This is a genomic window from Pseudonocardia charpentierae, from assembly GCF_031845345.1.
GTDB lineage: Bacteria > Actinomycetota > Actinomycetes > Mycobacteriales > Pseudonocardiaceae > Pseudonocardia > Pseudonocardia charpentierae.
On the sequence record NZ_JAVREJ010000015.1, the window covers coordinates 113563 to 168357 of the forward strand.

The window sequence follows — 54795 nt, forward strand, 5'->3', positions numbered from 1 at the left end:
GATCAGGTCGGTGCCCAGGGCCTCCATGACGTCGAACTTGCGCTCCGCCCGCCGCAGGTTGGCCGCCCGACGTTCGGGATCGGTCGAGTCGAAGTCGCGGAAGGGCTGGTAGAGGTCGATGGTCAGGCCGAGGTCCGCGCACCGTCGCCGGATCTCGGCGGCGGACGACGGCGACGCGACGAAGTCGGGCTCGAAGATCTCGACGCCGTCGAAGCCGGCCGCGGCGGCCGCGGCCAGCTTGTCCTCCAACGTGCCGGACAGGCAGACGGTGGCGACGGCGGTGCGGGGACGCTGCGCCCGCCCGGGGGCGGCGCTCGTGGGCTCGGCGGACACGGACATTCCCGTTTCCCCTCTCGACGCGGCGGGCACGGCGGGCACGGCGGGCACGGCGGCATGGCAAGCCTGCTCACGCGGCTCCCGGCCCGGTACCTGTGCGCCGGGTGTTCCCGGCCAGTGGGTCCCGTCGCGCCCGGCCGCTCACCACCAGCCCTGGCGGCGCGCCCAGATCAGCATGGCCACCGACATCGCGGCCATGAAGATCAGCAGCCCGACCAGCCGCTGATGTGCGTGCTGTCGTTGACGATGACGTTCATGCCCATGATCGACGACACCGCGGTCACGGGCAGGGTCACGGCCGCGATGACGGCGAGGCGCTCCGCCGCGATCGTCATCTTCGTGTTGGTGCGGGTCTGGTAGAACTCGATCACACCCTGCAGGTACTCCCGTTGCGCGTCGCCCATCTGCGCGGTGCGGCGGAACTGGTCCTCCACGTCCGCGACCAGGGGCCGGCCGGCGTCGCCGACGGCCGGCAGCGCGGCCATCCGCCCGTAGACCTCCCGGCTCAGCGCGGCGATCGTCCGGACGGTGAGCAGGCCGTGCCGGACCTGGAAGAGCTCTTCGAGGAACTTCTCGGCGTCGCCGTGGTGCCCGGAGGTGACCTGCCGTTCCAGCGCCCACACCTCCTCGGTGAGGGCGGCGAGGTAATCGCGCAACCGCGCCGTCAGCGCCGCCACGACGGCGAACGACAGCTCGTGGGCGCCGGTCGGGTGGAACCGGTCCGCGAGCAGCGCCGTGAGACCGCTCCGGTCTCGACCCGCGCCGCCTCGGGAGCGACCTTCGGGTTCAGCGGACCGTGCACGGTGACGTACCAGCCGGGGCCGATGAACTGATCGAGTTCGACATAGTGAACATGCCCGCGGGCACCGCGTTCCGGCGAGTGCAGGACCACGAACAGGTGGTCGGAGTAGAGGTGCACCTTCGGCACGGGGTTGCGTCGCGCGCAGTCGGCCGCCGCCCGCGGGTGGATGCCGAACCGCTGCGTCAACGCGGCCGCGGCGGCCTCGTCCCAGAGCGGGACGTCCACCCAGAGCACGCCCCGACCGGCGTGCACGTCGGCGAGAAGCTCGTCGAGCTCGTCGGCCGATCGTGGCTGTACGCCGCCGGCGGTGATCAGCAGGACGTCCACTGCGTGGAGTGTCGACGTGCACAAGTGCCGGGCGTGTGAAATTCCGGTCAGCGGTAGGGGGTGCGAAGTGGTCGGTTTACCACGCACTATGGAGGCATGGTGGATGAGTCGTCGCGCGATGTCGCCGAGCGAGCTGCAGGGGTGCTGGCACCCGAGTCCGATCTGTTCGAGGACCTCGACTCGGCGGGGTTCGGTGAAGCGCTGACCACAGCCCTGCAGTCGAGCCTGGCCGACCCGACCGCCCCGGCCCGCGCCACCCTGCAGTGGTGGACGGACCTCGCCCGCATCCCGATGGTCGCCACCACGGCGTGGTTCGGCCGCGAGATCGAGACGCCGGTGCCCGTCGACCCGAAGGATCGCCGGTTCGCCGACCCGGCGTGGAGCACGAACCCGTGGTTCTTCGGCGTGCGGCTGGCCTACCTGTCGACGTGCCGGTACGCGCAGGAAGTCGTGGGTGCCGCGTCCGTCGAGGCGGACGTCGCGCAGAAGGCCGAGCTCGCGCTGAACCTCGCGCTCGACGCCCTCGCGCCCACGAACTTCCTCCCGCTGAACCCGGCCGCCCTGAAGCGGGCGTTCGACACCGCTGGGGCGAGCGTCGTCAAGGGCACGATGACCTTGCTCGACGACCTGGTCAACAACAACGGCCGGCCGCGCCAGGTCGACACCAGCGGCTTCGAGGTGGGCCGCAACCTCGCCGCGACCCCGGGCAAGGTCGTGTTCCGCAACGAGCTCATGGAGCTCATCCAGTACGCGCCGCAGACCGAGCAGGTCCACGCCCGGCCGCTGCTGTGCAGCCCGCCCTGGATCAACAAGTACTACGTGATGGACCTCGCGCCAGGACGCAGCTTCGTCGAGTGGGCCGTGCAGCACGGCCGCACGGTCTTCGCGATCAGCTACCTCAACCCGTCCAAGGACATGGGCGGCACCACGATGGACGACTACCTGGTCAACGGCCCGCAGACCGCGCTGGACGTCATCCAGGAGATCACCGGTGCGGAGACGATCGACATCGTCGGGCTGTGCCTGGGCGGTGCAATGACCGCGATCACGGCCGCCTACCTGACGCAGGGCAACGACAGCCGCGTCGGCACGCTGACGCTGCTGAACACGATGCTGGACTACGCCGATCCGGGTGTGCTCGGCAACTTCACCGACGAGCGCACCGTCGAGAAGCTGATCAAGAAGATCGCCAAGGCCGGCACCCTCGAGGGCACGTCGATGGCCGGGACGTTCGACATCCTGCGGGCCAACGACCTGATTTTCAACTACGTGGTGAGCAACTGGCTGATGGGCCAGGACCCGCCGTCGTTCGACATCCTGGCCTGGAACGGCGACAGCACCCGGATGCCGGCGGCGATGCACGCGTTCTACCTGCGCAACTTCTACGTCCGCAACAAGCTGGCCGCGGGCACGCTGGAGATCGCGGGCCGCACCATCGACCTGAGCGCGATCAAGTCACCGACCTACATCGTCAGCGCCATCAACGACCACATCGTGCCGTGGGAGTCGGCGTACAAGACCACGTCGCTGGTCAGCGGCCCGGTGCGGTTCGTGCTCAGCAGTGGTGGCCACATCGCGGGCATCGTCAACCCGCCGAGCCCGAAGGCGTGGTTCCTCGCCCAGGACGACGATTCCGCGCCGAGGTCGGCCGAGACGTGGCGGGAGACCGCGCAGCGCAAGGCCGGCACGTGGTGGGAGGACTGGACCCGCTGGTCGACCGAGACCGCAGGTGACCTGATCGACCCGCCGCAGCTCGGCAGCGACCGGTACCCGGTGCTGGGCGACGCCCCGGGGCGCTACGTCTACACCTGATCGGTCCCGCAGCGCGCTCCGGAGCGTGGCACGGCTCCGGAGCGCGGCGGGAACGGGCCGTGGAGCCGGTGCGCTCTAGGCGTGGGTGAACGTCCGCTGGCCCACGGCGCGCATGTGACGGCGAGGTTCGGTGGCCAGCTCGCGCGAGAGGCTGCGGGAGGCCACGGCCAGCGCAGCGGTCACGGGCTGCAGTTCGCGGCTCAGGTCCGCGACGGCGAGCTCGATCGCCGCGACGACGTCGCCGCCCGGCCCGAACACCGGCATCGCCACGCCCGACACGCCCTGCTCGAGCTCCCACCGCGTCACGGCGACCCGGGTCAGCCGGGTGACCGCCAGGGCGCGGCGGAACCGGTCCGGTGAGGTGACCGTGTGCGGGGTGTAGGCCCGCAGGCCGCGGGTCAGGACGGCGTCGACGATCTCCGGGTCCGAGAAGGCGAGCAGCGCCCGGCCCAGCGCGGTGGCGTGAGCGGGCAGCGTGGCAGCGGGGGAGAACGACGACACCGGGCGGGTACCGGGCTGCTTCTCCAGGTAGGCGACCTCCGGGCCCGCCAGCACGCCCAGGCGGGCGCGACTGCGGGTGGCGCCTGCGAGGTCGTCCAGCACCCATGGGGCCCGCTCGACGACGCTGGGGGCGACCGCGTCACCCGTGCCGAGCATGCGCAGCGGCAGGCCCACCCGGTACAGCCCGTCGTCCGTGCGGTCGAGGAGCCGCCACGACGCGAGCTCGGAGGTGAGCCGGTGCGCGGTGGACACCGGCAGACCGGCGAGCCGGGCGATCTCGGTGAGGGAGTGCACGCTGCCCTCGGTGAAGGTCATGAGAATCGAGGTGATCTTGCTCGTCACCGAGCGCCCGGATTCGGTGGAGTTCCCCGCCATCACGATCCCTCCTGCTCGTCGACGTGCAGGACCGGAACCACCGCATCCCGCCGCGCCGTGTGATCGGTATCGCGTCCAGGAAACACGGGCGCCGGGCCCGCCACCAGAGCGTCACACGGGCGACACGATCCGTCCAGCGGATGCGTGACCGGCCCGTGACACCCGTCGGTGACGGATCACGCGACGCACCCGGAGATCCCCGACGTCGTGGCGTACCCCAGGCCGGTCCCCGCCGAACCCCGGGGTCGCTCACCGGGGCGGACGGGACCCGTCCGGCGGCACGATGCCGGGGTGGAGTTGGACTGGTTGCGGACGTTCCTCGCGGTGGTGGACCGCGGGGGGTTCACCGCTGCCGCGGAGCAGGTGCACCGCTCCCAGTCCCGGGTCAGCGCGCACATCGCCGCGCTGGAGCGCGAGCTGGGTGTCACGTTGCTCGAACGCACGCGCCGGCCAGTGCAGGTGACGCACGCCGGCGAGGTGCTCGCCGAGCACGCGCGCGAGATCCTCGCCGCCATCGGCTCCGCCCGCTCCGCCGTCGGTGCCGCCAGAGGCCTCGACGAAGGACGTCTCACCCTCCTCACCACCCCGTGCCTCGGCACCGCCTTCCTGCCCGCTCCGCTCGCGAAACTCGCCGCCGCCCACCCCGGCGTGCGGTTCGAGGTGCTGGAGGACGGCCGCCACGACGTCGAGCGGCGCTTCCTCGACGACGGCGTCGCGCTCGCCGTGCTGCCCACTCTCACCGCCCCGGCCGCGCCCGGACTCCGGGAACGTGTGCTGTGGTCCGAGCCGCTCCGCGCCGTCGTGCCCGCCGACCACCGGTTCGCCCGCGACGGCGGCTCCGTGTCCGTCGACGAGCTCGTGCGGGAGCCGCTCGTGGTCGCCGGCGCGTCCGGCGACGCGATGCCCGAGGTCCTCGACCTGCTCACCCGCCGGGGTGTGGTCGCCTCCGTCGCGGCGACGGCCGACTGCCCCGACACCGTCGCCGCCCTGGTCCGCGTCGGGCTCGGGGTCGGGCTGCTGACCGAGGTCGCGGCGCGCGCGGCCGGGGCGGGCGACGGGCTCGTCACCGTCCCGCTCGCCGACCCCGACCTGCGCCGCCGGGTCGCCGCCTACTGGTACGACGTACTGCTCGGCACCGAGCTCGGGCGTGCCCTGCACGCCGAGGTGCTCGGCGCCGCGCCGCCCGAGGGCGCGGTGGGCCTTCCCGACGACGACCTCCGGGCGTTCCGCGGGCCGGTCCTGGTCGATCCCGCCTCTCACGTGGGCGCTCACGGGGGCGGACGGCGGTAGGGTCGCCCTCGGGGCGCCGCGGGTGAGGCCGCCCGGCGCGGGAAGGACACGCGGCATGGGCGGCAGTGGCGGCGGGGTCGGTGACGTCCCGTTCGTCGGCCGGCGGGCCGAGCTCGCCCTGCTCCGCGACCGGCTCGCCGCCGCGATCCGCAACGAGCCCGCCGTCGTCCAGGTCGAGGGGCCGCCGGGGATCGGCAAGACCGCGCTCGTCGACCGGTTCCTGGCCGAGGCCACGGACCTGACGGACATCACGGACGCCGGTCGGGCCGGGCGTGCACCCCGGGTGTTGCGGGTCAGCGGCGACGAGAGCGAGACCCTGCTGCCCTACGGCGTGGTCGAGCAGCTCGCCCGGGTCGCCGGACCCGCGGGTGCCCCGCTGACCGTCGCGGACGACCTCGCGACACCCGACGGCGTGCCGCTCGACGACCCGGTCACCGTCGGCACCCGGATCCTGCGCGTGTTCGACGTGCTCGGCCGCGACGGACCGTTGATCCTCGTGATCGACGACGCGCACTGGGCGGACCTGCCGTCGCTGCGCGCACTGATCTTCGCGCTCCGCCGGATGGTCGCCGACCAGCTGCTCGCCCTGGTGGTGACCCGCGACGACGCCGTCCCGCTGTTGCCCGGCGGCCTCCGCAGGCTCGTCACCGGGCACCGTGGCACGGTGCTGCGGCTCGCGGGGTTGGGGGAGGACGAGCTGCGCGACCTGGCCGCTCTGCTGGGTGTCGAGGGCGCCGGGCCCACCGTCCGGGCCGCCCGGACGCTGCGCGAGGCGACCGGCGGCAGCCCGCTCCACGCCCGCGCACTGCTGGAGGAGTTCCCGGCCCGGCGGTGGACCGGTCGTGAGCCGCTGCCGGCGCCGCGTTCCTTCCGCGTGCTGGTGGCCGAGCGGTGCCGTGGCGCGGCGCCGGCGACCCTCGCGCTCGTCGAGGCGGCCGCGGTGCTCGGCAGCGGGGCCGAGCTGGCCGCGGCCGCACGGCTCGGCGGGGTCGCCGACCCGCTGGCCGCGCTGGACGAGGCGGTGAAGCTGGACCTGCTCGTGCCGGGCGACGTCGGCGACCGGTGGCCGGTGTCCTTCCCCCACCCGCTGGTCCGCGCCGCCGTCCACGACGGGCTCGGGCCGGCCCGCCGCGCCGCGCTGCACCTCGCGGCCGCGCGGCTGGCCGAGGCCGAGGGCGACGCCGTCGGGGTGCTGCGGCACCGGGTCGCGGCTGCGGCCGGTCCGGACGCCGCGCTGGCCGCCGATCTCGCCGACCTCGCCCGGCAGGAGGCGGAGAAGCACGCCTGGCCCGCTGCCGCCGCACACCTCGTCCAGGCGGCCCGGCTCGACCCGGACCGCGCCCGCGCCCAGGAGCGCCTGCTGGGCGGCGTCAACTGGATGCTGCTGACCGGCGACATCGCGCAGGCGCAGACCTTCGCCGCGGAGGTGGGTGCCTTCCCTCCCGGTCCGTTGCGCGACAGCGTGCTCGGTTTCCTCGCCCGCGCGCACGGCGACCCGGTGGCGGCCGAAGGGCTGCTGCGCAGCGCGTGGGAGCGGTGCCGGGCGGTCGACGGGCAGGCCGGGGTGGCGCCGGAGGTGGCCGCCACGATCGCGCTGCAGAACGCCGTGCACCGCTACGGACGCCTCGACGGCGCCGGGACGGTCGAGTGGAGCCGCCGCGCGCTGTCCCTGGCCGGCCCCGGAACCGCGGGTCACCAGGCCGCACGGGCCTACCTCGCGTACGGCCTGGGCTACACGGGCGCGGTCGAGGAGGCCTACGCCGCGGTCGGGGGAGCGGTGGAGCGGGCCGCCGAGCCGGCCTTCTCGTGGCTGCAGCCGCGGTCCGCACGGGGTCTGCTGCGCCTGGTCGACGACGACCTCGACGGCGCCCGGGACGACCTGGGGTCGGCGGCGGCGGGCGCCTTCGCGCTCGGTGTGGCGTCCACGGCCTCGTACTGCTTCGCCTACCTGGCCCGCGCCGAGTACTTCGCCGGGGCGTGGGACGACGCCGTGGTGCACGCCGAACGGGCCGCCGCGCTCGCCGCGGAGGCGGACCTGGACTTCACCGTGGCGATGGCGCTGGCCGTGGCCGCGCTCGTCCCGGCGGCGCGCGGCGACCACGACACCGCGGCCGCCCTGCTGCGCGACGCGACGCGGCCGCACGACTACGAGCGCTCGATCGCCTCGGTCGGGCTGGCGCGGGCGCGGCTCGCCGACGCCGACGGTGACGCCGGCGGCGTGCTCGCCGCGCTGGAGCCGCTGCGCGACCTGCCGTACCGCGACGCCGTCGACGAGCCGGGCTTCTGGGCGTGGCACGACCTGTACGCCGACGCTCTGGTCGCCCTGGGACGGGTGGACGAGGCCGACACCTTCCTCGTACCGCACGAGTGGCGGGCCGACGACCGCGGCCGGGCGGCTCCGATCGCCCGTCTGGCCCGGGCGCGCGGCCGGATCGAGGCCGCCGCCGAACGCCCGGAAACCGCGGAGGCCGCGTTCGACCGGGCGCTGGAGGCGATGGAACGGGTCGCGCTCCCGTTCGAGCGGGCCCGTGTCGAACTGGCAGCAGGCGCCTTCCACCGCCGCGCCGGGCGCCGCAGGCGCGCCGTCGACCTCTTGGAGAGCGCGCGCCGCGGTTTCGTCGCGCTCGGCGCACAGCCGTACCGCGAGCGCTGCGACCGCGAGCTGGCCGCATCCGGACTGCACCCGGCGGACCGCGACGAGCGGTACCGCGCGGGACTGACGTCGCAGGAGCTCGTGGTGGCCCGCCTGGCCGCCGCCGGACGCAGCAACCGCGAGGTGGCCGCGGAGCTGGTGGTGAGCGTCAAGACCATCGAGTTCCACCTGCGCAACGTCTTCCACAAGCTCGGCGTGACGTCGCGGCGCGAGCTGCCCGGACGGCTCGCGGCGCTCGACGCGGCCTGACCACCCGTCGCCGTTCCCACTCGCCGGAACCGACCGTGGGCACGGTTGCAGACCGGGACGTCGGCAGACGAGTCTCATGACCGTGCAGCCCGCTCTCCATCAAGACCTCGCCGACGAGTTGTGGGAGGCCGATCGCTCGGCCAAGCCCATCGCTCCCCTGACCGACCGCCACGACGGACTCGACATCGAGGACGCCTACGCGATCCAGTCGATCAACATCGAGCGGCGTGTCGCCGCGGGCCAGAAGGTCATCGGCCGCAAGGTCGGCCTGACCAGCAAGCCCATGCAGGAGCTGCTCGGGGTGAACGAGCCCGACTTCGGCGTGCTCACCGACGAGATGTTCGTCGAGGACGGCGACCTCATCGCCCTGTCGCGGCTGAACCAGCCCCGGGTCGAGGCGGAGCTGGCCTTCGTGATGGAGCGCGACCTGGCCGGTCCCGGCGTCACCACCGCGGGTGCCCTGGCGGCGATCGCCGGGGCGTTGCCGGCGGTCGAGATCGTCGACAGCCGCGTCGCCGACTGGAAGATCAAGCTCGTCGACACCGTCGCGGACAACGCCTCGTCCGGCCTGCTGGTGTTGGGCGGCCGGATGCGCAAGGTCGAGGACCTGGACCTGCGGCTGCTCGGCGTGGTGGTGTCGCGCAACGGCGAGATGCTCGACACCGGCGCCGGTGCCGCGGCGCTGGGCAACCCGGCCCGCTGCGTGGCCTGGCTGGCCAACAAGCTCGGCAGCCTCGGCTCGGGGCTCAAGGCGGGCGACGTCGTCCTTCCCGGCGCCGTGCACAAGATGGTGCCGGTGAACCCGGGCGACGTGTTCCGTGCGGAGTTCGCCCACTTGGGCGCGGTGACCGTGCGTTTCTCGAAGGCAGTGACATCGGACGAGGGGAAGTGACAGTGGCCATCACCGCTCAGGAGATCGCCGACACCCTCGTCACGTCGGAGCGGGAACGCAAGGGCATCGCGCAGTTCAGCGACGAGCACCCCGACATCCCGGTCGAGACGGCGTTCGAGGCGCAGAAGCTGTTCGTGCAGTCGAAGCTGGACGCCGGCGAGACCTTCGTCGGTTGGAAGCTCGGCCTCACCAGCCGCAACAAGCAGCAGGCCATGGGCCTCGCGGCGCCGCTGTACGGGCGTGTCACCAGCGGCATGCTCTTCGCGCACGGCGAGCCGGTGCACCTCGACCGGTTCATCCACCCCCGCGTGGAGTCCGAGATCGCGTTCCTGCTGGCCCGCGACATCACCGGGCCCGCCACCATCGCCTCGGTGCTGGCGGCGACCGAAGTGGTCTTCGCGGCGGTCGACGTGCTCGACTCCCGCTACGAGAGCTTCAAGTTCACGCTGTCCGACGTCGTGGCCGACAATGCCAGCGCCGCCGGCTTCTACCTGGGCCCGATCGCCCGGCGACCCTCCGAGCTCCCGGATCTGTCGCTGCTGGGCGCCGTCGTCCGGGTGGACGGCGAGGTCGCCATGACCGCCGCGGGGGCCGCCGTCATGGGGCACCCGGCCGCATCCGTGGCCTACCTGGCCAACGAGCTCGCCGCGAAGGGCGAGGAGGGCCTCAAGGCGGGGCAGCTCGTGTTCTCCGGCGGGGTCACGGCGCCGGTCCCGGTCGTCGCGGGCGGGAGCGTCACCTTCGAGTTCGACCAGCTCGGGGCGATCGAGGTCTTCGGCGTCTGAGCTCCTGGGCCTGGGAAGGGTGGCGGGTGTGTTCATCTCCACGGCGGTCGTGTCCACGGACGCGGCCGCCCGCTACGCCAAGCAGCTGCTCGCGCACCTCGGCCGCAAGGCCGGGGTCGAGCCCGTCGACGGCGATCCCGACGCCGGACGGCTGACGTTGTCGGCCGGTACCGCGATCGTCCGTCCGCGGGCCGACCACCTGCTGCTGGAGGCGCGTGCGGACGACGCCGAGTCGCTGGCCCTGGTCGAGGACGTCCTCGGCCGCCACCTCGAGCGCTTCGGTGCCCGCCGCGAGCTGACCGTCAGCTGGCAGCGCGACGCTCCGGCGGACGCCTGAGAGGCGTATCGCGGGGGCGTACCGTGATCTGCTTGATATAGTTCGCGGCCCGACCGGAGATCCGGGGCCACCGCCCGGGTCGGCCCCGAGAGGAACCATGCCGCGACGCCGATCGACCCGAGCCCTCACCTCCGGCCTCCGTGCACTGCTGCCGGATCTGCGGCGCAGGCCATCCCGCAAGCCGAAGGCGGCGCCCGCACGCAAGCCTGCCCGGCAGGCGGCGGCCGGGACCTGGGTCACCGGCAGCCACATCGGCCCCGCGGGTGGGCGCTCCTACGACGTGTACGTCCCGGCCGGGCTGCGGCGGCGCAGCGCCGCACCGCTGGTCGTGCTGCTGCACGGGTGCGGCCAGACGCCTGCCGAGTTCGCGGACGCGACGCGGTTCACCGCGGCCGCCGACCGCAGCGGCTTCCTGCTGGTGGTGCCCCACCAGCAGACGCGCCACCACCCGCAGCGCTGCTGGCGCTGGTACGAGGCGGCGCACCAGCGCCGCGGGGCGGGGGAGCCCGCCGTGATCGCCGGGATCGTCGCGCAGGTCGCCGCCGACGAGATCCGGTGGCGCGTCGACCAGCGCCGGGTCTACGTCGCCGGGATCTCGGCCGGGGGAGCCATGGCGCTCACCGTCGCCGCCGCCTACCCGGACGTGTTCGCCGCGGTCGGCGCCCACTCCGCGCCGGCGTACCGGTCGTCGAGCGGGCCCGCGCAGGCGCTGGCGGCGATGGGGGCCCGCACGGAGGTGCCCGCACCCCTGCCCGGCGCCACCGCGTTGCCGCCGGCGATCGTCGTCCAGGGTCGGGCCGATTCGGTGGTGCGTCCGCAGAACGGCGACCGCGTGGCCGACCAGTGGCTCGCCCACCGCGCCGTGGCGCCCGGCGACGACCCGGTGGTCCGCAGCCGCTCCGACACCGGGAACACCACGGACGGCCGGACCTACCAGGTGCTCCGCTGGTACACCGCGCGTGGCCGCAAGGTGCTGGAGTACTGGTCGGTCGACCGGCTGGCGCACGCGTGGTCGGGCGGGCGCAAGAACGGGTCGTTCAGCGATCCGGCCGGCCCCCGGGCGACGACGCTGATGTGGGCGTTCTTCCGGTTGCACGCCCTGGACCGGCGCGCCGGTCGCCGGCTCGCGCCCGCCGCCGGGGCCTGAGCGGGTCCGGAGGCCCGGGCCACGGGGGAGATCGACCAGGCGGCCGGTGTCGTCGGGCGCGATCCCGACGTCGACGCCGCCGGGTTGCAGGTCCTGGTCGAACATGACCTCGACGTGGTCGGGTGCGGTCGCAAGGACGGCCCCGTCTTCGGGGAGCAGGTGGTGGACCTGCAGGCCGGTCCCGGTGGCGCCCGCCGACCCGGCACCGGGAAACAGGATCGCGAGTCCGGCCAGGAACGCGAGTGCGAGCCGGAGGAGTGTGACGCGCACGAGGGCGGGCACGGCCGCCTCCTTCCGCGGGGATCCGGGACGCGCAGTCCGATCCACCCCAGCAGCGCGCACTTGGGCCGACCTTGGGACCGGGCTCCGACCTGCGCCCCCGTGGGTTGGGGGTGGCCCCCGGCGTTTGTGTACGGCTCAATCAAGGTGGCCGCGGGTCGTCGGGGGCCCGGGACGCAGGAGGGGCGCCGATGGAGCAGACCGCACCGGACGGTGTCGACGGATGCCGCCCGTTCACCGTGCACGTGTTCGGCCACACCACCGTGTCCACGCCCGACCGGACGCTGCGCGCGTCGGACTTCACGGGCGTCAAGCCGCGCCAGATCCTCGAGCTGGTCGCGCTCGGCCGGGGTGAGCCAGTGCGCAAGACCGTGATCGCCGAGCACATCTGGTCCGGCCGGCCGCCGCGGCGCTGGCAGGTCACGCTGGAGAGCTACGTCGCCCTGCTGCGCCGGGCGCTTCAGCCGGGCGTGCCCGGGCGGGCGACGGTGCTGGGCACCACGCCGGGGGGCTACCGCTTCGACACCGAGCGCGTGCGCATCGACCTGCACGACTTCGAGGAACGGATCCGTCGGGCCGGGCACACCGCGCCTGGCCAGGCCCTGCGGTTCTGGGAGAGCGCGGTGAGCATCGCGGACGGCACCCTGCTGGCCACGGAGCCCTATGCCGCGTGGGCGGTCGACGCCCGGCGCGCCCACGAGCGCGCGCTGCACGCCGCCGCCGCGGCAGGGGCCGAGATCGCGCTGGCGCTGCGCGAGGCGGAACGCGCGGTTCCGCTCGCCCGCCTCGCCACCGCTCGACCCGCTGGCCGAGCACGGCTGGCAGCTGCTCATCCGGGCGGAGCTCGCCGCCGGACGGCGTGCCGAGGCTGCGCACGCCTTCCACGCCTGCCGTGCCGGCCTCCGACGCGATCTCGGCCTGGAGCCCGACGTGCGCACCCGCGAGCTCTTCGCCGACGTTCTCGCCGGTCACGCGGTGTGACGTAGCCTCACGCTGTGCCGCGATTGATGATCCCGTAGCCTGACCCGACCGACGCAGCCGGTGCACGGAAACCCCCGTAGTGCGGGCCCGGCGACGGGGAGGTGCGATGGTGGAGCAGGGGCACGACGTCGACGTGGACCGGACGGTCGCCGCCACCGGCCCTGAGCAGGTCGAGCGCCCGGCGCTCCGTGCGCGCACGCTGGCGGACCGGTTGCTCGACGGCGCCGACGGCATCCTCGCCCACGACCACCAGGGCGTCGTCCGCTACATGAACGCCACGGCCCTCGCCCTGCTGCCGGACGTGCGGGTCGGTGAGCTGCTGGGTGGTGCGCTCGATCCGCACCATGTCGAGCAGCCCGCGACGGATGCCGCCTCCCGTGCGACCGAGTTCACCGGAGGCGGGCGGCGCCTGCGCGCACGGCGACAGGCGCTGCCCGACGGCTGGATCGCCTGGTACGTCGACGACGTCACCGAGCAGCACGCGCGGCTGGACAACCTGCTCGCCGAACGGGGCCGGTCGCGGTTCCTCGCCTCGGCAAGCCGTCGCCTGGGCCTGTCCCTGCACCCCGGCCGGACGGCGAAGACGGTGGTCGACCTGGCCGCCGCGGAACTGGCACACGCCGTCGTGATCGTGTGGCCTGCGGTGACCGGCGGCGCGCTCGAATGGGCGGCCGGCGACCGCGGCGGCGCGGTGCGCTCGGGCCGCACCGACGTCGCGGCCCTGCCCGAACCGGTCGCGGCCGCGCTGCGGGGCCAGGAGAGCGACGCCCCGCTGCTGGTCGACGACCTGGACGGCGCGCCGTGGGCGGAGAGCGGGCCGTGGCCGGGTGCTGCGACCGTCGGCGCGGTCGTGTCGCTTCCCGGCAACGGCGTGCCGGCCGGTGCGCTCGTCCTGCTGCGGAACGCCGACGCGGTGTCCGCAGCCGTCGCCCCGGCCGTCGACACCGCTCTCGTGGAGGAGTTCGCGCAGCGCGCGGGGATCGCCATGGCCGCCGCGGCGCTCTACGCGCGGCAGGTGCGCACGGCGGGGGTGCTGCGCGGCAGCCTCCTCCAGCCGGCGCTGCCGCAGGTGCCGGGCCTCACCCTGGGCGCCGCGTACCGGCCGTCGGACGAGGGCATGCTGATCGGGGGCGACTTCTACGACGTGGTGCGCTCCTCGGGTGCCACCACGACGTTCCTGCTCGGCGACGTGTGCGGCAAGGGTGTCGACGCCGCGGTCAGCACGGGTCGGCTGCGCCAGTCGGTTCTCGCGCTCCGCCGGGTCGAGAGCGACCCGGTGCGCCTCCTGGAGATGCTCAACGCCACGATGATCGACGCGAGCCCGGCCGACCGGGCTCCGCAGTTCGTGACCCTGGTGCTCGGTACCGCGACGCCGCTGCCGGACGGCGGCGTCCGCCTGGTTCTCGCCGGTGGCGGCCACCTCCCGCCGCTCCTGGTGCGCGGCGGCCGGGTGGAGCACGTGGACATCGGCGGCATGCTGGTCGGCGCGGTGCCCGACGCGCGTTTCCGGGCCTGCACCGTGGACCTGGCTCCCGGTGAGTCGTGCGTGCTCTACAGCGACGGCGTCACCGAGGCGCACGGCGGGCTCGACGGCCGGCAGGTCTTCGGCGAGGAGCGTCTCGCCACGGTCCTGGCCGGGTGCGACGTGCTGCCCGCCCCCGGCATTGCGGAGCGCATCGCGCAGCACACCGATCGGTGGTTGTCGCCCGGCTACCACGACGACATCGCCGTGCTGGTCCTGCAGGCCCCGATTCCCGTGCCCCGGGCGGCGGGACGCCACCTGCACTCCGTCCACGATCTCTCCGTACACCCCGACCCCGTCGCCCCCGAGGAGATCTCATGACGTCTGCGGCGTCTGCGACTTCCACCCCGTCGACTTCCACCCCGTCGACTTCCACCCCGTCGACTTCCGCACCGCTGTCCGCATCCGCGTCGACCGAGGCCGTGCGGGCGGCCGCGGACGAGTACCTCGACGCGCTCGGGCGTGGCGACGAACTCCGGGCCGTCGAGCTGGTCACCGGCCTTCTCGACGCCGGCAGCTCCCCTCAGCAGGTACTGCTGGAGCTCGTCACGCCCGCCCAGATGTGCGTCGGGCAGCTGTGGGAGTCCGGCCGGTGGAGCGTCGCGCAGGAGCATGCGGCGACCTGCATCGCCGAACGGGTCGTCGCCGCGGTCGGTGCGCGGACCCGGCGCACGGGGAGCCGCGGCCACGTGGTGCTCTCCTGCCTGGACGGCGAGTGGCACGCCCTCACCGCACGCATCGTCGGGGAGGTGCTGAAGCTGCACGACTGGCGGGTGACGTTCCTCGGGGCGAGCGTGCCGCCGGTGCACCTGGTGTCCTTCCTGCACCAGCACGGCCCCGACGTCGTCGCGCTCAGCGCCACGCTGCCGATCCGCCTACCGGCGGCACGGCAGACGGTCGTCGCCGCGCAGCGCACCGGAACCCCGGTGCTGGCCGGTGGCGCCGGCTTCCGTGCCGACGGCTGCTTCGCCCGCAGCCTCGGCGTCGACGCATGGGCGCCCACGGTCCCCGACGCCGTGGCGCTGCTCGACCGCCTGCCCTGGCCGGAACCCGCTGTTCCACGGCCCGCCGACGCGGGTGCCGAGGCCGAGTACGCGGGGGTCCGCGAGCGCCGCGGACGGCTGGTGGTGGCGGCGTTGGAGAACCTGCGCAGCGGCAGCGGGCTGCCGGTGCAGTTGGCCGACTCCGCACTCGACGACGACCTGGGTCAGGCGGTCGACTTCCTCGCCGCCGCCGCGTACTTCGGGGACCGAGGGCTGTTCGCGGACCACGTCGGCTGGCTCGCGCGGGTGTCGGCGTCGCGCGGAGCCTCGGAGGCCGCGCTGGCGGGCGTGCTCGACGCGTTCGGTGCGGAGCTGCACGACTTCCCGTTCGCCCAGGCTTGCCTCGACGCCGGCCGTGAGGCAGCGGCGGGCCGTCCATGACCAGGTCGGACCAGCTCGAGCAGGGGGAGAGCGCGATGAGCGAGCCGCTGCAGATCGAGACGTCCCTCGAGGGTCGTTCGGTGTGCCTGGCGCTGTGCGGCGAACTGACCTACGCCACGGTGCCGGTGTTCGACGAGCACGTGGCCGACGTGTTCGGCCCGACCCGGCCGTGTCTCGTCCTCGACGTCCGCCGCCTGCACTTCTGCGACTCGATCGGCCTCTCCGCGTTGATCGCCGCTCGGCGGCGGGCCGACCTCGCCGGGGGCCGGCTGATCCTGCGGGGGGTGCACGGGATGTTGGAGCGTGTCCTGCACATCACCGGGGCCGGCGCGCTGTTCACGGTCCTCGGCGCCGACCTGGACCAGATCGATCACGCCGCGGGAGGGTCGGAACGCGCCTGACCGTTCAGGGTCGCCAGGCCCTGAGCACGGCGGCGACGAGGTCGTCGGGGGAGATGTCCACCTTCTCCCCGCGGGAGAGCAGGCCGTAGTAGACCGGCCCGACGAGCATGTCGACGGCGAGCTCGTGGTCGATGCCGGCGTCGAGCTCGCCGCGTGCGACGCCGCGCTCCAGCGCCGCGCGCACCGAACGGCGGCGGGGCTGGAAGTAGCGCTCCTGGAAGGCCGCGAGCAGCGCCGGGTCGTCGTGCAGATCCGCGACCAGGCCGGGCAGTACGCGGCCTGCCGCCGTGGCGGCGAAGAGGTGGATCATCTCGCGCAGCCCGGTCACGAGGTCGGAACGCACGTCGCCGAGGTCGGGGAACGGGTCGGCCGACATCACGCGGACCACGGCGTCGGCCACCACGGCCGCCTTGCTCGTCCACCGTAGGTAGAGCGTGGGCTTTCCCACGCCTGCGCTGCGGGCGATGGCGGCGATGGTCAGCTCGGAGTACGACGTGTCGGCCAGGAGGCGGAGCACCGCGGTGAGGATCTCCTCGTCACGGCGGCTGTCGCGGGGTCGTCCGGGCCGGTTCGGCGGCGCTGCCGTCATCACGTCTCGTTCCTGCGGTAGTATCTTTACTGTTAGTTCAGTAATTTATCAGATGACATCCGATCCGAGGAGACTCCAAATGGACGACACGCGTACCGCTGTCCCGGCTCTGACCGCCCTCGCGGAGCGGACCGGCGTGGCGGAGTACCGGCTCGCCATGTTCGGCACCCTGCTCGCCCTGCCCGTGGCGAGCGCGATCATCGCCCTGTTCGTGTGAGTCGGTGACCGCGACGACGGCGGCGGCCGCAGGGTGACACCTGCGGCCGCCGCTGTGTTGTGGGGGCCTCCGGTCAGCCAGCAGTCGGCACCTCGACGACCGCGATGTGGTTGCCGTCGGGGTCGCGCATCATGAACAGCAGCGGGGCGCCCGGCGTGCGCATCGGCTCGGGGTCGACGTCGACCCCGAGCGCGCTGAGCCGCTTGTGCTCGGCCAGGACGTCCGGTGTCTCGACGCCGATTCCGCTCCCGCCGGGCTGGTTGCCCATCGGCGGGTTGAGCGCGAGCCGCGCCCGCGAGCCGGGAGGAGCCACCTCCAGCCAGCGGTGCTCGCCGTTCTCGCCGAACCGCGAGTCGCCGCGGACCTCGAAGCCGAGCTTCTCGGTGTAGAAGGCGAGCGCGGCGTCCTGGTTCGAGACGGTGAACATGACGACGCCGATGTCGGTGACGGTGGTCGGGGTGACGGTGGATCGAGTCATGCCGTTGTGACGGCCTCCCGTGACGGAACTCATCGGTGCCCCTGGGCGGGACATCACCGTGCGCGGTTCCCCGGGCGGCGCCGGGGTAGTCCGGGGCATGGAGCACAACAAGGGTGAGTACCTCGACATGGACGAGGACAAGCGGCAGCAGCTCGACCAGCAGGCCGAGGAGTACGTCGACGACGTCGCGGAGCAGCCCGCGATGAACGCCGAGCCGGCCGCCCGGCACCCCGCCGACGACGGCCGTGCGAGCGGAACTCCGGAACCCGTGGAGTCCTGACCCGTTCCCAGGCCCGGCCCGACCAGGTGGCGGGCCCGGCGTGCGACGATCACGGCGTGCCGGCCCGACCTCCGTCCCGTGGCGCGCTGGTCGCTTCGGCGTTCGGCGCCGCCGCGGTGGTCGTCGCGCTCTGCCCGCCCGGGTCGGTGCAGCACGTCGGGCCGCTCGCGTCGACCCGGCCACTGGCCCGCGTGCTCCCGGCGGCCCTGGGCGTCCCGCCGGGTGGCGACGACCCCGCCGACGCCGCGACTGTGCTGCTGGGGAGCCCGACCGCCTCCCCGACGCCGGCGCCCGCTCCCGATCCGGATGCTCCGACGGCTGCCGACCTGGCGGCGGGCATCCAGCGGCGGACGGTGGCTCCGGCCGGCGGCGGGGAGTTCGACACCGTGCCGGGCTCGGCGGCGGCGCCCGGTCGCGGTGAGGTCCGCACGATCCGCGTCGAGGTCGAGCGCGGTCTTCCTGTCGACGGAGCGCGCTTCGCGGAGTTCGTCCTCGCCACCCTGAACGACGACCGCGGCTGGGGCCACGACGGTGCGATGACCTTCGCCCGCACCGACGGCGATGCGCCGATCACCGTCGTCCTCGCGAGCCCGGACACCAGCGCGCGCCTCTGCGGCGACCTGCGCACCCACGGCACGCTCTCGTGCCGCAACGGCCCGCGCGCCGTCCTGACCCTCCACCGCTGGGTCAACGCGACCGACGAGTACGCCGACAACGTCACCGGCTACCGCCAGTACGTGGTCAACCATGAGGTCGGCCACGCCCTCGGCCACGGCCACGAACTGTGCCCCGGCCCCGGCCGGCCCGCGCCGGTGATGCAGCAGCAGACGCTGGGTCTCAAGGGCTGCACCCAGAACCCGTGGCCGCACCCGGCAGACGTGCCGTCACCGGCACCCTGAACAGGGCGACCCCTACCATCGGCACGGTGAACGCCCTGCTCCCGCGCCTGCGCCGCGGAACCACCGTCGCCGTCCTCGCCCTGGTCCTCGCCGGTGGCTCACTCGCCGGTTGCAGCAGCGGCGGGGGCGGCGGCAACACGTCGTGCGGGGTGGACGGCTGCACCGTCACGTTCCCGCGGTCCGGTTCGGCGGAGGTGTCCGTGCTCGGGGTGAGCGCGCGCCTGGTCCGGGTCGACGCCGACATCGCGCAGATCGAGGTCGCGGGCCAGACCGTGCAGGTGCCGGTCGGCGGGCAGACCGAGGTGGGCGGCTTCGTCGTGCGCGTGCAGGAGGTCAACGACCAGCAGGTGGTCGTCAAGATCTCGGCCTGACCCGCCGGGAGCGGCGGCGCCGGGGAGGGGTTGCCGGCGCCGCCGCAGACCGGTCAGCGCACCGTCACGACGGTGCGCATCCAGGGGTGGAAGATGCACTGGTACTGGTGGACGCCCTTGGCCGGTACCACGTCGAGGCCCGGCGAGCCCGGTCCCACGCCCGACGAGCCGATGTCGCCGAAGCCGACGGCGCTGCCGTCCGGCTTGACGGCCGTGGGCGCGTTGTCCACGGCGACGTTGAACGGTGGGACCACGCCGCTCCCGAACGTCTTCACCTCGGTGAAGGTGTGCAGGATGCCACCCTGGTTGACCACGTGCAGGGAGTCGCCGGCGTCGATCGTCTCCTTGCGGTTGTTGATCCACCACGCGCCGCTGCCGCCGCGCTGCAGGTCGGCGGTGAACCGGTCGACGGTGACGGATCCGTCCTTGACGCAGAAACCGTCGCCGAAGGTCGCGTTGAACGTCTCGATGTCGCACTGGTCGAGCAGCCGCATGGTCTTCGCCTGTGGACCTGCGGCGCCGGCGGCCGGCGCGGCGAGCACCAGCGAGGCCGCGGCGGCGGCCCCCAGCGCGAGAGCGGTGACGGAACGGCGGATCGTGAAGCGGGAGCTCACGTGGTGCCTCCTGGACGCGGATCGGTTGACGCGTCGAGTCAAATTGCTCCCCCGCCTTGGGGCGACCTTGGGGTCACCGTCCGGTGTGGACGTCGGGCCGCCCGCACGTGCACCGGCGACGGTCGGGTGCCAGGCTGATCCCATGAGTGACGAGCAGTGGTTCTACTGCCTGAAGCACCACACCGTGGAAGGTCCGGACGGCTGCCGTGCCGCCGACCGGCTCGGGCCGTACCCGGACAAGGAGACGGCGTCGCGCGCCCTGGAGATCGCCCGCGAGCGGACCGAGTCCGCGGACCGGGCGGACGAGGAGTGGAAGGAGCGCGGCGCCGCCCCCCGGGGCGGGTCGGATGCCTGACGCTTCCCGCCCCGCCGCGCGCACAGCTGCCGACGAGCGGCCCGCTCGTCCGACAGGTTCCGACGAGCGGGCCGTTCGTTCGGTCAGACCCGGCGTAACGCGGCGAGCAGGAGGATCGCGGCGATCTTCTCCTCGGTCAGCTCGCTCCACCTGATGCCGTCAGCAGCCCGGCGGCGGTCGCGAGCGCGAACTCGAGGTCGGCGAACCCGCCGCCCTCCCCCAGCCGCCGCCCGTCCTCGCCGACCGCCACGCACCCGGTGACCACCAGGTCGACCGGTCTCAGCTCCTCCAGCGCGGCCCGGCGCACCGGCAGCTGAGCGGAGTCCGGGTTCGCCTTGACCGTCTCCGCGCGCTTCCACCCGGCCGTCTCACGCAGCCTGCGTGCTGCCGCCTCCGCACCGACGAAGTTCGAGATCCGGTTGCGCGCGCCCGGGAACCGCGCGACCCGGGCCGCCGTCAAGGCGTCCCACACCTCGTCGCGCAGCGCCGACTTGGCGGCCAGCAGTGCCGGGTCGCCGCCGGCGTCGCGGTCGTGCCGACGGGGAGTGCGGGCCCCGGGCCCACTCACGGCGACGAGCGCAGCCAGCGGAAGCCGTACGGCGGCAGCGCCACCTCGAGCGTGCCGTCGTCCGGGACCGTCTCCGTCGACCCGTCCGCGGCGAGCACGTCGTAGAGCTCGCATCCGCCGAGGCCCTTCAGCGGGAGCGCCGCCGTGACCTTCCGGTCGCCGACGTTGTGCAGCGCCACGATCGAGACGCCGTCGACGTCACAGCGGTGGGCGAGCACCGACCCCGCGTCGGGGCCGGGGTCGAGGACCTGCGCCGTGCCCCAGGCCAGCTCGGGGCACGCGCGGTAGGACTCGACGAGGTGGCGGAAGAACGACAGGAGCGAGTCGGGGTCGCGCGACTGGTCGCGGACGTTGACCTGCTCGGGACCGAACGGCTCGGCGGCCAGGGGCTCCGGGAACGTCGAGGGGTCCGCCGTCGAGAAGCCGCCGCCGGGCTCGGACGTCCACTGCATCGGCACGCGCACCGCGAGCCGGCCCTCGGCGGCCAGGTTGTCGCCCAGACCGATCTCCTCGCCGTAGAACAGCACCGGCGTGCCCGGCAGGGCGAACAGCAGGCTGTAGACCAGCCGGATCCGGCGCTGGTCGCCGTCGAGCATCGGCGGCAGGCGCCTGCGGATCCCGCGCCCGTAGAGCTGCATGTCCTTCTCGGGCCCGAACGCGTCGAACACCTCTTGGCGCTGGGCCTCCGAGAGCTTGTCCAGGGTCAGCTCGTCGTGGTTGCGCACGAAGGTGGCCCAGTGCCCGTCCTCGGGTGGCTGCGGCCGCTGCTTCAGCGCCTCGGTGAGCGGCCCCGCGTCGCCGCGGGCCAGCGACAGGTACATCGCCTGCATGCCGATGAAGTCGAAGCACATGGTCAGCTCGTCCGTGCTGCCGCCGCCGTCGCGGGCGCCGAAGAACTGCATCAGGTCGGGATAGGGCAGGTTGACCTCGCCGAGCAGCACCGCCTCCCCGTTGCGCCTGCGCAGGAACGCCGACAGGTCGGCCAGGTAGTCGTGCGGGTCGGGCAGCGCGAGCTTGTCCTGCTGGCGCTTGGTCTCGATGAGGAAGTTCACCGCGTCCACCCGGAACCCGGACAGGCCCAGCTGCGTCCAGAAGCCCATGATCCGCGCGATCTCGTCGCGGACCTCGGGGTTCGCGACATTGAGGTCGGGCTGGAACTTGTAGAACTGGTGCAGGTAGTACTGGCCGGTCTTCTCGTCCAGCTCCCAGATGCTGGTCTCCTGGTCGGGGAAGACGACGCCCTCGGCCGCGTCGGCGGGCTCCTCGTCGGACCAGATGTACCAGTCGCGCTTGGGCGAGTCGCGGCTGCTGCGCGCCTCCACGAACCACGGGTGCTCGTCGGAGGTGTGGTTGACCACCAGGTCGGCGATCACGCGCATGCCACGGTCGTGGGCCGTGCGGACCAGCTCGACGACGTCGCCGAGCGTGCCCAGCCGCGGGTCGACGCCGTAGAAGTCGCTGATGTCGTAGCCGTCGTCCTTGTCCGGCGACGGGTAGAAGGGCATCAGCCAGATGCACGTGACACCCAGGCGGTGCAGGTGGTCGATCTGCTGGATCAGGCCGCGGAAGTCGCCGCAGCCGTCGCCGTTGCCGTCGGCGTAGGTCTCGACGTCCAGGCAGTAGACGACGGCGTTCTTCCACCACAGATCCGACGTCTGCGTCAGTCTCATGCCGCACTCCTCAACTGGGGGAGGACCTTCTCGCCGAACGCTGCCACGAACGCCTCCTGCTCCTGACCGACGTGATGCAGGAAGATCTTGCCGAACCCCAGCTCGGCGTACTCGGCGAGCCGGGCGGTGTGCGCCCCGAGGTCCGCGGAGACGTTGACGACCTGCGTGACCTTCTCCATCGGCACGTCCTCGCTGATCGCGTCGAACGTCGCGGCGAGGTCGACGTCCCAGCAGACAGGCGGTGGGAAGACGTTGCTGCGCCACTGTTCGTACGCGAGCGCCTCGGCCTCGCGCTGGTCGGGCGCCCAGGACAGGTGGACCTGCAGGGCGAGGTCGCCCCGGCCCCCGGCGTCGCGGTAGGCCGCGACCATCCGGCGCAGCGTCTCGACGGGTGCGTTGACGGTGATCAGCCCGTCCGCCCACTCCGCGCACCACGCGGCCGTCGCCTCGCTGACCGCGGCGCCGAAGAGCGGTGGCGGTTCGGCAGGCCGGCTGTAGACCGTCGCGCGGTCGACCTTGACCAGCCCGTCGTGGCTGACCTCCTCGCCGCGGAGCAGGGCGCGGATGATGTCGACGCACTCCCGCAGCCGGGCGGCACGCACGTCCTTGCGCGGCCAGCGGTCGCCGGTGATGTGCTCGTTGCTGGCCTCGCCCGTGCCCAGTGCCGCCCAGAACCGGTCCGGGTACATCTCGGTGAGTGTGGAGATCGCCTGGGCGATGATCGCGGGGTGGTAGCGCTGGCCGGGAGCGTTGACGATGCCGAAGGGCAGCGAGGTCGCCTGGAGGGCGGCGCCCAGCCACGACCACGCGAACGCCGAGTGGCCCTGCCTGGCGCTCCAGGGCGAGAAGTGGTCCGACGACATCGCGGCGTCGAACCCGGCTGCCTCGGCCTGTTGGCAGGCGGCGAGGAGTGCGCTGGGATGGACCTGTTCGTGGGAGCAGTGCAACCCGAATACCGGCATGTCGGGCAGTACCCGTCCGGGTGACCCTGTGACACACCCGACCTCCGGACATCGGCCGGGAAGGTGGGGGTACCGAGGAACTCGTGATCGCACTGTTCTCCAGCCGCCTCGGCTGCCTCGGATCGCTGCTGGTGTCGGCTCTGCTGACCGGATTGGTGATACTGGTGCTGTACAGGTAGGACCGGATCTCACGATCGAGGAGCGCCATGACCGAGCCCGCCCCGGACGCCGCGGCTCCCGCGGAGTCGTCGAACGGCAAGGGTGCAGCCGGCCGTCGTCCTGCTCCGCGTGCCGCAACCCGTCGCACCGGCACGACACGTGCCCGTGCCGCGGCCGCCGAGCCGACGCCGTCGTCGCCGTCGGTCGAGCGGGGCCCGCGCGGCTCCCGGGGACCGGCGGGCGAGCGCGGTGAGCCCGGTGCGGCAGGCGGGCGCGGTGAGTCGGGTCCTGCGGGTCCGGCCGGCGAGCAGGGTCCGGCCGGTGAAAGAGGTCCGGCGGGCGAGCGTGGCCCTGCCGGCGAGCAGGGTCCGGCCGGTGAAAGAGGTCCGGCGGGCGAGCGTGGCCCTGCCGGCGAGCAGGGTCCGGCTGGTGAAAGAGGTCCGGCGGGCGAGCGTGGCCCTGCCGGGCCGGCCGGTGCGCGTGGTCCCGCAGGCGAGCCCGGCACGGCCGGTCCCGCCGGCCAGCGCGGGCCCGCGGGCCCGCCCGGCGAGCCCGGCCCCGCAGGCCCTCCCGGGCCGGGCGCGGAGCGGAGGTCCGCCACGTCTGCCGATCTGATGGCCGAGTTCGCCGTCCTCCCGCTGCGTATTGCGATGGCGATGGCGGATGAGGTGTTCTCGGTGACCCGGAAGTCGATCGACCTGTTCAAGGCGGACTCCGACCGGCACTGACACCGGTACTGACCCGCACACAGCAAACGGGGCTCGTACCCAGGTCACAACCTGGGTACGAGCCCCGTTTCCTCCGTGGAGGTTCCTCTGTGCGGGCGGGGATCAGGCCGGCTTGCCGCCCAGGTGGTCCTTCAGCTCCTTCATCACCGTGTTCGGGCCGTCGACCTCGCGCAGCCCCTGCAGCGCGTCGACCAGGTCGGCGTCGGCGCCGTTCTTCTTCGCCAGTGCGGAGAGCGCCTTCCCGTCCATCGGGTAGTCGGCGCCCTTGAGCGCCTTCTGCACCTCCGTCACCTGGAACGACGGGCCGTCGACGTCCTTGTACTGCTTCTGGTCCTTGGAGTTGCCGCCGGGCGTCGGGCCGCCCAGCGAGCCCTTGAGCTCCTGCATGACGGTGTTGGGCCCGTCGACCTCGCGGAGTCCCTGCAGCGCGTCGACGAGGTCGGCGTCGGCGCCGTTCTTCTTCGCGAGCGTGGAGAGAGCCTTGCCGTCCATGGGGTAGTCGGCGCCCTTCAGCGCTTTCTGGACCTCGGTCACCTGGAATGCCATGCGGCGGAACTACCCCACTTGCGAGCGGTCACGCACCGGTCACCGCTCCGGTGTGACCGCCGGGCTGTGGGGGTCTGCCAGGTCGTCGGCGGTGGGCGTCGGCGGAGCGACGCGCACCCGCGCCACGCGCCTGCCGTCCATCTCGACGACCGTGAACCGGTGGCCGTGCGCCTCGAACCCGTCGCCCACGTCGGGCACCCGGCCCAGCTGGGTCTGCACGAAGCCGGCCAGCGTCTCGTACGGTCCCTCGGGCAGGACGATGCCGGTGGCGTCGCTGAGCTCCTCGCGGTGGAGCAGTCCGTCGAACTCGGAGCTGTCGGAGCCGGCCCGGGCGGCGGGGTCGTACTCGTCCTCGATCTCGCCCACCAGCTCCTCGATGATGTCCTCCATCGTGACGATCCCGTCCGTGCCGCCGTACTCGTCGACGACCACCGCGAGGTGCGTGCGGTTCGAGCGCATCTCCGTCAGCGCGGCCAGCACGGGCTTGCTGCCCGGCAACAGGGGGACGGGGCGGGCGATGTCGCCGACCGTCCGTGCCGCCGCCGTCCCGGCCCCGGTCATGTCCTGCCGGTCCATGAGCACGGTGGTGAAAAGGTCGCGCACGTGCACGACGCCGACGATGTCGTCGACGGTCCGGCCGGTGACCGCGTAGCGGGAGTGCGGCTTGTCGAGCACGTGTCGGGCCGCGTCGGCGAGCAGGGTGTCGGCGGAGAGGAACTCGACCTCGGTCCGCGGCACCATCACCTCGTTGAGCTGGCGGTCCGCCGCGCCGAACACGTCGGTCAGTACGCGGCGCTCCTCGGCGTCGAGATCGCCGTGCGAGCTCACCATGTCGCGCAGCTCCTCCTCCGTGACCTCCTCGCCCCCGGCCCGTGGGTCCATGCCCAACATCCGCACGACGACGCTGGTCGACGCCGACAGCAGCCAGACGATCGGCCGGGTCAGCGTCGCCACCCGGTCGAGGGTCGGGGCGACGAAGAGCGCGACTCCCTCGCCACGCTGCAGGGCCAGCCGCTTGGGCACCAGCTCGCCGAGCACCAGCGACAGGTAGGAGATGAACGCCGTCACGGCGACGAAGGCGACCGTGCCCGCGACGCCGACGGGCATGCCCCACCCGGAGAGCACCGCGGCCAGCGGCTCGGACAGGGTCGACCCGCCGTACGCGGAGGCGAAGAAGCCGGCGAGGGTGACTCCGACCTGCACCGACGCCAGGAAGCGGTTCGAGTCGGACCGCAGCTTCCGGACGCGGTCGCCGCGCTTCCCGGGCAGCCGGTCGACCTGGCTGTCGCGCAGCGAGACCAGCGCCAGCTCCGACGCGGAGAAGTAGCCGCCGACGAGGACGAAGACGAGGACGAGCGCGAGGCTGGTGAGGACGCCGTTCACCACGTCAGCATTCCCCAGGGGCGGGTCGCCTCAGTAACCCGGGCGAACGGGACGGCGCGGTGCGGGCAGACTGGCGGCATGGCGACGTGTACCCATCTCGACACGCTCAACGACGTGCAGCCCAGCGACGACGGCTGCCACGAGTGCCTGGCCGCCGGTGGGCGGTGGGTGCACCTGCGGATGTGCCAGGAGTGCGGGCACGTCGGGTGCTGCGACAGCTCTCCGAGTCGGCACGCCACCGCGCACTTCCACGGCACGGAGCATCCGATCGTCCGCTCGTTCGAGCCGGGCGAGGAGTGGTTCTACTGCTACGCGGACGACCTCGCGTTCGAGATCGACGGCGCGGAGCCCGCCCCGTCGCACTCCTGAGCCTCGTCCCGGTCGACGTACCCGGCGGCCCCGTGCTGGGATGGCGTCGACCACCATGATCGTGAGCCGGGAGGGGCCGGAGTGCGGTTCCTGCTGGTGTCCGACCTGCACTACCGGCTGCGCCAGTTCGACTGGCTGCTCACCCGGGCGTCGGCCGTCGACGCCGTCATGATCGCCGGCGACCTGCTCGACATCCGCTCGCCGGTCGCGCTCGACGTCCAGGCCCTCGCCGTGACCACGGCGCTGCGCGACCTGGCCCGCCGCACCACGCTCTTCGTGGCGTCGGGGAACCACGACCTCGACGGCCGCGACGAGGCGGGGGAGAAGGCAGCGCGCTGGATGCGCCCGCTGACCCGCGGCGGCGTGCACGGCGACTTCACCTCGCTGGCGCTCGGCGACGACCTCGTGACGGTGTGCCCGTGGTGGGACGGCCCGCTGGCCCGCGAGGCCCTCGACCACTGCCTGGCCGAGGCGGCCCGGCGGCCGCGCCGGCGCTGGATCTGGCTGCACCACGCCCCGCCCGACGGATCGCCGCTGGCCTGGGACGGCCACCGGGAGTGGGGCGACGACGTGCTGTCGGGCTGGATCGGCCGCTACCGCCCGGACCTGGTGCTCACCGGACACGTCCACCAGGCGCCGTTCGTGCCGGCCGGGGGATGGGCCGACCGGATCGGCGCGACGTGGGTGTTCAACGCCGGCCAGCAGGCCGGTCCGGTCCCGGCGCGCATCGAGATCGACCTCCCCGACGGCGCCGGCGCGCCCGCGACGGCGGTCTGGACCTCCGCCGCGGACCACGCCGAGGTCGAGCTCGCGTTCTAGCGGTCGGGGTAGAGCGAGTAGTTCGGGAAGTTGCCGAACAGGCGCTCGGCGTTGCCGTCGGCGCCGTAGGTGACGGCGTGCACGAGCAGGTCGCCGCCGACGAACGCGCCCTTCCACGACTCGCCGATCCCGCCGAACACCTCTTCGCGGTCGCCGCGGCTGCGCGGCTTGTTGATGCCGACCTTGAACGCCTGCAGCTGTTCCGCGGCCCGCGCCCCGAAGGTCGGGTCGTCGGTGGCGATGCTCGCGACGAGGCAGCCGTTGCTGGCGTTCATCGCGGCGAGGAACTCCGACTCGGTGTCGACGCAGACCACGGAGTCGAGTGGCCCGAACGGCTCGGCGTGGTGCAGCGACCACTGCGTGGGCGGCTCCAGCACGCTGGCGGGCGCGACGTAGGCCGCCGTGTCCTGCCCGGGGACGAACAGCCCGTCGCCGAGCGAGCCACGGAACAGGGGCAGCGCCCGGCCGGCGAGCGCCTCGTCGAACTGGTCGGAGAGCTCGCCCGCCTTGCGCGACGAGATCACGGGGCCGAAGTCCAGCTCGGGCAGCGGGTCGTCGGGCGCGGCGACGGCGAGCGGGTGGCCGAAGCGCAGGTCGTGCAGCACCGGCAGGTAGGCCTCGAGGAACGCCGGCAGCAGCCGCCGCTGCACCACGAACCGCGGGTAGGCCGTGCAGCGCTGCTTGGCGTACTCGAAGCCCTTGCGGATGTGCTGGGCGAGCAGCGGCCACTGGGTGAAGTCCCAGACGCCCCAGGCGTTGAGGCCCTCCTGCTCGAGGAAGTGGCGGCGCCTGCGGTCGGCGAGCGACGTGGCGACGGCGCGGCCGTTGGACCGGCCGCCGACGAAGGCCAGCGCGCCGAGCGACGGATTGCTGACCAGCACCTCGCCCAGTTTCGACCCCGCGCCGGACAGCAGCGTCACCGGCAGGCCGGCCCGGGCCATGAAGGCGTGGGCGAGGGTGAGGCAGTGGAACCCGCCCTGGGTGGGGGTCTTCGCGACGACGGCGTTGCCGGCCAGGGCCTGGATCAGCTCGGCGTGCACCTGCACGCTCATCGGGTAGTTCCAGCTGGCGATGTTGGAGATCGGGCCGGGCAGGGGAGCGCGGCCGTCGATCTGGCGGTCGATCTCCTCGACGTACCAGCGGACCCCGTCGAGCCCGCGGTCGACGTCCGCGCACGCCAGCCGCCACGGCTTGCCGATCTCCCAGCAGAGCAGCAGCGCGAGCAGGTCGCGGTGGGCGGCCATCATGTCGACGGCGGCGCTGACGCGCTCCTTGCGCTCGTCGAGCTCGACCTTGCCCCACTCTTCGTGCTGGCGCACCGCGGCCTCGACGGAGGCGACGGCGGTGGCCTGCTCGACCTGCGGCGACCCCTGGATCGACGTCCCGTCGACCGGGTTGACGTGGAAGCCGGGGCGCCCGACGCGTTGCCACCGGCCGTCGAACAGGTTGAGCAGGCGGTCGGACTCGAACGCCTCCGGTGCGGTCGACACGCACCGCGCGTAGGTCTCCCACCACGACGTCCCGGGCTTGAGCTGCAGATTCGCCACGGCGCGAGGATGGGGCACCCGCTCGGCCCGCGTCGAGGGGCTCCCGGTCCTCGGGAGGGGGTCATCCGCCCGGTCGGAGGGGCGCAGCGCCGGTGGAACGGTCAGTAGGGCGCCTCGCGCTGCCGCTCCGAGCCTGGTTCGGAGGTGCGCGCCTGGTGGTGCCGCAACGACTCGAGCACGGTGTCGACCATGCCGAGGTTGTCGCGGTCGCCGTACTGGTGGCGGAGGTCGACGAGGTAGCCGTTGATCGTGTCGAGCCGGCGCGCGAGGGTGGTGGCGACGGCGCGTGCCACCAGCGGGTTCCCGTCGAGGAACTCCTGGGGGTCGTCGCTGCGGCGCAGCCGGCTGTCGCGCAGCGCCCGGACCGTCGCCGTGGCCGCACTGCCGAGGAGCGCACTCATCTGGCCGAAGATCGCTCCGGGGGCGTCGACGACGGTGAGGAGCGTGTCGGTGCGGGAGATCTCGACCGCGCCGTCGAGCAGCACGAAGAGCTTCCCGTGCACCTCGCCCTCGCGGATCAGGACCGCCCCTGCCGGGTAGTGCACCTCGGGCAGTGGGGCGGACCAGTCGAGCATGTCGAGCACATGGCCAGCCTAGTGCCGGTCCTGTTGCGGCGAGATGAACACGAGCGCGGGGTCAGCCCTCCAGCTCGGCGAGGGCCTTGCGGGCCTGCTCGAGCTCGGCCTCCAGCGCGGCGACCCGGGCAGCGCGGGCCTCCCGCGCCGAGCCGATCGCGGCCTCGATCGGGTCGGCCAGCTCGGCGTGCAGCTCCTGGGCGGCCCGGAGCACCGAGGCGGCGGTGACCGGGAGTCCGCGGGAGATCCATGCGGCGCCCTGCTTGAGCTCGGCCTGCCACTCGCCGTCGGCGCCCTCCGCGACGGTGAGGGTCAGCTCCACGATGCGCGTCGTGCGGGCCGTGGAGGCCGATCCCTTGGGACGGCCACGGCGGCGCTTCTCGGGTTGCGCAGCGTCCCCGATGTCCGCGGTGCCCATGTCGGTGGTGCCCATGTCGGTGGTGCCGGTGTCGGTGGTGCCGGTGTCGGCGGTCTCCGGGTCGGTCGACTCGGCGGCCTCGGGCAGCGGGACGGCGCGGTCGCCCGTAGAGCCGGCGTCGTCCGGAGCCGCGGGGGAGCGGGGGAAGTCGTCCTCGGTCACCCGTCGATAGTAGGAACGGCACCCCGTCACCCGATCGGGGTGGGTGGTTGTCGGAGCGCGACGACGCCCCGGGGCAGGTCGGCGTCAGGGCCGGGTCGACGGGGCGGGGTCCGGGGCCGGGTCGGGCGACGAGTCGTCGTGCTGGTGGTAGCGGCGGGCCGCGCGGCGCGTCAGGGTCGTCAGCGAGTCGAACCACCGTGCCGGCTTCTCGACGGCGTGGCCCGGGCGCATCGGACGTGGGGTCTCGTCGCTCGGCAGCAGCCGGTTGACCACGCTGACCAGGCGGATCGTCGTCGCCGGGGCCAGGCCGTGCACCCGCATCCCGATCTTCGCCAGCGGTGTGGGCGCCACCTCCGGCTTGCCCTTCAGCGCGGCCCCGACGAGCTGGCGCGCTGCGCGCTCGGCGTCCATCGACACCAGGGGCAGGCTGTCGCCGAGGGTGAACCAGCGGTGCTCGCCGGACTGGTCGCCGGTGAACAGCGCGTTTCGCGGCGAGCCGGTCCGCATGAGGCCGGGGACCGCGCAGGTCACCGTGATCCCGTGCCGGATCGCCTCGACGCGCAGCCCCTCGGCGAACCCGACGGAGGCGTGCTTCGCCGCGACGTAGGGCAGCAGGTGCGGCGCGGGCAGCTTGCCCCCGATCGAGCTGATGATCAGGATGCGCCCGGCGCCGCGCTGCTTCATCACCGGAAGCGCGGCCAGCACGGGGTGCAGCACCCCGTAGAACATCAGGTCCATCGCGTTCGCGAAGTCCTGCGCGCGCATGGCGAACGCGGGCCCGACCTGGATCGTCCCGGCGTTCGTGACCAGCACGTCCAGACGGCCGAACCGCGCGGTGGCGGCCTCGACGAGCTGCTGACCCACTGCGGGATCGGAGACGTCGCCGGGCACAGTGACGACCTGGGCGCCTCGCTCCTGCAGTGCTGCGGCGGCGACGGCGAGCCCGGACTCGGACCGCGCGTTGACCACGAGGTCGTGGCCCCGGTCGGCCAGCTCGCGGGCCAGCAGGAAGCCCAGTCCGCGGCTCGCGCCGGTGACGACGGCGACGGGCTTGTCGGTCATCGCGTGCTCCCCGCGAGCGCCGGGGCGTCGGGCAGCGGGACGCGCAGCGTCGGCCGACCCTGTTCCCACGCGTCGAGCACCTGGTCGCCGAACCGCTCGCCGAGGAAGCCGCTGCCGCGGATCCCGAACACGACGTCGTCGGCCAGGTGCGGCTCGGCGGCCAGCAGCGGGGCGATCACCCCGTGCCGGATGATCTGCTCGTGCACGGCGTCGGCCTCGATGTGCTCGTCGTAGAAGGCGATGGCCTGCTCCGGGCATCCGAGGCGGCGCATGGCACGGACGAGCCGGTCCGAACCGGGGGACGAGGTCAGCTCCACCGTGGCGAACTGCCCGATGAGCGCGCCGCGCAAACGGCGGTGCAGCCCGCAAAGCGACATGAAGTTGACCTCGGCCAGAGTCGCGGCGGTCGCCGCGTCCAGATAGTGCCCGTACGCCGTGGACAACCCGAGCGCGTCCATCATGTCGGCGAACAGCCGAGCGTGCATGCGGTCCGGGTCGCCCGCGCCGTACTCGTCGTGCTCCACGGTGACCAGCGCGGCCTTCGCCGGCCCGTCCAGGCGGGCGATCACCCAGGCCTGCGGGTCGGCCTCCTTCAGGTGGTAGAGCGAGCGGTGCGCGACGTACTCACGGAGCTGCCAGAGCTCGCCGTCGCGACGCAGGTGCCACGACGGGCCCCGGCCCTCGACGGGCTCGACGAGCAGCCCGTCGAGCTCGCGCTCCACACCGTCGACCGAGCCGTCGCCCGCCGGCACGTCCCGGCGCAGCGCGGCTTCGAACACGCGCTCGATCTCGCGGCGCAGGGCGAGGAGGCCCGGAGCCCACTCGCGGTCGTCCGGGACGCCTGCGAAGCCGCGGTAGTGCAGTTCGTAGCAGCAGTAGAGGGCGAGCTGGAGGTCGTCGCCGTACGGGTCGGCACCGGCCGGGTCGGCGCGGAGCGCAGGTTCGCCGCGCAGCGCCGCGAGCACGGCCGCCGACAGCGGTCCGCGGACGTGCGGCAGCGGGGGTGGGTCAACGCGCGGCGGTGCGGTGCGGCTGAGCACGGGTCTCCTCGTCGTGGTCTGCTCCCTCGGTCGCACGGACCTTGCGCCGGTGGCTGGTGTCGCAGAAGGGCGCCTTGCGGCTGCGCCGGCACACGCACAATGCGGTGACCGGCCGGTCCGAGCGCACGCGGCTGCCGTCCGGGAGGACGACCTCGACCGGACCGGTGATCAGCACGGGGCCGTCGGCCGTCACGACGACCTCGCGTGCGTCGGTCATGCCGGCTCCCAGTTGTCGCGGCGTCCCTCGACGACGACCAGTTCCTCGGACCGCTGTCCGCGGTTGACGAACCCGCGCGCCTCGAGAAGCGACGCGCGCGAGTGCATCACCGGCCCGAACGGAACGGTGATGCGGGCGAGCTCGCGGGCCGCCAGCCCGGCGTGCTGCAGCGCCGCGAGAGTGCACTCCGTGTCGCAGACGGCGGAGTGCACGAGCAGGACGGCGCCGTCGGGCGTGAGCACGTCGGCGACGCCCGCACAGATCCGGTCGAGCAACGCCCGGCCGTCGGGCCCGGCGTCCCAGCAGCGTGCCTTGCGGTAGCGAGGGAGCGCGTCGGTCGCGGCCGGGACGTAGGGCGGGTTGGACACCACGAGGCCGAAGCGGCGCCCGGCGACCGGGGCGAACAGGTCGCCGCGCCGCACGTGCACCCGGGCCCGGGCGAGGCGGCTGTTGACCCAGGCCGCGGCGACCGAGCGCCGCGACAGGTCGACGGCCGTCACGGAACGGGCACCGGCCTGCGCCGCGGCGACGGCCAGCGCGCCGCCACCGGTGCCGACGTCGAGGACGTCGCGGTCGCGCGCGTAGTCGCCGCGACGCATGACGCCTGCGAGCAGCTCGGTGTCGGTCTCGGCCCGGTAGACGCCGGGTGGGTACACCATCACGCGGGCATCTGTCCCCCGCGCAAAGCCGGTCAAACCTGGTTCGCCATTCGCCCGTAACGCGAGCGCGGGCGCCGTCACCTGCGTACGGCGGTCGCCCGCAGGCGCGCCGCGGCGACGACACCCGGCCGGTTGCCGTGCGACTGCTCGAACTCCAGCATCGCGGCGACGTCGCGGAAGTTGTCGAGGGCGCGCAGCGCGGCGACGGCGACGTGCGGGGGCAGGTCGGCGAAGCCGGAGATCGGTGGCGCGACGGGTTCGGTGTCGCTGCCGGGCGCGTCGTCGGTGTCCGGTGCCTCGGTGCCGGGGAGAAGCCGGGTGACCTGGTCGACCGTCCGCGCCGCGACGTCGCGCCCGGTGGACACCGCCGACACGGCCGTGTCGGCGACCTGGCCGGCGGCGTCCGTGACGGTCCCGGCCGTCCGGTCCACGGCGTGGGAGAGGGTGTGCGAGACGGTCGCCGCCGCCGCGTCGAGCGCGGGCCGGGCGGGAGAGTTCGCCGCCCGGGTGACCTGGGCGGCCACCTGCTGCAGCGGCGAGGCGTTCAGCGCGGCGTGTCCGCCGGCCAGGTCGGTGAGGACCCGCGTCAGCCAGTGCACGGTCTCGGTGTGGGCCGCCTCGAGGTCGGCGGCGAGGGCCTGCACGGCGGGCAGGTCGGCGGCCTCGGCGAGCGCCGCGACGTAGCGCGCGCGGTCGCGGAGCTGATGCTCCAGGGCGAGGTCGCCCAGCAGCGCCTCGTCCAGCGGCTGGGTCTGCTCGACGGCGCCGCGGACCAGCGTCGCGACCCGGCCGATCAGCGGCGTGACGGGGTCCGGCAGGGCGCCGAGGTCGTTGAGGGTGCCGACGATCCGAGCGGCTCGCACGTCCGCGTCGGCGGCGTTCTGCCGGAGGTCGTCGCGGACGTCGTCGGTGTTCGCCTGGGTGACCCGGAGGCGCGCGACCTGCGCCTCGGTCCGGGTCAGCTGCGCGAGGACACGGAGCTGGGTGATGAGCGTGGCGGTCTCGGTCATGGGTGTCCTTCCGTGCGTGCCCTCAGGGGATGCCCACCGGGGCGTCTTCACACGCGGCGCCGCCCGTGTGACTCGACACTCCCGGCCCCCTGTTCCCGCGAGTCGGTACGTATGGGCCTGCGAATGGCACATCTGGGGCACGCGTGGTCGGAGCACCGGGTGCCCCGAAATTCCCGCGCGCGCCGGAACGTGCCGACTCGCGCGGGCTGGAGCGCACATTCGCGGTGTCGAACGTGCCGACTCGCGCGACTACGTCCGGTCGGAGAGCTGCTCCAGGCGGCTGCGGGCGCGGGCGGTGCGGACGGCCGCCGCGGCCGCGCCGCGGGCCGAGTCGCGGGCGGCGGTGGCGGCGGCGCGGAAGGCCTCCAGGGCGGCCTGCTCCTCGTCGCGGGCGGTGTCGAGGGCCTCGGCGAGCTCGGTGACCCGGTCGCGGGCAGAGGCGTGGCGCTCGTCCGCGCGGTCGCGGTCGGCCTCGTCGGACTCCTGACGGGAGCGGGCCTCTTCCTCCTCGGCCTCGGCCTCGGCGAGCTCACGTTCCCGGGCGGCACGTTCGGCGGCGAGCTGTTCGCGCCGCTCGCGCTCGGCGCGTTCCCGCTCCGCCCGCTCGCCTGCTGCACGGCGGGAGTCCGCGTCGTCGGTAGCCGGGGTGTCCGCGTCGTCGGGCTGCTCTTCGCTCGAAGGGCGGGCGTGGCGTTGCGGGGCCGAGGCGGCCCAGGCGGCCATGTCGTCACCAGCACCCGAGCCGTCGGTGCCGCCCCCGGCGGGCCCGAATCCGGAGTACCGCACGGTCTTCGTCAGGCGCCCCGCCCGCACCTCCTCGGCGACCGCGGGGTCGGCGAGGGCGGCGTCGAGGATGCCGGCGACCTCGCGGACGAGGGCGTCGTTCACCGCCTCGCCGCGGCGGGCGGCGAGCCGTCCGGCGTCGCGGGCCATGGCGCCGACCGCGCGGTGCCGCTGGCCCGACAGCACACGCAGGGCGTCGCCGTCGAGTTCCTGCTGGGCCTGGGTCAGGCTGCGGGCGAGGGAGACCAGCCCGTCGAGCTGCTCGGTGCGGTGGCGGGCGAGGAGATTGGCGAGCCATGCGGCCTTCGTGGGACGGCGCAGCCGGGCGAGCGCCCGGGCCAGGTCGCGGTCGCCCGACTCTTTCGCCGCGGCGACGCGGTCGTCGCGGGCGGGGACGAACTCGTCGGGCGGCAGCCCGTAGAGCTCGTCCGCGATGACGTCGAACCCCGGCTCCGCACCTGTGCTTTCCGGCACATCCGGGAGCTTAGAGGCCCGTCCCGCCACTCCACCGGTTACCGGCGCGTTAACGTGAAAGAACGCGCCGTCGCGGGCGATCCCCGCGGTGGCGCGTCTTGTGCGCCGGCGGCCGCCCCAACCCCTCAGGCGGCCGCCGGCACCCTCAAGCGGTCAGCGCAGGTCGAACCGGTCGAGGTTCATGACCTTGTTCCACGCGGCCACGAAGTCACGCACGAACTTCTCCTTCGCGTCGCCGCCCCCGTAGACCTCCGAGATCGCGCGGAGCTGCGAGTTCGAGCCGAAGACGAGGTCGACGGCGGTCGCCGTCCACCGCGGCTCGCCCGTCGCCCGGTCGCGACCCTCGTACACACCCTCGGAGTCGGTCGAGACCGTCCACTCGGTGCCGATGTCCATGAGGTTCACGAAGAAGTCGTTGGTCAGCGTCCCGGGCCGGTCGGTGAGGACGCCGTGCGGCACCCCTCCGGCGTTGGCGTCCAGCGCCCGCATGCCGCCCACCAGCACCGCCATCTCCGGGGCGCTCAGCCTCAGCATGTACGCCCGGTCCACCAGCAGGGTCTCCGGCGAGAGCTTCACGCCCTCCCGCAGGTAGTTGCGGAACCCGTCGGCGACCCGCTCGAGCACCCGGAACGACTCGACGTCGGTCTGCTCCTGCGTGGCGTCGGTACGTCCCGGCGCGAACGGCACCCTGATCTCGACCCCGGCGTCCCGCGCCGCCTTCTCGACGGCCGCGCACCCGCCCAGCACGATCAGGTCGGCGAGCGAGACCTTCTTCCCGCCGGACTCGAAGTCGTCCTTGACCCGCTCGAGGACGGGCAGCACCGCGGCCAGCGCTTCCGGCTCGTTGACCGCCCAGTCCTTCTGCGGGGCGAGGCGGATCCGAGCCCCGTTGGCCCCGCCGCGCTTGTCGGTGCCGCGGTAGCTCGCCGCCGACGACCACGCGGTGGAGACCAGCTGGGAGACCGACAGGCCCGAGTCGAGGAGCGTGGCTTTGAGCGCGGCGACGTCGTCGTCGCCGATCAGCTCGTGGTCGACGGCCGGCACGGGGTCCTGCCACAGCTGCGGCTCGGCGACCCAGGGGCCGAGGTAGCGCGAGACGGGCCCCATGTCGCGGTGCAGCAGCTTGTACCAGGCCTTCGCGAAGGCCTCCGCGAAGTACTGCGGGTCTTCCTGGAAGCGCTTGGCGATCGGCCCGTAGATCGGGTCGAAGCGCATCGCGAGGTCGGAGGTGAACATGATCGGGGCGTGCCGCTTCGACGGGTCGTGGGCGTCGGGCACCAGGTCCTTCGTGGCCGGGTCCGCCGGCACCCACTGCTGCGCGCCGGCAGGGCTCGTCGTCAGCACCCAGTCGTAGCGGAACAGGTTGTCGAGGTACTCGGTGTCCCACGTCGTCGGCCGGCTGGTCCAGGCGCCCTCGAGGCCGCTGGTGATCGTGTCGCCGCCCGCGCCGGTGCCGAAGCGGTTCTTCCAGCCGAGACCCTGCTCCTCCAGCGACGCACCCTCGGGGTCCGGGCCGAGGTTGTCCGCGGGCGCCGCGCCGTGGGCCTTGCCGACGGTGTGGCCGCCGATGATGAGCGCGGCGGTCTCCTCGTCGTTCATCGCCATGCGGGCGAACGTCTCCCGGATGTCGCGGGCCGAGGCCAGCGCGTCCGCGACGCCGTTGGGGCCCTCCGGGTTCACGTAGATCAGGCCCAGCTGCACGGCGCCGAGGTTCTCCGACAGCTCCCGGTCGCCGCTGTAGCGCTCGTCGCCGAGCCAGGTGTCCTCCGGCCCCCAGAAGATCTCCTCGGGCTCGTAGATGTCCTCCCGCCCGAAGCCGAAGCCGAAGGTCTCGAGCCCCATCGACTCGTACGCGCAGTTCCCCGCGAAGATGATCAGGTCGGCCCAGGAGATCTTGCGGCCGTACTTCTGCTTGATCGGCCACAGCAGCCGGCGGGCCTTGTCGAGGCTGACGTTGTCCGGCCAGCTGTTGATCGGGGCGAAGCGCTGGGCGCCCTGTGCGCCGCCGCCCCGGCCGTCCGCGATGCGGTACGTGCCGGCGGAGTGCCAGCTCATCCGGATGAAGAGCCCGCCGTAGTGGCCGAAGTCGGCAGGCCACCAGTCCTGCGACGTGGTCATCAGGTCGAACACGTCGCGCTTGAGCGCCTCGACGTCGAGGGTCGCGAACTCCGCGGCGTAGTCGAAGTCGTCGTCCATCGGGTTGGACCGGGGGGAGTGCGTGTGGAGCACCGAGAGGTCGAGCTGGTTCGGCCACCAGTCGCGGTTGGTCCGGGGCCGGGTCGTCGTGGGCGTCGCCGAGGGGATCTCCGGGTTCTCGCTCTCGCTGACGCTCGTGGTCGCTTCCTTGCTGTGCTCGGACATGGGGCATTCGGACACGTCGTACATCTCCTGTCTTGCTGTTGCCTGCGTGGTGGTCCGCCGGTGTCGGGCGCCGCGCGTCTGGCGCACTTTTCTGGAATCACTCAACTCTGAGTGGTCCCCGGGGCAACCTACCCAACGCCGCCCGAACGGGCGGATCTCAGTCTGAGACGGCAGCGAGCCCGGTCCCCATGAATCAGGACCGGGCTCGCGTCGGCCGGTGACGGCTCAGGTGTCGGTGTCGTGCCAGTCGTTGGCCACGTCCAGGTCGTGCTGCACCCGGGCGTCCGTCCCGGGCTCGGGAAGTGCCTCGATCGGGGGGCCGGTCCGTGACGGCACGTCGTCGTCGGCAGGCGGTTCGGCCTCGAGCCACTCTTCCCGGTTGGAGCCGCCCGGGCCGAGCGTGCCGCTCAGCTCGGCCGCCAGCATGTCGTCTTCGCGTGGGCTGTGCTTGGCGTTGCCGCGTTCCACCGCTGACACCTCCGTCAGGTGTTCTTCTTCTTCCGGCTGGTCGCAATCAGCAGTACCACCAGGGCCACCGCGATACCCGCGACGAGGCCGGGCTTCTCGCGCAGCGTCCGCTCCACCGGCGGGGCCTTCTCCGCGAACAGGGCCTGGCCCTGGGCCACCTTCTCCTGGACGACGGGCCTGGCGTCGGCCACGGCCTTGTTGACCTGCTGCTGCACGACCGGCGCCTTCTCGGCGTAGACGGCCTTGCCCTTGTCGACGGCCTGCCCGACCTTCTCCTGGACGCCGGGCGGCGCCTTCTCGGTGTAGACGGCCTTGCTCCTGCTCACGGCCTGGTCGACCTTGTGCTGCACGACCGGCGTCCTGTCCGCGATCGCGGCCTTCACCTTCTCCGTGCCCTCGTGCACGCGGCGGGTGGCCTCGACCTTCGCGTCCTGCAGCTTGGCGAGGGTGTCGTCCTTCTTCGCCTTCACCTGCGCAGGGACGTCGACGCGGTGCGCGAGCTCCTCGACGGTGTCGCCGAGCTCGGCGCGCTTGGCCGCGAGGTCGGCGCGCAGCTCCTCCGGACTCTTCTCCGCGGACTTGTCGGTCATCGCTTGATCCTCTCGGTCACGGTGGCGACGTCGCGCTTGACGCTCTCGACGGTGTTCTCCGGGACCGGCGGGGTGGCTCGCTGGATCTGGTTCTTGCCCAGCAGACCCAGCACACCCGCGACGATGAAGATCACCACGGCGACGATCAGCGCCGCCGCCCACACCGGCAGGACCAGGGCGAGAGCGGCGATCACGGTGGTGATCAGCGCGCCGACACCGTACAGGGCGAGCACGCCCGCGGTGCCTGCAAGGCCCGCGCCGATGCCGGCCCGCTTGCCCTTCTGGGTCAGCTCGGCCTTCGCCAGCGTCAATTCGCCGCGGACGAGCTCGGAGATCTGCGCGGACAGGCGGGTGACCAGCTCGCCCGTGGTCGCGTTGGTCGGGTCCGATGAGATGGTGGCCCCCGTCGGGGTCGCCTGCGAGGGGGTGTGCGCCGTCATGGACGGCCCGTACCCCCAACGACCTGCTGGTACACGCTTCGTGAAGCTTCCGTGACACAGGTCGTACCCGCCGCCGCTACCGTTCTCCGGCAGCGCCGGCCGAAACGTCCCGCACCGCCACCCCGCTTGGCAAGATGTGGGCGTGATCACGCTCCGCTCGGACTCCGAACGCCGTCGCCGCGCCGAGGCGGCCCTGCAGCGGCTGCGGCCCGTCGTGGCCGACGAGGCCGAGCGGGCGCTGGGCCGGGCGGACGCCGTCGGATTCCTCGCGCGCCTCGACCTGTGGTTCCTCGACCTGCACGGCCCGATCGAGGCGCTCTACGGCGACGACGAAGACGACGGGCTGGTCGGACGCCTGGTCCGCCTCGCGCTCGCCGCGGCCGTGGCCCGCCCCACGGAGCTGCGCGAGACCGACCGGCGCCGCGAGGTCGAGCCGCGCTGGTACCAGGAGCCGCGCACCCTCGGCTACGTCGCCTACACCGAGCGGTTCTGCGGCACGCTCGACGCGCTGCCCAAGCGCCTCGACTACCTCGCCGAGCTGGGCGTCAGCTACCTGCACCTGATGCCCCTGCTCAAGCCGCGGCCCGGGGAGAACGACGGCGGCTACGCGGTCATGGACTACCGCGCCGTCGACCCGAGGGTCGGCACCATGGACGATCTCGAGGCGGCGGCCCGGGCGCTGCGCGAGCGCGGGATGAGCCTGTGCGTCGACCTCGTGCTCAACCACACCGCGCGCGAGCACGCGTGGGCGAGGGCCTGGCTGGCCGGCGACCCCGAGTACGCCGACTTCTACTTCGCCTTCCCGGACCGGAACATGCCCGACGCCTACGAGGCGACGATCAGCGACGTCTTCCCGGACCGCGCGCCGGGCTCCTTCACCTGGGTCGGCACCGCGAACGGTGGCCGGGGCGCCTGGGTGTGGACGACGTTCTTCGGTTTCCAGTGGGACCTCAACTACGGGAACCGAGATGTCTTCGCGGCGGTCCTCGACACCGTCCTCTGGCTGGCCAACCGCGGGATCGAGATCTTCCGCATGGACGCCGTGCCGTTCATGTGGAAGCGCCTGGGCACGTCCTGCATGAACCAGCCCGAGGTGCACGACCTCATGCAGGCCCTGCACGCGCTGGTCAAGCTGGCGGCCCCGGCCACGATCTTCAAGGCCGAGGCGATCGTCTCGCCCGAGGACCTCGTGCCCTACCTCGGCGGCCACGCCCGCTACCGCCCCGAGTGCGAGCTGGCCTACCACAACCAGCTCATGGTGATGCTGTGGTCGAGTCTCGCGACGAAGGACGCGCGGCTGGCCGTGCAGTCCCTGCGGCGCATGGCGACGATCCCGGTCGACACGGCGTGGGCCACGTACGTGCGCTGCCACGACGACATCGGCTGGGCGGTCAGCGACACCGACGCCTGGGCCGTCGGCTGGAGCCCGTTCGCCCACCGCCGGTTCCTCAACGACTTCTACTCCGGCGCCTACCCGGGCACCCACGCCCGAGGAGCGCTGTTCCAGGACAACCCCGAGACCGGCGACGCCCGCATCTCCGGCTCTTGCGCCGCGCTGTGCGGGATCAGCGAGGCCCGCGAGCGCGGCGACGCCGCGGCGTTGGAGGCGGGGATCCGCCGGCTCGCGCTGCTGCACGCGGTGACGTTCTCGTGGGGTGGGGTGCCGCTGCTCTACATGGGCGACGAACTGGCGCTCGACAACGACACGACCTACCTCGACGACCCGGCGCTCGCGCAGGACAACCGGTGGATGCACCGGCCGTGGTTCGACGCCGACGCCGCTGCCCGCCGCGACGACCCGGCCAGTGTGGAGGGCCGGGTGTTCGCGTGGATCCAGCGGCTCGCCCAGGCCCGGCGCGAGCTGCCCGCGCTGCACGCGGCGGGGGAGTCGGAGCTGCTGGCCGTCGACGACCCGCACGTGCTCGCCTGGCGCCGCCGCCACCCGCGCAGCGGCCACTTCGTGGGGCTGGTCAACTTCGCCGAGCACCCGGTGTCGGTGGACGTCCGGGCGTTCGAAGGGTTGGGGGAGCTGGAGACCGTGCTGTCGGCGGACGACGACCTGCAGCTGCGCGACGGCCGCGCGCAGCTCCCCGGACTGGGCTTCGTCTGGCTCGCGGAGGCGTGAACCGCCGCCCGGCTCTACAGCCCGCGGGGGCGCCGCACCCGGTGGAGCTGGCCGAGGCGCTCGCCTGCCGACTCGTGGACCGGCCCGCCCTCCGACGCCGGCGACGGGAGCGGCGCGATGCGGCAGATGCGTGCGGCGACGACCTTGAGCAGCGCGAACTCCACGCCGTTCGGACCCTTCCAGTCGTCGTCGCCGAGCACGGTCTGCGTGGCGTCGAAGAACAGGTCCGCCGCCGCGACCCGGCGCACGCTCAGGGGTGCGTCCGGACCGGGCCAGCCCAGGTCGCGGGTGGCCAGCAGCACGTGGAGCATCCGCCGGACCAGCGCGGGCGCGACCGGCTCGGGGTGGTGGTCGGGCAGGTCCACCGGGGCGGTGACCGACTCGATCGCCTCGACGAGGGCGTCGACGGCCTGTTCGCCCTCGACGCGCTCGGTGAGCCGGGTGCATCGGGCGACGGTGTCGTGGCGTGCGCCGAACGGCAGGACGCCGACCAGCTCGCGGGCGATCTCGTAGGCGGGATCGTGACCGTCCGCAGCGGGACGGCCCTCGATCCGGGAGTCGGACATCCTTCTCGTCCTCCTCGGGGAGTGGTGAGCCGCAGTCGTTGATCACCGTGCGTGCCGGTGCCGTCACGGAGACTATCGTGCGGGTGCCGATGCTTGCAGCGGCGGTCGGCAGGCCGACGGCCGAAACCGGCGACCGGACCAGCGGTGGGTTGGGCGCGGCGGGCGGAGTTTCTGGCTGCCCGTACACGGGGACAACCGGAGAGTAGGAACTGGCGGTCGCACGCAGTTCCTGCACGTCCGCAAGGCCCGACGGTCCCCGAAACCGGAGGGCCGGCAAGCAAGCCGTTCAGAAAGGACGACGCGTGCCTGACAACGGTCCCGGCCGAGTCGAGTTCGTTCACCGCAGCTGGCCCGCAGACCCGGCGCAGCTGTCGGTGATCCGGCGCGAGCTGGCGGGGTGGCTCGCCCCGCTCGCGCTCACCGAAGACGAGACCGCCGGCGTGGTGCTGGCCGTCGACGAGGCGGCGGCGAACGCCGTGCGCCACGCGTACGGACCGGGGAAGTCCGGCGTGGTGGAGCTCACCATGTGGACCGAGCCCGGCACGTTGTGCGTCGAGGTCGTCGACCACGGCAACTGGGTGCCACCGGTGGAGCCCGTCGCCTACGACGGCCTGGCCGACCGCGGGCGGGGAATCCCGCTCATGAGCTCGATGGCCGAAGCGGTGCTGATCCACCACGACTCCCGCGGCAGCCGTGTGCTGCTGCGCCACCCGGTCGCGGAGGAGGAGCACGACGCGCCCGAGGAGCGCGACGCGGTCGGCGCCGGTACGTCCGAGGTGTGAGGCCGGGTCCCGCGGGGTTCAGGCCGGGTTGCCGCAGCCGGTGCCGGTGGTGCCCGGCAGGCCGACGCCGAGCGGGTCGAGGTCGCGCGGGTCCGGCGTCGGTGTCCAGCGGCCGCCGACCGGCGCGTACGTCCAGCGCGCCCCGCGGGTGACCAGACCGCGCAGCGCGCCGACCAGCCGGTCGACGTGCTCGGCGGTGGTGCCGAGCCCGATGCTCGCCCGGATCGCGGTTCCGTCGCCGTCGGCGCCCTGACCATCCCGGCACAGGCGGTCGAGCAGCGGGTGCGCGCAGAACCGGCCGTCGCGCACGCCGATCCCGTGCTCGGCCGACAGGTACGCCGCCACGTATCCCGCGGAGTGACCCGCGACGGTGAAGCTCTGCACCGCCACCCGCTCCGTGCTGTCGGGCCAGATCTGCAACGGGGTCACGCCCGGGACCGTGGCCAGGCCCGCGGCCAGCCGGTCCAGCAGCTCTTGCTCGTGGGCCGGCCCGGGGCCGTCCAGCACCGGCGTGAGGGTCCGGCAGGCCTGCGCGAGCGCCGCGATGCCGAGCACGTTCGGCGTCCCCGCCTCGTGCCGGTGCGGTGCGGGTGCCCATGTGGCGTCGTCGAGATCGACCCGCGTCACGGCCCCGCCGCCCGCGAGGTAGGGCGCCGCCGCGTCGAGCCAGTCGCGACGGCCGATCAGCGCTCCCGCCCCGTAGGGCGCGTAGAGCTTGTGCCCGGACAGCGCGACGTAGTCCACGCCCGTCGCCGCGAGGTCGACGCGGCGGTGCGGGGCGAGCTGCGCGGCGTCGACGGCGACCCGGGCGCCCGCGGCGTGGGCGATCGCCACGATCCGGTCCAGCGGCAGTACCTCGCCGGTGACGTTCGAGGCGCCGGTCACGGTGAGCAGCGCCGTCGGGGTGGCCCGCAGCGCGGTGTCGAGATCGGCGAGCGTCTGCGCGACCGTCGCGGCTGCGGGCACGGTGCGGTGCGTCCCGGCGCGCCAGGGCAGCAGGTTCGCGTGGTGCTCGACGTCGAGACACAGGACCGGGCCGGGCACGGCCGTGGCCAGCAGGTTCAGTGCGTCCGTGGTGTTGCGGGTGAAGACGACGACGTCGTGCTCCCGGGCCCCGACGAACTCCCCGACGCACTCCCGGGCCCGCTCCAGCAGCGCGGTGCTCACCTGCGAGAGGTAGCCCGCGCCGCGGTGCACGCTCGAGAGCAGCGGCAGGACGTCGGCGACGTGCGCCGCGACCGGTTCGAGAGCGGGCGCGCTCGCGGCGAGATCGAGGTTGGCGTACTCGGCCCTGCCGCCGGTGACCAGGGGAACCTGCGTTCCCGCACCCACGGGCCGGGGGAGGGTGGTGGCAGGTCGGTCGAGCGTCAGCGTCATCGGACGAGGTCCTTCCGGAACGGGGGACCCGCTGCCGTCCGACGGGTCCGCGCTTGCCGTCGGGTTTCCCCACGACGGCCGGGTCGTCACCCGGAGCACCCCGCCGCGGAGGAGGGTTGCCGGCCAGCAAGCCGGGGCTTGACGCTGGCACTCATGACCTGACGCGGACGGTAGGGGTCGGTCCGCGCACCCGTCAACCCGGGGGTGCGGTTGCCCACAGGGGCTGCGGCTCCTACCGTGGCGGCCATGGTCCAGTGCGAGAACGCGCAGCGCGACGTTCTCGCCGGGCGGTTGTACGTCGACTTCGGCTATCTCACCAGCGCGGCCTGTCGGGGCTGACCGCCTCCGCCGCCTCCTGCGTCCGGACCACCCGGGCCTGCTCCGCTGCGTACCCGCCGATCGGATCAGACCCGGGCGTGTCGACGGTTCACCCTGCACACGTCCTGCCCCGACCGCCCCTGAAGGAGCCCAGCCCGCCCATGCCCGGCCCGGCGATCACCCCCGACGACCTGCCCGTCCTGCCCGTCCCGCGGATCACCGACGCCGCCGTGGCGGTCGCCCCGCCCGGCTCCGGAGCCGGCTTCTGGTCGGGCGCGCCCAGCGCGCTGCTCGTCGACGGCGTCTACCACCTCGCGTACCGGATGCGCGCCCCGCTCGGGAGGGGGCGGGGCATGGCGAACGTCGTGGCCCGCAGCACGGACGGCGTGCGGTTCGAGCCCGTCGCCGAGGTGACCAAGGAGCGGTTCGGCGCGGAGTCGCTGGAGCGGCCTGCGCTGGTCCACACCCCGGACGGCCGTTGGCGGCTGTACGTGAGCTGCGCGACACCCGGTACCAAGCACTGGTGGGTCGACGTGCTGGAGTCCGACACTCCGGAGGGCCTCGCGGACGCGCCGCGGCGCACGGTGCTGCCCGGCAGTGACCGGCACGCGGTGAAGGACCCCGTGGTGATCCACCGCAACGGCGTGTGGCACCTGTGGGCCTCGGTGCACCCGCTCGACCTTCCGCACCACGAGGACCGGATGACCACCGAGTACGCCACCAGCCTGGACGGGCTCGAGTGGACGTGGCGGGGCACCGCGCTGGCGCCGACCCCGGACGCGTGGGACGCGCGCGGCGTGCGGGTGAGCGCGGTGTTCGAGGCCCCCGGCGGCCTGGCGGCGACCTACGACGGCCGGGCGAGTGCCGCGGAGAACTGGGAGGAGCGCACCGGGCTCGCGCTGCCTGCCGACCGTCCCGGCTTCTTCACCGCCGTCGGCGACGCCCCGGTCGCCGAGTCCCCGGAGGGCCTGCGGGGGCTGCGCTACCTGTCGGTCGTCGCCCTGCCCGACGGCGGCTACCGGCTCTACTACGAGGCGACCCGCGTGGACAACGCGCACGAGCTGCGCACCGAGCTGATCGCCGCGCCGCGGGTGGACGAGGCGGCGGAGAGCGCTGAAGACCTGGTCGGCGTCTGACCGGACGCCCACACGCAGGAAGCCGGGCTCGCACCCAGGTCACGACCCTGGTGCGAGCCCGGCTTGCTGTGTGCGAGCGGTGGAGCGCAGCTGCTCCCAGAGCGCGTCGACGTGCTCGCGGGCGGTGGTGACGCCGCCGATGGCGACCCGGATCGTGTAGCGGCCGTCGACGACGGTGTGGCTGAGGAAGGCCTGTCCGGAGGCGTTCACCTGCTCGAGCAGTGTGCGGGTGGCGTGGTCGTCGGCGTCGGGGTCGCCGGTGTCCACCCGCAGGCACACCAGCGCGAGTGAGGGTGGTGCGGCGAGGGTGAAGCCGGGTTCGGCGCGGACGCGGTCGGCCAGTTCGGCGGCGAGTGCGATGTGGCCGCGGACGTGGGTGCGCAGGCCGTCGAGTCCGTGGGTGTGCAGCACCGCCCACAGCTTCAGTGCCCGGAAGCGGCGGCCCAGTGAGACCTGCCAGTCGCGGTAGTCGATCACCGCGCCGGAGTCGGTGGCGGTGTTGCGCAGGTATTCGGGGGTGATCGAGAGTGCGTCGGGCAGCGCGGTCGCGTCGCGGACCCACAGCAGCGAGGCGTCGAACGCGGTGAGCAGCCATTTGTGGGCGTCGGTGCAGAAGGAGTCGACGAGTTCGACGCCGTCGAGCAGGTACCGGTGTTCTGGGCACAGGGCTGCGACCCCGGCCCAGGCGGCGTCGACGTGCACCCAGGCCCCGTGCTCGTGGGCGGTGGTGGCGACGGCGCGGACGGGGTCGACCGCGCCGGTGCCGGTGGTGCCGATGGTCGGGCAGACCAGCACGGGGCGCAGCCCGGCGGCGGCGTCGGCGCGGAGCTGGGTGGCGAGTGCGTCGGGTGACATCGCGACCGTCCCCGGGGCGGGGTCGACGACGACCAGGGCCCGTGCGCCCAGGCCGGCGACCCGCACGGCCTTGGCGAGGGAGGCGTGGGTTTCGGCGGTGACGTAGACGCGTTCGCCGCCGTCGACCCCGTCATCGCGCCACCGGCTGGTGCTCGATCCTTGCTGGGAGCTGCGGTGCAGTGCGGCGAGCAGGGCGACGAGCGCGGCGGAGGACGCCGAGTCGGCGATGGTTCCGCCGCCGCCTGCGGCGAAGGTGAACCCCGGGTCGAGGCCGAGCGCGCCGGCGAGGCCGTCGAGCAGGGTCTGTTCCACCTCGGTGCCCGCGGGTGAGGTGGACCAGAGCATCCCCTGGCTGCCCAGCCCGCCCGAGAGCAGGTCGCCGAGCAGCGAGGCGAGGGCGGCGTTCGCGGGGAAGTAGCCGAAGAACGCCGGGTGCTGCCAGTGCAGGGTCGCGGGTGCGACGACGCAGTCGAGGGCGTCGAGCATCGTGGCCAGCGGTTGCGGGTGCTCGGGCAGCAGGTCGGGCAGCGCGGCCCGGACCTGACCGGGGGCGACGTCGGGGCGCACCGGCCGGTCCGCCACGCCCGCCCGGTAGGCCGCCACCCAGTCCACGACGGCATGGCCCAGCCTGCGGAACTCCTCGGGATCCAGATCGGTCACCCGGGCGAGCCTAGATCGCAACGGGCTCCGCGAGCTGGGCCATGACCGTCGCGGCGTCCATCCACACGTTCTCCCGGCTGATGCGGCCGTCGGTGAACTCGAAGACGTGCAGCATCCGGAACCGCACCTCTCGACCGTTCCCGGGGATGCCGGCGAACCGTCCGGTCACGGTCGCGCTCACCTCGTGTTCCACGATGCAGGCCCGCTCGGCGTGGTAACGATGCCGCAGCACCATGTCGCCGCTGCGCACGTTGTCGAGCAGTTCGGTGTACCGCTCCCGCGCGGCGGCCGGTCCGTACAGGGGGCCGCCGGGGGCGCCGACGACGTCGTGCTCGACGTCGTCGGTGTAGACCGCGACGGCGGCGTCGAGGTCGCCCGTCTCCTCGGCCTGCATGTGCTGCTCGATCAGCCGGTCCATCTCCGCCGGGTCCATGGCCACTCCTTCAGTCAGTTTGCCTGACGGAAATGGTGAGGTAACCTGACCGTCGTGTCAACCGAGCAACCGGCCCGGATCACCGGCCTGCTGCGGACGGCAGCGGATCGGGCGTTCGACGCGGTGCGCGACGAGGTCCTGGCCCGCCACGCCGATCTGCGTGCGGCACACGTTCAGGTCTTCAGCGGCGGCCCGATCGACGGGCTGCGGGTGACGGAGCTGGCCGACCGGGCGGCGATGACCAAGCAGTCGATGCACGAACTGGTCGGGCACCTCGAGCGGTGCGGTTACGTGCGCCGCGAACCGGATCCGGCCGATCAACGGGCCCGGCTCGTGCGGCTCACCGACCGCGGCAGGACGTTGCAGGACACGGCGCACGCGGCGTCGGCGCGGCTGCACCTGCAGTGGCGCGATCGGGTGGGCGACGCGCGGTTCGCCGCCCTGTGGGCGGCCCTGCAGGAACTCGCGGGTCTGCCCGGATCGCCGCCCGAGCGTCTGGACGTCCTGCGCGGCCGGGCGGCGACTGTCGCGGCATCCCGGTCGGCGGACGGTGCCGGGGCCCGACCGGAGACTCAGTCGGACACTCAGTCGGACACTCAGTGATTGCGCCGATACGCCTCGAGCACGTTCGACGGGATCCGCCCACGCTCGGAGATCTTCATGCCCTGTCCGGCGGCCCATTTGCGAATGGCCTGGTTGTGCTCGCGGTCGGCCACGGGGCGCGGTATGGCAGCCGGCGCGGAGGTGGTGCGCCGTCTGCTCCGGCCGCGTGCCGCGGAAATGTAGGGCTCGAGAACTTCGCGCAATTTGGCGCTGTTCTCCGCGGAGAGGTCGATCTCGTACGACCTGCCGTCGACGGCGAACTCCACCTGCTCAGAGGCCTCGCTGCCGTCGAGGTCGTCGACCAGGATCACCGTGGTCCGCTGTGCCACCTGCGCCGTCCTTCGTGCCATTCAGCACGCTCGCGGGCACGCCGAGGCACGCCCGACGCATCGGGCGAGGTGTGTTCCGCGGAGCGCGATACCGAGATGATCTGATCTTGCTCAATTGCCCCCGGACCCACAATAGGCGACGCCGCCCGCCATTGTCGATATCGTCGCGGACGGCGGCCCCCAATTCATCCGACGGCGGTCCACCAGTCGGACGGCGGCGGTGGTGCCGTGCCGTCGACGCGCCCGCCCGGGCGGGGGACCGCGATGCGGACGCCCGCCTCGTCCGCCGCCGCGCGCAGTCGCTCCACCGGCTCGGCCCACGTGTGGAAGCCGAGGTTGAACGTCGCCCAGTGGATCGGCACGAGCGGCGCGGCGTGGCGGCCGGTCAGGTCCCGGTGGGCCTGCACCGCCTCCTCCGGGGTCATGTGGATCAACGGCCAGCGGTCGCTGTAGGCCCCGATCGGCAGCACGGTGAGGTCGAACGGGCCGTAGGTGCGGCCGAGATCGGCGAACGCCGGGGTGTAGCCGGTGTCGCCGCCGAAGAAGGCGCGGTGCTGCGGCCCGGCCACGACCCACGACGACCAGAGCGTGGTGTTGCGGCGCAGCCCGCGCCCGGAGAAGTGGCGCGCCTCGGTGCAGGTCAGGGTGAGCGAGCCGATCTGCACCGACTCGTCCCAGTCCAGCTCGACGACGCGGGCGTCCGGCACGCCCCAGCGGCGCAGGTGGTTGCCGAGGCCGAGCGGGACGACGAACGGCGCGGTCCCCGCGCGCAGCAGCGCGCGGACGGTGGGCAGATCGAGGTGGTCGTAGTGGTCGTGGGAGATCACCACGGCGTCGACGGGCGGCAGCGCGGACAGCGGCACCGGTGCCGGGTGCAGCCGGCGCGGGCCGATCGTCGGCGAGGGGGAGACGCGCTCGCCCCAGACGGGGTCGGCGAGTACGCGGTGGCCGTCGACCTCCAGCAGGACCGACGAGTGTCCGTACCAGGTCAGTGCCAGCGGAGCGGGCGTCGTCGGGGCGGGGTCCGCGGCGAGGGGGATCGCGCCACCCGGACGACCGGTCGGTCCGCGGCTCGCCATCGCCCGGACGACCGCGAGCAGGGCGCCCCGGTTCACGATCTCGTCGGGCAGTGTGTTGTGGAACAGCCCGTCCGACGCGTGGCGCGACCCGGCCGCGGCCGCGCGGTCCGCCGTGGCGCGCAGGCGTGGCCCGGGGGCTCCCAGGGCCGCGGGCAGCCCGACGGCGGCACGGGTGAGGGCGACGGTGGCGAGGGCGGCCACCGCGCCCGGAACGAGGAACCGCAAGTGCATGAGTCCAGCCTAGGAAGGTCCGGCGCGGGCCGGTGCCGCTGCTGATGCCGCGTCGCGCCCTCCGCCCGGATCGGGTCGGGTGACGGCACGAACTTTCCGCTGGGCGGCATTTCTCGGCGAATCAATTACCTCGGACAGCAGTGAGGTCGGACGACGGTAGAGTCCCCGGCCGTGGACTCCCCGCCCGGTCGCCCGACCGACTCCCGCGCCGAGCTGATGCGGCTGCTCCAGCGCTACGTGGTCGAGGCGGTACGGCTCGGACGGGTCTTCGCCGAGCGGCACCACCTGCACCCCACCGACTGGGCTGCGCTGCTCGCCGTCATCCAGGGCGACCGCGTCGGCACGCCGCTGACGCCCGGGGAGCTCGGCCAGCGCCTCGGCATCTCCTCCGGAGCGACGACGGCCTGCGTGGACCGCCTGGAGCGGGCCGGGCACGTCCGGCGGATGCGCGACGACCGCGACCGCCGCCGGCTGACGCTGCACCGGGCGGAGAGCGCGACCGCGCTGCTCAACGCCTTCTCCGAGCCTCTCGACGCCGCCATGGACGCCATCGTCGTCGGCTACGACGGCGCCGAGCTGGACATCGTGCAGCGCTTCCTCGGCGATGCCATCGTCCAGGTGAGCGAGTACCGCCGCAGCCTCGTGGAGTGGTGAGCGCTCAGTCCGGCGGCAGCGTCACGGCGATCTCGGCCCCCAGGGTGTAGCCGGCCCGCAGGGTGAGCCGGTCGCCGCTCCAGAAGCTGCCCGGGTCGTACCAGTTCGGTCTGCGGTCGCGGGGCAACAGGCCCATGTCCTCGTAGGTGACGGCGACGACCTCCGCGCAGTAGGCGCTCTCCAGATTTGCGTCCGAGGTGTCGCCGGGGGTGTCGTCGGGAGGGTCGTCGCCGCGCCGGAGCCGCAGGGTCGGGAGCCGCCCGCGCAACCAGCGGCCGGCCAGCCGCGCGGTGGAGGGGAACGGCGTGCCGTCGAGCCGGGCGATCGTGCGCAGCAGCGCGTCTTCCATCTCGGCCGTGACCGCCGGCTCCGCCGGGCCGGAGAGCTGACGCAGCCAGCCGCGCTGGCCGTAGCGGCGCCCCCACTGGAGTACGGCGCCGCGCAGGTCGTGCAGCTGCACACCGCGGTGGTGGCGGCCCGACCAGGCGTCGGGCAGCGCGCGGCCCAGCTCGGCGTGCCACAGCAGGGGCGGCAGGTCGTCGAGGACCACGGCCATGCCGACGTGGTTGACGGGAGCGTTCGTGAGGCTCTGGATCGCCCGGTCCGGGCCGCTGCGGCCGCGGAAGAGCCAGAGGTCGCCGGTGCGGGCCAGCGCAGCTGCGGCGTCGAGGTTGGTGGTGGCACCCGCGGGGAGTCGGCGGCGCCGGCGCGAGGCCCGGGTCACGCCCCTAACCTAGGGCCCATGTCACGGCGCGGGATCTCGCGGGGTTCGGTCTGCAAGCTGCTGGGCGTGGCCGGGCTGGCCGGGGTCGCCGCGTCGGGCGTCGTGGCGGCCCGGGCGGAGCGGCGGCGCCGGGCGTACACGCCCGACGAGGTGCGGGCGCGGCTGCAGGAGCGGGTGGCGGCGGCCCAGGAGAAGGCCCAGCAGCAGGCTCAGGAGCAGGCCCAGAAGCAGGCCCAGAAGCAGGCGCAGGAGAAGGCCCGGTAGCGGACGCCGGGGTGGCCCGTATCGTCGTCGCTCGTGGAGCAGCGGAGCGCGGCCCGGTTGGGCCGGTCGGTGGGTGTGGTCGGACTGGGCTGTTGGCAGCTCGGCGCGGACTGGGGGACGGTCGACGAAGCGGATGCCCTCGCGGTGCTGCACGCCGCGGTCGACTCCGGTGTCACCTTCCTCGACACGGCGGACGTCTACGGCGACGGGCGCAGCGAGCGGCTGATCGGCCGCTTCCTGCGCGACCGCGGCAGCGCGGGGCTGACCGTCGCGACGAAGATGGGCCGACGCGTCGACCAGGTACCCGAGAACTACACGCGCGAGAACTTCCTGGCCTGGACCGACCGGTCGCGCTCCAACCTCGGCGTCGACACCCTCGACCTGGTGCAGCTGCACTGCCCGCCCACGCCCGTGTACTCCACGGACGCGGTGTTCGACGCCCTCGACGAGCTCGTCGACGCCAAGCGGATCGCCGCATACGGGGTGAGCGTCGAGACCGTCGACGAGGCGCTCACGGCCATCGCCCGGCCCGGGGTGGCGAGCGTGCAGATCATCGTCAACGCCTTCCGCCAGAAGCCGCTGGAGCGGGTCCTGCCCGCGGCCGCCGACGCGGGCGTGGCGGTGATCGCCCGGGTTCCCCTGGCGTCCGGGCTGCTGTCGGGCCGCTACACCGCGGCGACGACGTTCGCCCCCGACGACCACCGGTCGTACAACCGGCACGGTGAGGCGTTCGACGTGGGGGAGACCTTCGCCGGGGTGCCCTTCGAGGTGGGGCTCGCGGCCGTGGAGCGGCTGCGCCCGCTGGTGCCCGAGGGCGTGCCGATGGCCCGCTTCGCGGTGCGGTGGGTGCTGGACCAGCCGGTGACCGTCGTCATCCCGGGTGCCCGCGACGCGGAGCAGGCCCGCGGCAACGCTGCGGCCGCGGCGGTCGACGCACTGCCTGCCGACGTGCACGACGCCGTGCGCGCGGTGTACGCCGAGCTGATCGCACCGCACGTCCACGATCGCTGGTAAGGGGTCGGTCAAGGGCAACGCTGCGCGATCGGTCGAGGACCCGATCGGTATCGTCGGGAGCCCGTACACCCGATCGGAACCCGCGGAGGACCTCCCTGTGAAGGTTGCCCACCTCGTCACCTCCTTCATCGAGGACGGCGGCCCGGGCGACGAGCTCGTCGATCTCGCCGCCGCCTCCGACAGCACGGGTGTGGAGCCCGTCGTGGTGGTGCTCGGGTCGTCCGGCGACCGCTGGGAGGTCACGCGGCTGCGTGGCCTCGGCGTTCCGGTCGTCGAACTCGGGCTGGCCCCGTGGGACCCGCGGGCGGTGCGGCGCACGGCTCAGGTGCTGCGCGAGCACGGCGTCGAGCTGGTGCACACCCACCGCCGCCATGCGGACGTGGTCGGTGGCCTGGCGACCCGGCTCGGGCGTGGGCCGGCGCTGCCGCTGGTGTCGACGCTCTACAAGATCGAAAACCTGCCGACGAACCCCGCCGAGCGGCTCCGGCGTACGGCGACGATTCTGATGCGCCGCCGGATGGCGGCACGCACGGTCGCGATCTCGCACCTGCAGCGCGAGCGCTACCGGCGCTTCTCCGGCACGGACCGGGGCCTGGTGATCGTGCCCAACGGCCTCGCCGACCCGGGCCTGTTGTCCGCCGACGAGCGCGCTCGCGTGCGCAGGACCCGGGGGGTCGCGGACGACGGGATCCTCGCGGTCTGCGCCGCCCCGATGCGCCGGGGCCAGGGGCAGGACCTGCTGCTCGACGCCGTGGCCGCGGTGCCGCCCAGCATCCCGCTGACCGTCGTGCTCCTCGGTGACGGACCGTTGCGGCCCTGGCTGGTGTCGCGCGTCGAGGCCGACGAGGTGCTGGCGTCGCGCGTGCACTTCGAGCCCCGGCCGCCGCACGACCCGGCACGCGAGGTGATCGGGGCCGCCGACATGTTCCTGCACACCACCCGCTCGGCGGCGCTGCCGTCGGAGCTGATCCGGGCGCTCGCGCTGGGCGTTCCCGCGGTGGCCTCGCACGTCGGCGGGATCCCGGAGATCGTGACGCGCGGCACAGGGCTGCTGGTGCCGCTGGACGCCGACCCGATCGCGGACGCCGTGGTGCGCCTGGCGTCCGACCCGACGCTGCGCGCCCGCCTGGCGAAGGGCGCGCGGGGACACTTCCTCGCGAACTTCGAGGCCAGGGGCTGGGCCATGCGGCTGCGCGGGGTCTACGACGAGGTGCTCGCGCGGGTGCCGGCGGAGCCGGTGTCGCGGCCGGTCGGATCGGGGCCGGCCACGTTGCCGCCCACGTTCTTCGACACCCCCCGGTAGAACTTCGACACCCGGTAGAACATTGCGTCGGCCGGTCGGGCACCATGGAGGTGTCCGGCTCGTCGACGCCTCCGGGAGCCTGCCTCGTGTCGTCCGTACCTCTGCCCGTCCACGGCCGCGTCTTCCGCGCGCTCGCGATCGCCGAGGCCTGTTCGTGGGCGGGTCTGCTGATCGGGATGTTCGTCAAGTACGTCGTGGTGCACGACGAGATCGGCGTCCAGATCTTCGGCCCGATCCACGGCGCGCTGTTCGTCGCCTACATCGTGGCCGCCGTCGTCGTCGCCCGACCGCTGGGCTGGGACCGCCGGACGTTGCTGCTCTCGCTCGGTGCGAGCATCCCGCCGCTGTTCACGCTGTGGTTCGAGCGGTGGGCGCTGCACACGGGGCGGCTCGGGCGCGCGGTGCCTGCGGTCTGATCCCCCGGCGCGCTACCGGTCGTCGAGAGCCCGGTAGAGCGGGCGGAGCAGCTCGACCACGTCGCGGCCGCGGACGGCCAGCGGGAGTGCGGGCACCCGGTCGAGCAACGCGTCGGGAGGCGTGGACGGTCCGGCCGGCAGCTCCGGTGAGCCGCCCCCGTAGAACGCGACCGGGTCCGTCGGCAGCGGCGGGGCCTCGGGCGCGCGGGTGCGGCGGGCACGCAGCTCGTCGAGCACGGTCTCGCGGTCGCGGCCCCGCAGCGCGAGCACGGCGAACGGGTCGGCGTCGAACCGCTCGGCGAGCAGGTAGAACACCGCGGCGAGGTGCTTGCAGGGGACAGTCGCGTCCGGGCAGGTGCAGTCCATGGCGAGGTCGCGGCTGCCGCTCGGGAACAGGTCCACGCCCTGCGCGGCGACGACGTCCTCGACCTCGCGGGGCAGCTCGCCCGCCAACATCGCCGCCGTGAGCGAGGCGTCGGCGGCCAGCGCGTCGAGCACGGCGGTCCACTGCGCCTTGTCGAGCGTCGGGACGCCGATCCGGACCCGGTAGGGCCGTGCCGCGCTGCCCTGCACCCGTGCGGTGGCCGCACCCGCGTCGACCTGCAGGGACACGGTCTGCCCCCGGCGGGCGTACGTGCGGCCGCGGGCGAGGCGACCGCCGACCCCGGCGGCCTCCAGCACCGCGAGGAACCGGGCCGACCACCAGGTGCGCGCGACGGGGCCGCGGGTGGAGTTGATCTGGATGCCGCCGTGGACGGTCCGGGGGCGGGCCGGGGGAGCGGCGCGCCAGAACGGTTCCTCCGCGCCGGCCTCGTCGTCGGCCCAGTTCCGGGGGCTCATCCGGCGACCCGCACGGGCTCGCCGCTGTCGTCGGCGGCCTCGTCGTCCTGAAGCGCATCGGCGCTGAGCGCGAACAACTCGCGCAGCGTGTCGGTGGACAGCTCCGTCAGCCAGCCCTCGCCGTCGCCGACCACCAGCTCCGAGAGCGCGCGCTTGGAGC

At 73.6% G+C, this 54795-nt stretch carries 62 protein-coding genes and 1 riboswitch (2 of these 63 cut by a window edge); of the genes, 28 read left to right on the plus strand and 34 right to left on the minus strand.

What is annotated here, in order from left to right:
* The 3 genes from RM445_RS20540 to RM445_RS20550 form a co-directional block, all read right to left on the minus strand.
* Positions 1-339, minus strand: partial view of a bifunctional sugar phosphate isomerase/epimerase/4-hydroxyphenylpyruvate dioxygenase family protein gene (locus tag RM445_RS20540; RefSeq protein WP_311558413.1) — the 5' end (the start) only. Its footprint begins 1554 nt before the window's first position; 339 of the gene's 1893 nt are visible here — the first part of the coding sequence; it begins with the start codon at positions 337-339; its stop codon lies off the left edge, out of view.
* A 200-nt stretch (positions 340-539) separates the two neighbouring features.
* Positions 540-1013, minus strand: a complete 474-nt coding sequence (locus tag RM445_RS20545) for a CorA family divalent cation transporter (RefSeq protein ID WP_311558415.1) — start codon at positions 1011-1013, stop codon at positions 540-542.
* Positions 1001-1465 (minus strand): CorA family divalent cation transporter, encoded by a 465-nt coding sequence (locus RM445_RS20550; RefSeq protein ID WP_311558417.1) that lies wholly within the window; start codon positions 1463-1465, stop codon positions 1001-1003. The genes RM445_RS20545 and RM445_RS20550 overlap by 13 nt, the downstream gene beginning before the upstream one ends.
* 96 nt (positions 1466-1561) lie before the next feature.
* Here RM445_RS20550 and RM445_RS20555 point away from each other — a divergent pair, with 96 nt between their 5' ends.
* On the plus strand, positions 1562-3277 hold the full coding sequence (locus RM445_RS20555; RefSeq protein WP_311558419.1) for a PHA/PHB synthase family protein: 1716 nt from the start codon (positions 1562-1564) through the stop codon (positions 3275-3277).
* A 75-nt stretch (positions 3278-3352) separates the two neighbouring features.
* On the opposite strand, the gene RM445_RS20560 is transcribed toward RM445_RS20555, so the two are convergent.
* A complete protein-coding gene (locus RM445_RS20560; RefSeq protein WP_311558493.1) occupies positions 3353-4153 on the minus strand; it encodes an IclR family transcriptional regulator in 801 nt (266 codons plus the stop codon).
* Positions 4154-4444: 291 nt separating this feature from the next.
* On the opposite strand from RM445_RS20560, the gene RM445_RS20565 reads away from it, so the two are divergent.
* The 10 genes from RM445_RS20565 to RM445_RS20610 all read left to right on the plus strand — a co-directional run bounded on the left by RM445_RS20565 (position 4445) and on the right by RM445_RS20610 (position 16113).
* Positions 4445-5443 (plus strand): LysR family transcriptional regulator, encoded by a 999-nt coding sequence (locus tag RM445_RS20565; RefSeq protein WP_311558421.1) that lies wholly within the window; start codon positions 4445-4447, stop codon positions 5441-5443.
* A 55-nt stretch (positions 5444-5498) separates the two neighbouring features.
* Entirely contained in the window at positions 5499-8345 is a 2847-nt protein-coding gene (locus tag RM445_RS20570; RefSeq protein ID WP_311558423.1) for a helix-turn-helix transcriptional regulator, read from the plus strand.
* Between the two features lie 76 nt (positions 8346-8421).
* Complete coding sequence (locus RM445_RS20575; RefSeq protein ID WP_311558425.1) at positions 8422-9237, plus strand: 2-keto-4-pentenoate hydratase; 816 nt, start codon at positions 8422-8424, stop codon at positions 9235-9237.
* Between the two features lie 2 nt (positions 9238-9239).
* Positions 9240-10022: a 2-keto-4-pentenoate hydratase gene (locus RM445_RS20580; protein ID WP_311558427.1), complete on the plus strand. Its 783-nt coding sequence runs from the start codon at positions 9240-9242 to the stop codon at positions 10020-10022.
* A 28-nt stretch (positions 10023-10050) separates the two neighbouring features.
* The gene (locus RM445_RS20585; RefSeq protein ID WP_311558429.1) at positions 10051-10359 is read left to right on the plus strand and encodes a DUF2218 domain-containing protein; all 309 of its coding nucleotides are present in this window, start codon (positions 10051-10053) and stop codon (positions 10357-10359) included.
* 97 nt (positions 10360-10456) lie between these two features.
* Positions 10457-11506 carry an extracellular catalytic domain type 1 short-chain-length polyhydroxyalkanoate depolymerase gene (locus RM445_RS20590; RefSeq protein ID WP_311558431.1) on the plus strand — a complete coding sequence of 350 codons (1050 nt, stop codon included), beginning with the start codon at positions 10457-10459 and terminating at the stop codon, positions 11504-11506.
* A gap of 470 nt (positions 11507-11976) precedes the next feature.
* Complete coding sequence (locus tag RM445_RS32760; protein WP_311558432.1) at positions 11977-12771, plus strand: hypothetical protein; 795 nt, start codon at positions 11977-11979, stop codon at positions 12769-12771.
* 101 nt (positions 12772-12872) lie between these two features.
* Positions 12873-14609, plus strand: coding sequence for a PP2C family protein-serine/threonine phosphatase (locus RM445_RS20600; RefSeq protein WP_311558433.1), 1737 nt, complete (start codon positions 12873-12875; stop codon positions 14607-14609).
* Positions 14606-15712, plus strand: a complete 1107-nt coding sequence (locus tag RM445_RS20605; protein WP_311558434.1) for a cobalamin B12-binding domain-containing protein — start codon at positions 14606-14608, stop codon at positions 15710-15712. The genes RM445_RS20600 and RM445_RS20605 overlap by 4 nt, the downstream gene beginning before the upstream one ends.
* Positions 15709-16113: an STAS domain-containing protein gene (locus RM445_RS20610; protein WP_311558435.1), complete on the plus strand. Its 405-nt coding sequence runs from the start codon at positions 15709-15711 to the stop codon at positions 16111-16113. Before RM445_RS20605 ends, RM445_RS20610 begins: the two co-directional genes overlap by 4 nt.
* 4 nt (positions 16114-16117) lie before the next feature.
* Here RM445_RS20610 and RM445_RS20615 read toward each other — a convergent pair whose 3' ends face one another.
* Complete coding sequence (locus RM445_RS20615; RefSeq protein WP_311558436.1) at positions 16118-16702, minus strand: TetR/AcrR family transcriptional regulator; 585 nt, start codon at positions 16700-16702, stop codon at positions 16118-16120.
* Between the two features lie 79 nt (positions 16703-16781).
* On the opposite strand from RM445_RS20615, the gene RM445_RS20620 reads away from it, so the two are divergent.
* On the plus strand, positions 16782-16919 hold the full coding sequence (locus RM445_RS20620) for a hypothetical protein (RefSeq protein ID WP_311558437.1): 138 nt from the start codon (positions 16782-16784) through the stop codon (positions 16917-16919).
* 73 nt (positions 16920-16992) lie between these two features.
* Here RM445_RS20620 and RM445_RS20625 read toward each other — a convergent pair whose 3' ends face one another.
* On the minus strand, positions 16993-17397 hold the full coding sequence (locus tag RM445_RS20625; protein WP_311558438.1) for a VOC family protein: 405 nt from the start codon (positions 17395-17397) through the stop codon (positions 16993-16995).
* A 58-nt stretch (positions 17398-17455) separates the two neighbouring features.
* Here RM445_RS20625 and RM445_RS20630 point away from each other — a divergent pair, with 58 nt between their 5' ends.
* From RM445_RS20630 to RM445_RS20640, 3 genes are read left to right on the plus strand one after another with little or no spacing between them, the layout of a single operon-like run.
* Positions 17456-17677: a hypothetical protein gene (locus RM445_RS20630; RefSeq protein WP_311558439.1), complete on the plus strand. Its 222-nt coding sequence runs from the start codon at positions 17456-17458 to the stop codon at positions 17675-17677.
* Positions 17678-17733: 56 nt separating this feature from the next.
* Entirely contained in the window at positions 17734-18576 is an 843-nt protein-coding gene (locus tag RM445_RS20635) for a DUF3152 domain-containing protein (protein WP_311558440.1), read from the plus strand.
* A 26-nt stretch (positions 18577-18602) separates the two neighbouring features.
* Positions 18603-18947, plus strand: coding sequence for a hypothetical protein (locus RM445_RS20640; protein ID WP_311558441.1), 345 nt, complete (start codon positions 18603-18605; stop codon positions 18945-18947).
* A gap of 53 nt (positions 18948-19000) precedes the next feature.
* Here RM445_RS20640 and RM445_RS20645 read toward each other — a convergent pair whose 3' ends face one another.
* On the minus strand, positions 19001-19561 hold the full coding sequence (locus RM445_RS20645; RefSeq protein WP_311558442.1) for a cupredoxin domain-containing protein: 561 nt from the start codon (positions 19559-19561) through the stop codon (positions 19001-19003).
* 142 nt (positions 19562-19703) lie between these two features.
* On the opposite strand from RM445_RS20645, the gene RM445_RS20650 reads away from it, so the two are divergent.
* Complete coding sequence (locus tag RM445_RS20650) at positions 19704-19916, plus strand: hypothetical protein (RefSeq protein WP_311558443.1); 213 nt, start codon at positions 19704-19706, stop codon at positions 19914-19916.
* A 136-nt stretch (positions 19917-20052) separates the two neighbouring features.
* Here RM445_RS20650 and RM445_RS20655 read toward each other — a convergent pair whose 3' ends face one another.
* From RM445_RS20655 to RM445_RS20665, 3 genes are read right to left on the minus strand one after another with little or no spacing between them, the layout of a single operon-like run.
* Positions 20053-20484 (minus strand): 5-formyltetrahydrofolate cyclo-ligase, encoded by a 432-nt coding sequence (locus RM445_RS20655; RefSeq protein WP_311558444.1) that lies wholly within the window; start codon positions 20482-20484, stop codon positions 20053-20055.
* Positions 20481-22154, minus strand: a complete 1674-nt coding sequence (locus RM445_RS20660; RefSeq protein WP_311558445.1) for an alpha-amylase family protein — start codon at positions 22152-22154, stop codon at positions 20481-20483. The genes RM445_RS20655 and RM445_RS20660 overlap by 4 nt, the downstream gene beginning before the upstream one ends.
* On the minus strand, positions 22151-23116 hold the full coding sequence (locus RM445_RS20665; RefSeq protein ID WP_311558446.1) for a TIGR03885 family FMN-dependent LLM class oxidoreductase: 966 nt from the start codon (positions 23114-23116) through the stop codon (positions 22151-22153). Before RM445_RS20665 ends, RM445_RS20660 begins: the two co-directional genes overlap by 4 nt.
* Positions 23117-23322: 206 nt before the next feature.
* Between RM445_RS20665 and RM445_RS20670 the strand changes: the two genes are divergently transcribed.
* Positions 23323-24003 (plus strand): collagen-like domain-containing protein, encoded by a 681-nt coding sequence (locus tag RM445_RS20670; RefSeq protein ID WP_311558447.1) that lies wholly within the window; start codon positions 23323-23325, stop codon positions 24001-24003.
* Between the two features lie 102 nt (positions 24004-24105).
* Here the strand turns inward: RM445_RS20670 and RM445_RS20675 are convergent, their stop codons facing one another.
* The gene (locus RM445_RS20675) at positions 24106-24549 is read right to left on the minus strand and encodes a DUF2795 domain-containing protein (RefSeq protein WP_311558448.1); all 444 of its coding nucleotides are present in this window, start codon (positions 24547-24549) and stop codon (positions 24106-24108) included.
* 39 nt (positions 24550-24588) lie between these two features.
* Positions 24589-25932 (minus strand): hemolysin family protein, encoded by a 1344-nt coding sequence (locus RM445_RS20680; RefSeq protein ID WP_311558449.1) that lies wholly within the window; start codon positions 25930-25932, stop codon positions 24589-24591.
* A 78-nt stretch (positions 25933-26010) separates the two neighbouring features.
* Between RM445_RS20680 and RM445_RS20685 the strand changes: the two genes are divergently transcribed.
* Together RM445_RS20685 and RM445_RS20690 are read left to right on the plus strand one after the other, a co-directional pair.
* The gene (locus RM445_RS20685) at positions 26011-26301 is read left to right on the plus strand and encodes a UBP-type zinc finger domain-containing protein (RefSeq protein WP_311558450.1); all 291 of its coding nucleotides are present in this window, start codon (positions 26011-26013) and stop codon (positions 26299-26301) included.
* An 81-nt stretch (positions 26302-26382) separates the two neighbouring features.
* On the plus strand, positions 26383-27120 hold the full coding sequence (locus tag RM445_RS20690) for a metallophosphoesterase family protein (protein WP_311558451.1): 738 nt from the start codon (positions 26383-26385) through the stop codon (positions 27118-27120).
* Here the strand turns inward: RM445_RS20690 and RM445_RS20695 are convergent.
* From RM445_RS20695 to RM445_RS20755, 13 genes are all read right to left on the minus strand, one after another.
* On the minus strand, positions 27117-28667 hold the full coding sequence (locus RM445_RS20695; protein WP_311558452.1) for an aldehyde dehydrogenase family protein: 1551 nt from the start codon (positions 28665-28667) through the stop codon (positions 27117-27119). The two genes, RM445_RS20690 and RM445_RS20695, sit on opposite strands and share 4 nt — an antisense overlap.
* Before the next feature lie 101 nt (positions 28668-28768).
* Positions 28769-29242, minus strand: a complete 474-nt coding sequence (locus tag RM445_RS20700) for a Crp/Fnr family transcriptional regulator (protein WP_311558494.1) — start codon at positions 29240-29242, stop codon at positions 28769-28771.
* A 61-nt stretch (positions 29243-29303) separates the two neighbouring features.
* Positions 29304-29822, minus strand: coding sequence for a DUF6319 family protein (locus RM445_RS20705; RefSeq protein ID WP_397469377.1), 519 nt, complete (start codon positions 29820-29822; stop codon positions 29304-29306).
* 84 nt (positions 29823-29906) lie between these two features.
* On the minus strand, positions 29907-30884 hold the full coding sequence (locus RM445_RS20710) for an SDR family NAD(P)-dependent oxidoreductase (protein ID WP_311558453.1): 978 nt from the start codon (positions 30882-30884) through the stop codon (positions 29907-29909).
* Complete coding sequence (locus RM445_RS20715) at positions 30881-31924, minus strand: iron-containing redox enzyme family protein (RefSeq protein WP_311558454.1); 1044 nt, start codon at positions 31922-31924, stop codon at positions 30881-30883. The genes RM445_RS20710 and RM445_RS20715 overlap by 4 nt, the downstream gene beginning before the upstream one ends.
* The gene (locus RM445_RS20720; protein ID WP_311558455.1) at positions 31893-32141 is read right to left on the minus strand and encodes a CDGSH iron-sulfur domain-containing protein; all 249 of its coding nucleotides are present in this window, start codon (positions 32139-32141) and stop codon (positions 31893-31895) included. Before RM445_RS20720 ends, RM445_RS20715 begins: the two co-directional genes overlap by 32 nt.
* A complete protein-coding gene (locus RM445_RS20725; protein ID WP_311558496.1) occupies positions 32138-32800 on the minus strand; it encodes a HemK2/MTQ2 family protein methyltransferase in 663 nt (220 codons plus the stop codon). The genes RM445_RS20720 and RM445_RS20725 overlap by 4 nt, the downstream gene beginning before the upstream one ends.
* A 77-nt stretch (positions 32801-32877) precedes the next feature.
* Positions 32878-33810 (minus strand): ferritin-like domain-containing protein, encoded by a 933-nt coding sequence (locus RM445_RS20730; protein ID WP_311558456.1) that lies wholly within the window; start codon positions 33808-33810, stop codon positions 32878-32880.
* Between the two features lie 249 nt (positions 33811-34059).
* On the minus strand, positions 34060-35067 hold the full coding sequence (locus RM445_RS20735) for a hypothetical protein (RefSeq protein WP_311558457.1): 1008 nt from the start codon (positions 35065-35067) through the stop codon (positions 34060-34062).
* A gap of 153 nt (positions 35068-35220) precedes the next feature.
* Complete coding sequence (gene katG, locus RM445_RS20740) at positions 35221-37452, minus strand: catalase/peroxidase HPI (RefSeq protein WP_311558458.1); 2232 nt, start codon at positions 37450-37452, stop codon at positions 35221-35223.
* Positions 37453-37653: 201 nt separating this feature from the next.
* Positions 37654-37896 (minus strand): hypothetical protein, encoded by a 243-nt coding sequence (locus RM445_RS20745; RefSeq protein ID WP_311558498.1) that lies wholly within the window; start codon positions 37894-37896, stop codon positions 37654-37656.
* Between the two features lie 14 nt (positions 37897-37910).
* Entirely contained in the window at positions 37911-38486 is a 576-nt protein-coding gene (locus tag RM445_RS20750; RefSeq protein WP_311558459.1) for a DUF3618 domain-containing protein, read from the minus strand.
* Positions 38483-38926, minus strand: a complete 444-nt coding sequence (locus RM445_RS20755; protein WP_311558460.1) for a phage holin family protein — start codon at positions 38924-38926, stop codon at positions 38483-38485. Before RM445_RS20755 ends, RM445_RS20750 begins: the two co-directional genes overlap by 4 nt.
* 142 nt (positions 38927-39068) lie before the next feature.
* On the opposite strand from RM445_RS20755, the gene RM445_RS20760 reads away from it, so the two are divergent.
* Positions 39069-41051: an amylosucrase gene (locus RM445_RS20760; protein WP_311558461.1), complete on the plus strand. Its 1983-nt coding sequence runs from the start codon at positions 39069-39071 to the stop codon at positions 41049-41051.
* Positions 41052-41065: 14 nt separating this feature from the next.
* Here RM445_RS20760 and RM445_RS20765 read toward each other — a convergent pair whose 3' ends face one another.
* On the minus strand, positions 41066-41617 hold the full coding sequence (locus tag RM445_RS20765; protein ID WP_311558462.1) for a hypothetical protein: 552 nt from the start codon (positions 41615-41617) through the stop codon (positions 41066-41068).
* A gap of 302 nt (positions 41618-41919) precedes the next feature.
* On the opposite strand from RM445_RS20765, the gene RM445_RS20770 reads away from it, so the two are divergent.
* On the plus strand, positions 41920-42399 hold the full coding sequence (locus tag RM445_RS20770; RefSeq protein WP_311558463.1) for an ATP-binding protein: 480 nt from the start codon (positions 41920-41922) through the stop codon (positions 42397-42399).
* An 18-nt stretch (positions 42400-42417) separates the two neighbouring features.
* Here RM445_RS20770 and RM445_RS20775 read toward each other — a convergent pair whose 3' ends face one another.
* Positions 42418-43776, minus strand: coding sequence for an aminotransferase class V-fold PLP-dependent enzyme (locus RM445_RS20775; RefSeq protein ID WP_311558464.1), 1359 nt, complete (start codon positions 43774-43776; stop codon positions 42418-42420).
* A 44-nt stretch (positions 43777-43820) separates the two neighbouring features.
* A riboswitch (SAM riboswitch) is annotated at positions 43821-43935 on the minus strand.
* 320 nt (positions 43936-44255) lie between these two features.
* Between RM445_RS20775 and RM445_RS20780 the strand changes: the two genes are divergently transcribed.
* Complete coding sequence (locus tag RM445_RS20780; RefSeq protein WP_311558465.1) at positions 44256-45230, plus strand: glycoside hydrolase family protein; 975 nt, start codon at positions 44256-44258, stop codon at positions 45228-45230.
* A gap of 39 nt (positions 45231-45269) precedes the next feature.
* Here RM445_RS20780 and RM445_RS20785 read toward each other — a convergent pair whose 3' ends face one another.
* Positions 45270-46736, minus strand: a complete 1467-nt coding sequence (locus RM445_RS20785; RefSeq protein ID WP_311558497.1) for a pyridoxal phosphate-dependent decarboxylase family protein — start codon at positions 46734-46736, stop codon at positions 45270-45272.
* 19 nt (positions 46737-46755) lie between these two features.
* Positions 46756-47178: a nuclear transport factor 2 family protein gene (locus tag RM445_RS20790; protein ID WP_311558466.1), complete on the minus strand. Its 423-nt coding sequence runs from the start codon at positions 47176-47178 to the stop codon at positions 46756-46758.
* 54 nt (positions 47179-47232) lie between these two features.
* On the opposite strand from RM445_RS20790, the gene RM445_RS20795 reads away from it, so the two are divergent.
* Positions 47233-47781, plus strand: a complete 549-nt coding sequence (locus RM445_RS20795; RefSeq protein ID WP_311558467.1) for a MarR family winged helix-turn-helix transcriptional regulator — start codon at positions 47233-47235, stop codon at positions 47779-47781.
* Here RM445_RS20795 and RM445_RS20800 read toward each other — a convergent pair.
* Together RM445_RS20800 and RM445_RS20805 are read right to left on the minus strand one after the other, a co-directional pair.
* Positions 47775-48110 (minus strand): histone-like nucleoid-structuring protein Lsr2, encoded by a 336-nt coding sequence (locus tag RM445_RS20800; protein ID WP_311558468.1) that lies wholly within the window; start codon positions 48108-48110, stop codon positions 47775-47777. The genes RM445_RS20795 and RM445_RS20800 overlap by 7 nt on opposite strands.
* A 185-nt stretch (positions 48111-48295) precedes the next feature.
* On the minus strand, positions 48296-49420 hold the full coding sequence (locus RM445_RS20805; RefSeq protein WP_311558469.1) for an MBL fold metallo-hydrolase: 1125 nt from the start codon (positions 49418-49420) through the stop codon (positions 48296-48298).
* A gap of 171 nt (positions 49421-49591) precedes the next feature.
* On the opposite strand from RM445_RS20805, the gene RM445_RS20810 reads away from it, so the two are divergent.
* Entirely contained in the window at positions 49592-50074 is a 483-nt protein-coding gene (locus tag RM445_RS20810) for a MarR family winged helix-turn-helix transcriptional regulator (RefSeq protein WP_311558470.1), read from the plus strand.
* A 4-nt stretch (positions 50075-50078) separates the two neighbouring features.
* On the opposite strand, the gene RM445_RS20815 is transcribed toward RM445_RS20810, so the two are convergent.
* Positions 50079-50798 carry a C40 family peptidase gene (locus RM445_RS20815; RefSeq protein WP_311558471.1) on the minus strand — a complete coding sequence of 240 codons (720 nt, stop codon included), beginning with the start codon at positions 50796-50798 and terminating at the stop codon, positions 50079-50081.
* Positions 50799-50816: 18 nt separating this feature from the next.
* Between RM445_RS20815 and RM445_RS20820 the strand changes: the two genes are divergently transcribed.
* The 4 genes from RM445_RS20820 to RM445_RS20835 all read left to right on the plus strand — a co-directional run bounded on the left by RM445_RS20820 (position 50817) and on the right by RM445_RS20835 (position 53795).
* Positions 50817-51062: a hypothetical protein gene (locus RM445_RS20820; RefSeq protein WP_311558472.1), complete on the plus strand. Its 246-nt coding sequence runs from the start codon at positions 50817-50819 to the stop codon at positions 51060-51062.
* Between the two features lie 33 nt (positions 51063-51095).
* Positions 51096-52076, plus strand: a complete 981-nt coding sequence (locus RM445_RS20825; protein ID WP_311558473.1) for an aldo/keto reductase — start codon at positions 51096-51098, stop codon at positions 52074-52076.
* Between the two features lie 97 nt (positions 52077-52173).
* A complete protein-coding gene (locus RM445_RS20830; protein ID WP_311558474.1) occupies positions 52174-53379 on the plus strand; it encodes a glycosyltransferase in 1206 nt (401 codons plus the stop codon).
* 86 nt (positions 53380-53465) lie between these two features.
* On the plus strand, positions 53466-53795 hold the full coding sequence (locus RM445_RS20835; RefSeq protein WP_311558475.1) for a DUF3817 domain-containing protein: 330 nt from the start codon (positions 53466-53468) through the stop codon (positions 53793-53795).
* A 12-nt stretch (positions 53796-53807) separates the two neighbouring features.
* Here the strand turns inward: RM445_RS20835 and RM445_RS20840 are convergent, their stop codons facing one another.
* On the minus strand, positions 53808-54635 hold the full coding sequence (locus RM445_RS20840; RefSeq protein ID WP_311558476.1) for an SWIM zinc finger family protein: 828 nt from the start codon (positions 54633-54635) through the stop codon (positions 53808-53810).
* Positions 54632-54795, minus strand: the final stretch of a protein-coding gene (locus RM445_RS20845) for a DEAD/DEAH box helicase (RefSeq protein ID WP_311558477.1). It continues 2899 nt past the right edge of the window; the window shows 164 of its 3063 coding nt (coding positions 2900-3063); its start codon lies off the right edge, out of view — the gene reads right to left on this strand; it ends in the stop codon at positions 54632-54634. Before RM445_RS20845 ends, RM445_RS20840 begins: the two co-directional genes overlap by 4 nt.

Bases quoted from the DNA above. Each gene is read 5' to 3' on its own strand.
- RM445_RS20685 (WP_311558450.1), top strand. From the start codon at position 26,011: ATGGCGACGTGTACCCATCTCGACACGCTCAACGACGTGCAGCCCAGC.
- RM445_RS20665 (WP_311558446.1), bottom strand. From the start codon at position 23,116: ATGCCGGTATTCGGGTTGCACTGCTCCCACGAACAGGTCCATCCCAGC.
- RM445_RS20755 (WP_311558460.1), bottom strand. From the start codon at position 38,926: ATGACGGCGCACACCCCCTCGCAGGCGACCCCGACGGGGGCCACCATC.
- RM445_RS20840 (WP_311558476.1), bottom strand. From the start codon at position 54,635: ATGAGCCCCCGGAACTGGGCCGACGACGAGGCCGGCGCGGAGGAACCG.
- RM445_RS20660 (WP_311558445.1), bottom strand. From the start codon at position 22,154: ATGAGACTGACGCAGACGTCGGATCTGTGGTGGAAGAACGCCGTCGTC.
- RM445_RS20820 (WP_311558472.1), top strand. From the start codon at position 50,817: ATGTCACGGCGCGGGATCTCGCGGGGTTCGGTCTGCAAGCTGCTGGGC.
- RM445_RS20730 (WP_311558456.1), bottom strand. From the start codon at position 33,810: ATGACCGAGACCGCCACGCTCATCACCCAGCTCCGTGTCCTCGCGCAG.
- katG (WP_311558458.1), bottom strand. From the start codon at position 37,452: ATGTACGACGTGTCCGAATGCCCCATGTCCGAGCACAGCAAGGAAGCG.
- RM445_RS20590 (WP_311558431.1), top strand. From the start codon at position 10,457: ATGCCGCGACGCCGATCGACCCGAGCCCTCACCTCCGGCCTCCGTGCA.
- RM445_RS32760 (WP_311558432.1), top strand. From the start codon at position 11,977: ATGGAGCAGACCGCACCGGACGGTGTCGACGGATGCCGCCCGTTCACC.
- RM445_RS20780 (WP_311558465.1), top strand. From the start codon at position 44,256: ATGCCCGGCCCGGCGATCACCCCCGACGACCTGCCCGTCCTGCCCGTC.
- RM445_RS20650 (WP_311558443.1), top strand. From the start codon at position 19,704: ATGAGTGACGAGCAGTGGTTCTACTGCCTGAAGCACCACACCGTGGAA.
- RM445_RS20675 (WP_311558448.1), bottom strand. From the start codon at position 24,549: ATGGCATTCCAGGTGACCGAGGTCCAGAAAGCGCTGAAGGGCGCCGAC.
- RM445_RS20615 (WP_311558436.1), bottom strand. From the start codon at position 16,702: ATGACGGCAGCGCCGCCGAACCGGCCCGGACGACCCCGCGACAGCCGC.
- RM445_RS20610 (WP_311558435.1), top strand. From the start codon at position 15,709: ATGACCAGGTCGGACCAGCTCGAGCAGGGGGAGAGCGCGATGAGCGAG.
- RM445_RS20750 (WP_311558459.1), bottom strand. From the start codon at position 38,486: ATGACCGACAAGTCCGCGGAGAAGAGTCCGGAGGAGCTGCGCGCCGAC.
- RM445_RS20570 (WP_311558423.1), top strand. From the start codon at position 5,499: ATGGGCGGCAGTGGCGGCGGGGTCGGTGACGTCCCGTTCGTCGGCCGG.
- RM445_RS20600 (WP_311558433.1), top strand. From the start codon at position 12,873: ATGGTGGAGCAGGGGCACGACGTCGACGTGGACCGGACGGTCGCCGCC.
- RM445_RS20625 (WP_311558438.1), bottom strand. From the start codon at position 17,397: ATGACTCGATCCACCGTCACCCCGACCACCGTCACCGACATCGGCGTC.
- RM445_RS20710 (WP_311558453.1), bottom strand. From the start codon at position 30,884: ATGACCGACAAGCCCGTCGCCGTCGTCACCGGCGCGAGCCGCGGACTG.
- RM445_RS20620 (WP_311558437.1), top strand. From the start codon at position 16,782: ATGGACGACACGCGTACCGCTGTCCCGGCTCTGACCGCCCTCGCGGAG.
- RM445_RS20700 (WP_311558494.1), bottom strand. From the start codon at position 29,242: ATGCTCGACTGGTCCGCCCCACTGCCCGAGGTGCACTACCCGGCAGGG.
- RM445_RS20560 (WP_311558493.1), bottom strand. From the start codon at position 4,153: ATGGCGGGGAACTCCACCGAATCCGGGCGCTCGGTGACGAGCAAGATC.
- RM445_RS20670 (WP_311558447.1), top strand. From the start codon at position 23,323: ATGACCGAGCCCGCCCCGGACGCCGCGGCTCCCGCGGAGTCGTCGAAC.
- RM445_RS20605 (WP_311558434.1), top strand. From the start codon at position 14,606: ATGACGTCTGCGGCGTCTGCGACTTCCACCCCGTCGACTTCCACCCCG.
- RM445_RS20775 (WP_311558464.1), bottom strand. From the start codon at position 43,776: ATGACGCTGACGCTCGACCGACCTGCCACCACCCTCCCCCGGCCCGTG.
- RM445_RS20765 (WP_311558462.1), bottom strand. From the start codon at position 41,617: ATGTCCGACTCCCGGATCGAGGGCCGTCCCGCTGCGGACGGTCACGAT.
- RM445_RS20720 (WP_311558455.1), bottom strand. From the start codon at position 32,141: ATGACCGACGCACGCGAGGTCGTCGTGACGGCCGACGGCCCCGTGCTG.
- RM445_RS20575 (WP_311558425.1), top strand. From the start codon at position 8,422: ATGACCGTGCAGCCCGCTCTCCATCAAGACCTCGCCGACGAGTTGTGG.
- RM445_RS20725 (WP_311558496.1), bottom strand. From the start codon at position 32,800: ATGGTGTACCCACCCGGCGTCTACCGGGCCGAGACCGACACCGAGCTG.
- RM445_RS20790 (WP_311558466.1), bottom strand. From the start codon at position 47,178: ATGGACCCGGCGGAGATGGACCGGCTGATCGAGCAGCACATGCAGGCC.
- RM445_RS20555 (WP_311558419.1), top strand. From the start codon at position 1,562: ATGGTGGATGAGTCGTCGCGCGATGTCGCCGAGCGAGCTGCAGGGGTG.
- RM445_RS20805 (WP_311558469.1), bottom strand. From the start codon at position 49,420: ATGCACTTGCGGTTCCTCGTTCCGGGCGCGGTGGCCGCCCTCGCCACC.